The organism is Anabaena sp. CA = ATCC 33047 (assembly GCF_963870205.1).
In the GTDB taxonomy this organism is placed as follows: Bacteria; Cyanobacteriota; Cyanobacteriia; order Cyanobacteriales; family Nostocaceae; genus Trichormus.
Genome location: NZ_CAWMSA010000006.1, coordinates 1 through 54,284, shown reverse-complemented (window position 1 = coordinate 54,284; position 54,284 = coordinate 1). Strand labels below are relative to the sequence as shown.

Genomic DNA, 54,284 nt, shown 5'->3' with positions numbered 1-54,284 from the left:
TTATTCAATATAGCTAACCACACCTGGATTGTCAACTCTTTCCCAGCAAATTTTTTTGCCTCTTTTTTCGCCCGTCGCTACAAAGCCTCTAGAGTAAGTGTTGTAGGCTATATTATTGGTGCAAGTTATTAGGGCAGAGATGAAATTGTGAGTAAATCTGGTGTTTTGCCACCTTGGCTGGTATTAGATAGGCTATTGCATGATTGGTTGTTGGAGGATGTTGGTCGAGGCGATCGCACAACAAATAGCTTATTAGCCGCAGATGTGACTCCAGGCACAGCTAAATGGATAGCAAAAGCACCAGGGATTATTGCTGGTTTACCAATTGCCGCCAGGGTGTTTCAGCTTTTGAATGAGAAAGTAAATTTTGTGGCTACTGCTAATGAGGGTTCATTCTGCGAACCGGGCCAGGTAGTGGCGGAAATTCACGGTTCATTGGATGCTTTGCTGATGGGCGAAAGGGTAGCACTGAATTTAGCTATGCGTTTAAGCGGAATCGCTACTTTAACTCATCAATATGTAGAGCAAATAGCAGATTTACCGGCTCAGTTGGTGGATACACGCAAAACTACGCCAGGATTGAGATTGTTAGAAAAGTATGCAACTGCTGTAGGTGGTGCGATTAATCATCGCATGGGGTTGGATGATGCGGTGATGATTAAGGACAATCATATTGCTGCGGCTGGGGGTATTGGAGAAGCTATTACACGCATTCGGGCTAAAGTCCCGTATCCTTTGACGATAGAAGTGGAGACTGAAAGTTTAAATCAGGTGAAAGAAGCTTTGCAGTACCAAGCCGACATTATTATGTTGGATAATATGCCGTTAAGTTTAATGCATGAGGCAGTACAGTTAATTCGTCAGCAGGATATACGGGTGAAAATAGAAGCGTCTGGTAACGTGACTTTAGAAACTATTCGTGCTGTGGCGGAGACAGGAGTTGACTATATTTCTAGTAGTGCGCCAATTACTCAGTCCCGGTGGCTGGATTTGAGTATGAAGATTCCTGTTTAACGGGGGATATTCTTTATAAGATAAGGTTTACGGTAGAAATTAAACAGAAAGGCAAAACCACCGACTTTAATGGTGTGGGAATAATTGAGTGTACACTCAATTAGTTTGTTTCACATAGATTCTTTATTTGAAAATTTTTATGTTGGATTTTGTAGATTAAATGCTTGCCAAACAAGAGGTTTACGGATGAGGGAAAAATTGCGATCGCCTCACTAGCGCAACGTACAATAGGCTGTTGTTTATATAAAAATTTATTCTAGCCACAATTTAAACGTGACTAAAATTCAGACTAAGCATTCGACATTCCTAAAAACCTTAAAAAAAGCTTAAATTATTCAATTAACTCAATACCATAATATGAATCAAATTAATCAGCCTAAGTACCATAAATTTACACTAATTTTTTGATAAATTTCATACTAATTGAGTATTTTCGCTATTAGAAATATTCAGATAATTTATTGCTATTACTACTGTTGGTAAAATCCACAGTATCTAAGCAAGTTTAGGGTAACAGTTTCTATACAGAAGCGTTTATCCTAAATATTGTGGCTAGCTAATGGAGAAAGTTGGTGGAATTATTATCCGATTCCGTTGTGCTATCACGGATGCAATTTGCTCTAACTGCAATATTTCATATGCTTTGGCCTGTCCTGACTACAGGGATGGGAATTTATTTAGTCATTGTGGAAGGAGTCTGGCTAAAAACTAAAAATCCAGACTATTATCTTCATGCCCGCTTTTGGTCGAAATTTTACGTCCTAAATTTTGGGATTGGTGTAGCTACTGGTATCCCAATGGAATTTCAATTTGGGACGAATTGGGCCCCCTTCTCAGAGGCAGTAGGTAACTTTTTCGGCAGCGTGATTGGTTTTGAAGCGTCTTGGGCGTTCATGCTAGAGGCTGCTTTTTTAGGCATTATGTTATTCGGTTGGGAACGGGTGAATCCCACAATTCACTATCTTTCAACTATTTTGGTGGCTGTGGGTGCTAACTTATCAACCTTGTGGATTTTAACAGCCAACTCATGGATGCAAACCCCCGCAGGAGGGGAATTGGTGAATGGCAAGTTTGTGGTTCATGATTATTTTCAAGCCATTTTAAATCCGTTTATGGTCAATAGTGTGTTGCATATGTTCTTTGCCACGCTAGAGACTTCTTTATTTGTGATTGGCGGAATTAGTGCTTGGTACATTCTCAAACAACGCCATACAGGATTCTTTTCTAAATCTTTGAAGATTGCCTTAGCAGCTGCGATCGCAGTTGCGCCATTACAAATATACATCGGTCACTTAAGCGGCGAGCAAGTTTATCACTATCAACCCACAAAACTAGCCGCAATGGAAGCCCAATGGGAAAGCACACAAGCCGGACAACCTGCTGACTGGAGTTTACTGGCCATACCTAACGAAAAAGCCGAAAAAAACGATTGGGAAATTACTGTACCTAATGCTTTGGGATACATTCTGGAATTTAAAAAGAATCTTTCTGAACCAGTGCAAGGTTTAAAAGAGTGGAAACCAGAAGATCGTCCCCACATGATAGGTTTAATTTACTACGCCTTCCGGGTCATGATTGCCATTGGCTTTTTCTTTGCCGGCTTAATGCTGTTGAGTACGCTGCAATGGTTACGTGGCAAACTTTCAGCAGAAAACATTACTCAGCAACGTTGGTTGATGGTAGCTTGGGTATTTGCTGCACCTTTAGGATATATCGCTGTTGAATCAGGTTGGATTGTGCGTTGTGTAGGTAGACAACCTTGGACACTTTACGGACAAATTCGTACTGTTGATTCTGCTTCTCATCTACCTGCAAGTAATGTCTTAACCTCACTCATTAGCTTCGCTGTAGTTTACAGCGTGTTGTTCATTGCAGCTATGTACTTTGGTAGCCGCATCATCCGCACAGGGCCAAATTTGGAACTACCAATACCAGGAACGGAAATCACCAAACCCGCAGTAGAAACTACTCCTGCTGAGTTTGTACCCGATGAACGGCCTGTGGAGGCACAACAATAAGTTTCTCAATTAATATTTGGCAGCATTGTCAATAACTGTCAGGTGGGCATTGTCAAAAACGTCAAATTAAGGCTTTGAAGAAATTGCCAGCAATGCCCACCCTACAAAAACTATCAGCAAGCAACAGGTACAAGTGGTTATTGACAATAATCTCTAGACAACTTAAAACTTAGGACTTTACCAATAGGACACTGTATGGAGACACTACAGTATTTTCTCCCTCAAGTCTGGTTTGTAATTCTAGCTCTTTTTTTATTTCTTTATGTCATGCTAGATGGGTTTGACTTAGGGGTAGGTATTTTGTCTCTCACTTCCTCCGATGAGGAAAGGCGAGGAATTTTGATGACTAGCTTGAGTAATATTTGGGATGCTAATGAAACTTGGCTAGTTCTCATGGGGGGGGGGTTGTTTGGTGCATTTCCCTTGGCTTATGGCACAATTTTGAATGCTTTATACATCCCGATTCTAACTATGGTGTTTGGGTTTATTTTTCGGGGTGTGGCGTTTGAATTTCGAGAATTATCTAGACGTAAATTTTTTTGGAATTTTGCTTTTGGTGCGGGGAGTTTTACTGCTGCACTCGGTCAAGGTTTTGCTTTGGGTGCAGTTCTCAAAGGTATCAGAGTTGATGAAACAGGACACTTTATTGGTAGCACTTGGGACTGGTTAAGTTTACCGTCAGTGTTGGTAGCTTTAACTTTAATTCAAGGCTACGTATTGATTGGTTCAACTTATCTAGTTTGGAAAACCACAGGAGAATTACAAGAGACACACTATAAAACAGCTAAACTTGCGGCTGTGACAACCCTAATCGGCGCGATTTTAATTACAATTACCACACCCATCATTTATGAGAGTGCTAGGTCACGCTTGTTTCAGCAGCCCCTAGTTTATATTTTTGCGGTTATTCCTGTGTTGGGAGTGTGGTTGATTTGGCAACTTTTACAAAGTCTTAACCGCAAGGAAGAACGCGCTCCTTTTGTTTGGACTATTCTGTTATTTGTGGTGACATTTTTAGGATTGGGATTAATTGTTTTCCCCTATATTATTCCTAATCAGATCACAATTTACGAAGCATCTGCCGATCCGAGTTCCCTCGTGATTATGATCATATTTATTGGCTTCCTGATTCCGGTGATGCTGTTTTACAACCTTTACCAGTACATTGTTTTTCGTGGTAAGGTGACTGGCGGGCAATATGGAGAGTAAATCAAGTTTGATTTAGATCAGTAACCTCAAAAATCACCGCCAAATAAAATCAGTCCGCTTTGGCGGACTTTGATTAAAATAGTTGATGTTATTTAAGCTAACTATTTGTAGCCACAGAGAACTAAACATCGATTTTTAGTGGTGGCAAGAATCATAGTTAACGTGAATGCTACTTGATTTTTTGCTTAATAAACGTCACTAACTGAGCGAGTTGTTTTTTCAAGCCGTCAATCTCTGCTTGCATTTTGATAATCTTGTCATTCAAAGCTTTAATTTCTGCGGCTGAAGTTGCTTCCGGTTGGGCAGTTGCGACTGTAGCTGTTGTAGCAACAGGAGCAGTGGCGATCGCACCATTTGTGACAGTGGCAGCTGTTGCTACTGTAGCAGTCTTAACAGCAACAGTAGCAGCTACTGGTTCTGGGCGAGGCAGTTTCGCCTTAGTCATTGCTGCCTTAATGGCGTTAATTAGCTGCTTCTGGTCAAAAGGCTTATGCAAAAATTCAAAATATTCAAAGGGTTCAGTAATTTTTTCTGTCACCTCTTCCTTTCGCCCAGACATGATCACTAAAGGAATCTTTCTTAAATCTGGGCTAGCCTGGATTTGTTGGAAAACTTCCCAGCCACTCATTTTGGGTAAAAGGAAATCCAACATAATCAAGCTGAGTTTTTCTTGACGGATGAAATTTAGTCCTTCCAAACCGTCTTTTGCTTCCAAGACCTCGAAATTGCCAGGAGGTAGCATTTCTCGTACTTTGACCCTGACAACGGTAGTGTCATCGATAACTAGAATCTTGTTACTTGCCACGACTGATTGCTCTAAAAGAATATCTAAGTTTAAATAACGGCTTTGTTGATTGACCGTGAGAATGTTCCCACTATATCCAACATTTTGATTAATTGGGGGATAGTATATTTCGGTATAAATGTCGTTGCGGGTAGTGTTTTACAAAACTTTTACTCCTGTGCCTGTAAATTTATGTCAAGGTGATATTTAAGGCCTAACAGTACCATTGCTTAAAGTTATATGACCTCTTCACAATCAGCCCAAATTAAGTCAGAAATTGCCGCAATGCCTAGCTGGTTACGCCGTCCTATCGGTAAAGCCAGTGAACTCTCGACTGTACAACGGATTATCAAGCAGCGTCAAATTCATACAATTTGTGAAGAAGGTCGCTGTCCCAATCGGGGAGAGTGCTATTCCCAAAAAACTGCCACGTTTTTACTGATGGGGCCAACCTGTACTCGTGCTTGTGCTTTTTGTCAAGTGGATAAAGGTCATGCACCAATGGCTGTTGACCCAGAGGAACCGCAAAAGGTAGCGGAGGCGGTGCAGCTTTTAGGCTTGCGTTATGTCGTACTGACTTCTGTAGCCCGTGATGACTTGTCAGATCAGGGTGCTGGTCACTTTGTGAGAACGATGGAAGCTATCCGTCAGTTAACCCCGAATACACAAATTGAAGTGTTAACGCCAGATTTTTGGGGTGGTGCAGGTGCGGGAGAAGCAGGACAGCGCGATCGCATCGCCTTGATTGTGGCAGCTCGTCCGGCTTGTTTTAACCACAATATTGAAACAGTACGACGGTTAACTGGGCCAGTACGTCGAGGTGCGAAGTATGATCGCTCTTTGCGAGTATTATCTCTAGTCAAAGAACTCGATTCAAGTATTCCTACAAAATCAGGTTTAATGCTGGGACATGGTGAGACTCAGGAAGAAATCATCACTGCAATGGCAGATTTAAGGGCTGTGGGATGCGATCGCCTGACTCTTGGTCAGTATATGCGTCCATCTTTAGAACATCTGCCAGTCCAAAAATACTGGACACCAGAAGAATTTGACGAACTCGGAAAACTCGCCAGGGAAATGGGATTTAGTCATGTCCGTTCTGGGCCGTTAGTTCGTAGTTCCTACCATGCAGGTGAGGAGTGAGTGGGTACAAATCAATTCAAAATTGTTGATTTTTGATTATTGATTGTTGACTGTTGACTGTTGAATTGATTTGTCCCCAGTCCCTATTCCCCAGTCCCCAATCCCCAATTTCCCACCCTCACACAAATATTTTTAAAGAAATTTGATAATTGGCTCCTCTGTTTGGTATTTCTGAAAAAGTCTGACATTAGGAGAATCGCCTTATGGCTAAAGTTAAAAATCCCCCAGTTCCTGACTCTGGAGCGAAAGCACCCTATCCTTTTCGCACAGGTTGGGCAATCTTGCTACTAGCTGTTAACTTCCTGGTAGCGGCTTACTACTTCCACATCATTGACTAATTAACTGTTTCCTGGTGTTGCTCAAATCGTGCCTTTGAATAAACCTTTGGGACGAATGAGCAACACCAAAATCATGATTAACAGTGCTACACCTTGCTTATACTGGGAACCCAACCAGGGTGTACTAACTTCTTGGACGATACCAATGATAAAAGCGGCGGCGATCGCACCGTAAGGGTTGCCAATCCCTCCCAAAATTACGGAAGCAAATAAGGGTAGAATCAAAAACCACCCCATGTTGGGACGTACAGCCGTAATTAACCCATACATACTACCCCCCAAAGACGTGAGTGTACCAGCAATTAGCCACGTCCAAAAAATTACCTGCTCAACATCAATCCCAGAAACCTTGGCTAAATCTAAATCATCAGCCACGGCTCGCATCGCCTTGCCAATTTTCGTGTTTTGTAACAAGTAGTGCAGAGCCAAAATAGCCACTACCGCTAATGCCAACACCAATAATTGATTTTGCGGTACTCTAATGCCAAAAATATCAAGTGCCGGAGTAATCGGTAAGTCATAATTTTGATTCTTACCTCCCCACAGGAGAATAATCCCATTCCGTAGGAATAAAGCCAATCCAATCGAGATAATAATCAGCGTCGTCGAATTAGCGCGGATCGAGCGCATCCTTGACCATAGTAATTTTTCTGATATCAGCATCGCCAATACCGTACCTGCGGCTGCCAAAATCATTGACAGCCAAATATTCAACCCCAAAGTATTTACCAGCAAAGTTAGGTAAGCTCCCAAGGTGAGAAAGTCACCATGAGCAAAGTTAGATAACCGTAAAATACCGTAAGTAAGCGTGAGTCCAACTGCCGCTAACGCAATAATGCTACCCACGGCAATGCCATTGACAATTAGCTGAATGATTTGTGTGTCCATAGTCTTACTTAAAAAAGTCGCCCGTTAATCAATTGGAATGGTTAAGCACAAATAATTATTTTTGGTTTTGTAGTAATCATCGACACTATAGGTTATGATTTTGATACAAAAAAGAATTGTGAGTTAATATACATAGGATCTTGTTCGTATTTTTTGCGAAACCACAGTTTTTCAACGGTCTAGTTGACCATGCAGCAGTATTCAAGCTTACCAGAACCGAACTCACAGGTAGATACCACAATTTCACAACTTCGCGCTGAGTTATGGCTGGAGCGCAGCTTGAACCAGCTACAAAGTCGGCTGAATGATTGTCTATTGGCTGTGTTTACTAATGTCTCACAGGCAAGAATCACAGAAGCTGAAATTTTTCAAACTGTGGTTAATGAACTCAACACGGCTTTAAATGCAAGTAGATTAGGGTTCGCGCAGTGTGTCATGGGTATCGCTCTGTTTCAAGCGCAAGACTCAGTTGGTAAAGTTTACTATATTTCTCATTCTCCATCTGCTGGTTCTCCATATCTGTTCCCAGAGGTAAGGCTGAAAAAAGGTAAAAAGCTCAGATTGGAACTGCAAGCAGAAATTACACTCAAAGATTTACAAGAGCTAGAAACACAAAAACCGCCAAAAGCTTGGCGATTAACTGATGAGACTGGTGGGATGGTTGGTTGGCTACTCATGGCTACACCTAAACACAACTCTCATGGCAAAACCCTAACAGCATCACAAGCGCAACTCTTGACGCTATTAATGGTTAAGTCAGTTGAGCAATGTGTTAAAACCCTGACACAACTTAAACAAATTCAATCTTTACAACAGCAATCTCAGAATTTATTTAGCACTAATCAAGAACTGAAGCGGACAAATCAACTAAAAAACCAGTTTTTAGCTAACACCAGTCATGAAATCCGCACACCATTAAGTTCCATTATTGGTTTTACTCACCTGCTGCTAGCTCAAAACTACGATCCAACTAGAGAACGTCATCGTGAATATCTAAATATTATTCAATCTAGTGGGAAGCATTTACTAGCTCTGATCAATGATATTTTGGATCTTTCTAAAATTGAAGCCAACCAATTAGAAGTGCAATGGGAAAAAGTTGATGTGCCAGAATTGTGTCGTAATGTTCTGGGGCTAGTCAAAGAAAAAGCTGGTAATAAAGGCTTAAAGTTAACTTTAGAATTAGATGCTGATGTCACCACCCTGGTAGCAGATTCCTTAAGACTTAAGCAAATGCTGTTAAATTTGCTGTTTAACGCTTTAAAGTTTACCAATAAAGGCACTGTAGGTTTAAAAGTAACACGACAAGATTCAGATTTGCATTTTCTGGTGTGGGATACGGGTGTTGGCATCTCCACAGAAAACCAAGCTTTACTTTTTCATCCCTATGTCCAAATCCCTAACTCCTCAGCTAGCCAGAATGAAGGTACTGGTTTGGGGTTAGCAGTAACAAGAAAACTGGCAGAAATTCATGGCGGTTCTGTTACGGTGGCATCGGAGGTAAATCACGGTTCCCGTTTTACGATTATCTTACCTCTTATACCTACAGGCGCAGTATTATCAACAGACATAGAGCCAGAGGAAGAAGTAACATCTTCACAGTCTTTGCCAATAACTCCTAGCAGTTGCAGAGAAATTTTGCTGGTGGAGGATGACTTACCTAATGCGGAACTGATGAAGATACATCTGAGTAAGTTGGGATATGCGGTAACTTGTGTGAACAATTCAGGGGAAATGTGGCTAGCACTTAGCCAAAAACAGCCAGCAGTAATATTAATGGATATTTGTCTTCACGATGCCAATGGTTTGGATTTAGTGCAGCAGTTACGAAAAAAACCAGAATATCAGCACATTGCTGTGATTGCCCAAACGGCAATGGCGATGAAAGGCGATCGCGAAATGTGTTTAGCTGCTGGGTTTAATGAATATATTTCTAAACCTATCGATTTATCACTGTTGACTAATTTGGTGGCAAAGTATAGCCAACCAAGTTAGGGTATGGGAAATAGGGGCAGAAATCACCACTAAAATAAAATTGATTTGGTGCTATTGGCTTTTGGCAGGAATTAGGAAATGATGTTGACAGCAAAACTGGAGCAATTAACAGCTTTATTTGCAGAAATGGAACAGGCTTTGATTGCCTACTCTGGGGGTGTGGATAGCACTCTGGTAGCTAAAATTGCTTATGATGTTTTAGGCGATCGCGCTTTGGCTGTAACGGCTGTTTCACCTTCGCTGTTACCAGAAGAACTGGAAGATGCCAAAATTCAAGCCGCAACTATTGGGATTACTCACAAAATCATCCAAACTCATGAAATGGAAAATCCCAATTACACAGCTAATCCGATCAATCGTTGTTATTTTTGCAAAAGTGAATTACACGACAACCTCAAACCTTTGGCTTTAGAGTTGGGCTATCCCTATGTAGTCGATGGGGTGAATGCTGATGATTTGCAAGACTACCGCCCAGGAATTCAAGCGGCTAAAGAAAGAGGCGCGCGATCGCCTTTAGCTGAAGTCGGTGTGACTAAGCTAGAAGTGCGGCAACTGTCGCAACAATTAGGTTTACCTTGGTGGGATAAACCAGCCCAACCTTGTCTGAGTTCCCGTTTTCCCTACGGTGAGGAGATTACTATCGCCAAGTTACAACGCGTAGGTAGAGCAGAAATTTATTTGCGGAAACTGGGTTGGCAGAATTTGCGAGTCCGTTCTGAAGGCGATACAGCACGCATTGAATTACCACCAGAAAAAATTCAAGATTTTGTAGTCATGACAGATTTACCATCTGTAGTTACAGCCTTCCAAGAGTTGGGATTTATTTATGTCACTCTTGATTTAGAAGGTTATCGTAGTGGCAAGTTAAACCAAGTTTTAAATCGGGAAGCCTGGGAAACTAACGTATAAAAGTTATTTTGCATGATTAAGCTGCGAGGGCGGATGTTATGTAGTTTCTGCGTCTACAGACACTAAAATACAACCGTTAATCCTCCAAGTATCATCAGGTTGTTTTTCCATAAAATACAAGGCTCGTAAGGGAACCCCTTCAGGTGATAGCAGTAAAACCGGCTGAGTGATATTGTCTTGGATTGTGGTAATCTGCTCAAAAAATACCGAACGAGGACGGTAAACCGCAGGGTAACTGATGCTCACCATCCGCATAAAGTTCTCTGCGGTTTTAAATTGCTCTTTGATTGCCAGACTAGCAAAGGAGAAGGCAGCTTGAGCATCATCCTGTTGAAATGCTTGTAATTGGCCTTCTATCACAGAACGGATGGCAAGATAATCTTTATCAGTAGCTTCCATAAAACCTACAATTTGCGATCGTTGATGTCAGGGTGAAGCCTATCGCTCAATTGCTTGAGAGAGTTTGAATTCTACTTGCTGGAGGGCAAATCGCCACACATCATATCCATCTTGTGATAGATGTAATCCATCAGTAGTTAAATCTGAGCGTAAGTTACCATCAGCATTTGTAAACCAATGATGGATATTCAAGTAATTAGCTCCTTCTTGTTGAGCAATCTCAGAAATTCTTTGATTCAGATGACGAATACGGCTATTAGAAATTGTTGAGATATCAGTTGGTAGGATAGATTGAACAAATATCTGAGTTTTAGGGTGAGTTTGCCGTAAACTGCGAAGAATTCGCCGATAATTTCGTAAAATTACTTCATCGCTTGTACCTTTTCTTAAGTCATTAATCCCAGCCATAATGTAAATTGCATCTGGTCGGGTTTTGGCGAAGGCTGCCAATCTTCTGGCAATACCGCTTGATGTATCTCCAGATATGCCCTGATTAAGCCATAATTTCCCAGTAGGCAGTTTTTCTGTGGGAAACCACAGGCTTAAGGAATCACCCACTAAGATACTCAAGCGGTTTTTACCTTGACCTTGAGCGATCGCTTTCCCTTCTAAAACTAATAAACTTTTCCAATCTTCATAAGTCAATTGCCGTTTCCTACCTGAGTCTCGCGGTAATTTTCCGCGCTCAATATCTGTACGTGTATAAATTTGACCCGTTTTCAGTGCTGCTAGTCTTTGATAGTAAAGTTGATTGCCAGAAGTTAATGACTGATTTGTTGGTTGGCTACTGGGGTTAAATAATGACTCTACGGTGTTTGGTATTTCTTGCGAGTTAATTTTCCGTAAACTGACGTTCTCATTCGCCAGCTTGTTGTCACCTACTTTTGTTTCAGAAGCTTCTGAAGCTGGTAACAGTTGACTGCTCAACTCTGATAATGAAAGCTGAAAAAGCCTAGGAAAAAATTTTTGACTGAATGTTGGTTGTAATTTTTCTACAGGCTGGGTTACTTGACTACTGAATTCGGGTACAGATACATCATGATTGAGGTTATTTTTGACATCTGTTCTGGTCTGCAAGCCTTGATTTACATCCCATTGGGATATATCATGTTGTGGCAAGATAGCTAACATCTGTGGAAGAGCTGAAGCTGGTATTGCCAATCCTGTTAACAAGCCTGCTGCCAACAGATAAGGTTCCCTCATCGCTTTGCTTCTCCTCTAAATTCCTGCTTTTCTCTTTGACAGCGTTAATTATCCGTATTCAGGAAATTTTACTGTAGTTAAAATATTATTCTTATGAAAAATGTATAATTTTGTAAACTAGGTTAACAAGATTACATAAGATAATTTACAAATTCTTTAAAGCATAACTTTTATATTACATAATTTAGCCTGATGTTAGACTTCATGTTCAAGAATGTATAACTTTTTATATACAACATGTTTTACCAAGTTTTTACTTCCGTATGCACCAGACGAGATTGATTTGGAATTATAAAAAAAATTTATCTGCTTGTAAATAAGTTAAGATAGAGAATATTTTGCATAAATGTGTCTTAGCAAATTCATGCAATTGCTAGCCATGTTTGACGACATCAGTAATTTTGAAGTCAAATACGGAATTTTTCCCTAAAACCATTCATATATTTTTACATATAGGACACTTTGTAGTAGTGAATACCATCTACTTAGATAGCCTCATGCCTTAACACTTAGGATGTCTGTATTATTACTCAATTAAAATTAGTTCAATACATATAGTATAAGCCCCTGGGAAATGCTAATATTTATCCGATGTCATTGATGTTTCCCTTTAATTTTGTGGCTAGAGCTAGTACAGCAATTGGAGTAAGTCCAATTATCAAGGAGATTGTGCAAAAACAGGCACATTCAACTCGTCTCACGTTAAAAGAGGTAATTCTCATGGGAATGTTAGCTATCGATAAACTTGATGACCAAAGTCGTCAAGAGTTAGCCGACCGAGTTCACCAAATGCAAGTCAATGGAGAAATTTGAATCTGCTTTCTTGTGTAAATAGTCTAGAGTCTACAGTTCACAGTTAACTACTGACTCTTGATTATTCACGAAATCGGTAACGACTTCCCAGAAGATAATCCTCATTAATCTCAAACGATAACCATCGACGTTGCAAAGTTTCAGCAACAAACCCAGTAGTATTAGAACCTGCAAAGGGATCTAATACTAAATCACCCTCATCAGTTAAAAACTTGATGAAAAATTCAGCGAAACCTTGAGGAAATCTAGCTGGATGTGGTTTGATTCCGGCTGCTTTACAACGTCGTAAATACACACTATTTGATTCGGTGTTCGGAATTTCTAGCAAATTCGGTGGAATTGCGCCTTGGTTATCTGTTTGAAATTTGTTAGAAATGTCATGTCCACTAGGACGGCTTTTAGCTTGATAGCCATTTTTAAGTAGGTTTTTCATACTTTGGCTATATGGCTTTAAAACTTTGCGATTGTTTGCTTTCGGGTACGGCGTTTTAGATAACCACCAAACTGTATTTACTGCGTCTTTAACCCGAATTCGTCTAATTGTTACCCACTCAGCAGGAGTCGGCAGTCGCGCTGGATTGTAGTGATAGAATTCCTGTGCTAAAAAAAAGCCGACTTCTTTGCAGAGTTTAATCAGAAGTTCGTATTGGTATATACTGCGGACAGGATTACCAGGCAGATAAGCTCCGCCTAAATCCAATACCAATGAGCCATTCTCTGCCAGAACTCTTTGAAACTCGTAAGCAAAAGGCAAAAACCAATCAATATATTTTTCTGCGCTTTCGTTACCATAAGCTTTTTTACGTGTTAAAGCGAATGGGGGTGAAGTGAGAATTAAATTAATGCTGTTGTCTGGGATACTTTTGATAATTTGCAGGCTGTCACCTAAATAGGCTTGTCCGTGCTGTTGCGTGTAATAAGGCTGAGAATTAGTGACTTTTGGGGTTGTTGGCTGTGAGTTCAAGCGGTATCTAAATTATCTGAATGACTCAAAGACTACCACTTTTTGTCAGGTAGGAACTTACCAAAAAATAAATTATCCAAATCGACTATTAGTAGGGTGCGTCAGGATGAATATTTTCTTGGTATAGTAGGGGCGGGTTCACAAATACCCTAGTTGAGCAATCCAAGATATTGATCAACCCGCCCCTACAAGGGGTTCTCGTACTGACGCACACTACATTTTGGATATTTTTGCTCTGGAAGTCCCTGAGAGAAATCTAACTCACTAAATCAGGGAATACCTCTTGCACAGCTGGATGTACTAAGCGACGATTCTGTACATTTAAACCTTTAGCTAAGGCGGGGTTAACTTCTAAAGCTTTGATACCTAAATTTGCTAACTGCACAACATAAGGTAGTGTACTGTTATTAAGTGCTTGGGTAGCTGTCCAAGGTACTGCACCTGGCATATTGGGAACGCCGTAATGGACTACACCCTCCTCAATATATATCGGGTTGGTGTGAGACGTGGCGTGTAAGGTTTCCACACAACCACCTTGATCAACGGCAACGTCAACAATTACAGAACCGGGGTGCATTTGTTTCACCAATTCGCGGTTAACTAGAATTGGGGCTTTACGTCCTAATACTAAAACTGCGCCAATGAGTAAATCCGCTTCTTTGACAGCTGCTTCAATATGGGCAGAGTTACTGTAAAGTAATTCTACCCTAGAACCAAATAAAGTTTCTAAGTAAGATAAACGCTCAACATTAACGTCTAAAATTTCCACCGCCGCACCCATGCCTACAGCAATTCTGGCGGCTTCTGTACCAACTACGCCACCACCTAGAATTACTACTTTTCCAGGTTTCACCCCAGGAACACCACCCAATAACACACCTCTACCACCTTGTTGACGTTCTAAGTAGCGTGCGCCAAATTGTACTGATAATCTACCAGCGATGATGCTCATGGGAGTCAGCAGAGGCAGTCTGTTAACTCCGGGTTGCTCTACGGTTTCGTAGGCGATCGCACAAATGCCAGAATCAATTAAGTTTTCTGTTAATTTGCGATCGGCTGCTAAATGCAGATAAGTAAACAATATCTGCCCTTTTTGGCAAAATTTATACTCACTAGCCAGTGGTTCTTTAACTTTAACAACTAATTCCTGATTCCACGCCGCTTCTGCTGTGGAGACAATCACCGCCCCTGCACTTTGATAATCCTCATCTGTAAACCCCGCGCCACTACCTGCTTGAGTCTCAACGCAAATAGTATGACCCTTTTCCCGCAATACCCTTACACTAGAAGGACTTAAACCTACTCTAAACTCTTGATCCTTAGTCTCTTTGGGAACGCCGATTTCCATTTAACGCCTCTGATAAATTTTTGTTTAATTAAGCCTGCCAGTCTCAGCCTGACAGTTCCGTATTAGGGATAGCTATCTATAAGATTAGGTTTCCCAATTTAAATTAATTTCCCCTCAAACTACTTACCCTTGACGATTGCTCTAGAGTTTCTACAATATATAAAGAATAATTACAAAATGTTAACGAGCCTTTGCAAAGCTTTTTAATCAAGCAGCTGTTAGCGTTTTCAAGTTATCTTGTCCTACAAGCTCTGCAATTAGCTCATAACTCGTTATTAAGTCCCGTTTGCCAAAAAGAGGTTTTTGCACAATGTCACAAACACAACCTACTGTTACCCCCAAACTAGAAGAGCCAAAATTTGGCTTTAACGAATATGCCGAAAGATTGAACGGTCGAGCTGCTATGATTGGCTTCCTGTTGATGGTGGTAATTGAATACGTCACCAATCAAGGTGTTCTCTCTTGGCTGGGTTTGAAGTAGTTCTTCGTATTGAAGTTGTAAGCTAATAATTAGAACAGTTGCAACCAGCTGGAACATTCAGCTGGTTTTGACTGTATTAATAGATAGTGCAATACCTGAGAGGAGTTTTCCTTTATAACTATAAGGCAGAGCAGAGAGTGTCAGTGATATCCTAAACTTGCAAATATGTAATGCAAGAGAGCCAATGACTATACATACTCTCAAACTTCAGAAAATTATAATATTTTTTAGGAGCCTTTTATGGTGAAGGGCAATTCCTCAGTTGGGTATTCTGGGTAAATTGACACACAAGGTGAACAGGAAAAACCAAGTTGTGATGAATGCTGTATTACCGCGTTTTTTGAAGTCAGCCTATAGAAAAGAACCCATAATTAGTGTATTGATCACAATGGGTGTAGTAGATGCTCTGATCGGTGGATTAGATGATAGTTGGTCATTGTTCGTTGTGGGTTTGGGAACAGCAGGCGTTACCCTCGCCTTTAAACTCTGGCGTAGTAGCCAGCAAGTCCGCCCTCCGATGGCAGAAGAGCCTGTAGTCCAACATTACTTGCCTTCTCGTTCATCTAGTCCGACTTTGCCGATGCTGACTGTAAATAAGAAGAAACCACCTTACTAGAAAGCTGGGTTTTGATCAGTCCATATTGAGCAGGTGAGGAAGAACAGTGAGGAGTCAGGGAAAAGCTAGCCTGTATTTTAGTTTGGCATTGCTAGGGGCGATCGCTCTGCCGATTCATCTCTGGCACGAATACAAAATCAATCCTGCTCATGCTACCGCAACAGTTAGCACCCCAGAAACCACACAAGCATTTATCAATCCGCGCCTCCTGAAAAACTTCAGGGCGCATCGTGGTACGGTGAAATCTTTAGCTTTTAGTCCCAATGGTCGAATGTTGGCTAGTGGCGGTGATTACAATGAGGGGGTAATCCGCCTATGGAACCCCATCAACGGCGAAAAAGTGGGTAGTATTACCAAAGCCCAAACAACGTCTGTAGAATCTTTAATCATTTCCCCAGATGGGCAAACTTTAGCTAGCTGTGGTGCTGACAAGACAATCAACTTATGGAATCTCAAAAATAATCAGTTTAAACGCTCTTTTGTAGGACATGGTGGGAGTGTATTGTCTCTGGCTGTATCTCCCGATAGTAAAATCCTTGTCAGTGGAGCTTTAGATGGTATTCGACTGTGGGACTTAGTACAACAGCGTCCCTTAGCTACCTTAGTACGCTTCGATAATACAATTTACACTGTAGCGATGAGTCCTGATGGTCAGACTGTCGCTAGTGGTGACAAAAGAGGCGTAATTAAGTTATGGAATTTAAATACTGGTAAGTTAACTCAGGAATTTGTCGCCCATGCTGGTACAGTCACCAATGTGGCTTTTACGCCTGATGGGCAGAAGTTAATTAGTTCTAGTCGCGATCGCACAATCAAACTATGGCATATCACCTCGGAAACACCAGTTTACACTCTCACCGGACACAACAATTGGGTAAATGAGATCGCCATTAATCCCGATGGCAGAACTTTAGCTAGTGCTGGTAGGGATGGGATTAAATTATGGGATTTAGCTACAGGTAAGTTATTAAATACACTAACTGGACACAGTGATTGGGTGAGTGCGATCGCTTTTAGTCGTGATGGCAAAGTGCTGGCGAGTGGAGCATTTGATGGACGAATTAATATTTGGGGGAATCCGTCAAATAAAGTTAGCAAGTAACTATTGTGACTTTGATGTAAGAGCGATCGCACAACATCAGTCTAGATGAAATATGCGATCGCTTGTAGCTCTTGGAGACGATGATTGCTTAATAGGGAATAACTATTTGTGTTTTTTCAACGGTGTCTTCAACTAATAGACTGCCGTCTTGTTGAGTTTGTAGTTGAAAGCTTCCCTGGTGTGCAGGAGGAGAAATCAGAATTTTGCTGTGATTGACATGCTCAATTTGCCAGTTCAAAATCTGCTCGTGATTATCCATAGCAATAGCATAGATCAGCAGATGGTCACGACCAAAGGGGGTAGTCCATTCACATATTTTGCCAGAACCTTCAGCCCCTTGGCCTAGTTGGTTGGGCTGGGGGTGATAACAGTCGTGAACATAGCCGTCTCTCTGGACAAACTTCACATTAGTATCATGATTTTTACCATCTAAATATAGAGGAGAATCAGGAGCAGACCAAAAGTAGTTTCTGGAAATGGCGGCTACAAGCACAAATTTAACAGAAACATCACCGCGCCGAAATAGTAATTCACGAGGAGAGATAACTTGAGTTTCCAGTTTTCCATCCCGATTATTCAGCAAAAAAGATGCTTGAACTGCTATTGATTGTTGGGATTGAATTCTGTCTACAAGGAAGAGACTATTTGCTCCACACAAAATCCATGTTCTTTGAGCTTTTTGGAGTGGCTTACCATAAGAGAATTTGAAGCGTTCTCTTTGGATGATAGACTTACTATAAGCGTCCGCCGCATCAGATTCGATAACAGTCATATTCCCTTTTTGGGAAAGTAGTTTCATCTGACTAAGAACTGGGGCATTTTTGTAGATACTTCCCTGTATAGGCTTTTGTTTGATCGTGGGAAAATTCTTGGTGATAAAAGTCCAGGTATTGTGAAAAGCTGCGGATTTTGAGAGACGTTGAATTTTCAGACGATAACAACAATGTCCAGGATCAACGAAAAAGTCTTCGCCGCCGTAGGAGAGTATAAAACTATTTAGATCCTCATGACGATGAGCGACTGCACGTAAAGGCTCATATCCAGTTTGAACGGAGAGAACTGTGGATTTATGATGCCAGCGATCGCGAACAATCACAGTGCCATTGCTGAATTTTGCTGCTAAGGGAAGGTTAGCTTGCTCAGGTGTGATGGAATTGTCCGCGTATCTCCAGTTGAGCAGAGTCGGGAACAGAAAATTATTAAAAAAGCCAAAGGTAGCTCGATCATCAGGGCCTAATTTGGGTTCTTGATAGGTTTCCTGAAACATCCAAAATGCTAAACCTGCTTCCATTGGCATAGTTTTTTTAGCCCGTCGGGAGATATGGAGTAACAGATCAGCCGTAGGTCTGAATATAGCAGCCGAATCACCCCAATTTAAAGAACGAGGATAAGGTAAATCTCCCCACCCAGGCAGAGGTTTCATTTGAAGGAATGATGATACAACCCAAGGCAAACAGCGAGTATAACAGGATATATCCAGCTTGCTTTCTAAGGATGGATCATAATGCACAAGCACTTCAAATAAGTGTGCCAGGTGCAGAGTTGCGTAGTTCCAGTATTGTAGAGATTCAGCATAGCTATCTTGGTTATATAGCTTGACAGCAAATTCGTAATCTTCTACAGACTTTTGTACACCTGCTTGATCGCCCAGGATTGCCGACACTGTGCCGTAGCCATTGAGAAGAACCATAAACCAGTTGCTCTTAATTTGTTGGTTTTTAATGGTTTTATCCAGCCATTCTCGACATAGTTTTTGAGGCTTATTTCTCAAAGCTGCACGAATTTCATCTAACTCAGTGGTAGTAAAGATATCTGGGCAAAGATCAAGAACAATTGCGATCGCAATTCCCGCATGAGCAGTCTCAAGCTGTCCTGATAATGGTTTAGTGCGTTTTCTAAACCAAGGCCCTACCCACTCATCCGCCGATTTACGTATAACATCTAACACAACAGCCTTCAGCCATTCTTTGAGCCTGACTATTTCTGTTTCAGGCGTTAAACCATGAGATTTAATTACTTGGTTAACCAGATCAGATATTAACGGCAATAATTGTTGTTTGGATATTGTATTATCTTCAGATAAAAATTTATTTTGACTTACCTGAAAATTATGGGATTTTTGCGCTAAAAAGCAAATAAATGCTACATCGCTTAAACGTTCCCAAATAATATGCCACCATTCATTAGTATCTGAAGGTTGTACCAACCCTGGATATTGAGTATTTTTGATAGTACGTTCCAACAGAGCAATTAAGAAATCATGCCGACGATCATTAGCTATCTCAAGGGCTATCAGTTCATCATCTGAAATCAACAATCCCATGACAGTTGCACCTTTATTATCAGCGTATTTACTTAGTGTATTGTACCTGCTTGCCATCAGCTTATATTGCAATCAGGTTTAGTTGATTTGAGTAGTAAATGCGGCTGAGTAACAGCGAAAACCGCAAAAGTCTTGATATAGTTAGGTTTGATTCGGCAAACTCATCTACACTATTGTTAATTTTTCTCCTCAAGAAACCAGTATTGACTGTATTTGATGTTACAGAAATACACAAGAAAGTTTCTAACTCAGCATTTCCTAAAAAAAAACCCCCAAAGGGGGGAAATTTGGAAGTTGTCCGCGTGGAGTGAACAACTAAATAATGAATTCTCACAGTAAATAGAGTAATCCGAACAAAATAATCCAAATTACGTCAACAAAGTGCCAATAAATTTCCGCAGCTTCCACACCAAAGTGTTTTTCACTACTATAGTGACCGGGAGAGCGCGATCGCCACAACACAGCCAAAATCGCCAAAACGCCGATAGTAACGTGCAAACCGTGGAAACCCGTCAACACATAAAAGGCACTGGCAAATAAATTAGTAGTCAGACCAAATTCTAAATGTGTATATTCGTAAACCTGACCGACTAAGAAAATTGTACCCATGACGGCGGTAATCGCTAACCAAGTACGCATTCCCTTGGTATCATTCTTTTTGATAGCAGTGTCAGCATTGTGCATGACAAAACTACTAGCAATCAGATTGACAGTGTTAACTCCAGGTAGTAGCAGTTCTAACTCTGGTGTACCTGCGGGCGGCCACGCAGGTAAAGTTGAACGGAGAGCTAGATAAGCTCCGAACAACCCCATAAAAATCATTCCTTCAGCAATCAAGAACACAAATATCCCAAACAGACGATGATCGGGATGTTCTTCATGAGCAGCGATCGCCGCCGCATGATGATTCAGTTCTGTTTTCGCTGGGTCAATTGTTTGACTTTGCATGAATTTTGACAAGTGTGAAATGTGAATAGTTTGGGGATTGGGGATTGGGTAAAAGTGTTTCTTTCTCCGTTCCCCTGCTCCCCTGCTCCCTCTGCTCCCCTAGCCTCTAACCTCTAAATCAGACTCAATGCTGGGATATGGCTCATCAGTATCAGCCCTGAGTACGGGATTTTCAGATGGGGAGACATCAGCAGGTGCGAGTTCTACACCATAGTCATAGGGGCCATGGGTTAACACTGGCAGTGTTTCAAAATTTTCAATGGCTGGTGGTGAGGTAGTCGCCCACTCTAAGGTGAGTGCTTTCCAGGGATTATTACCCGCTTTCTCTCCGTACATCCAACTCCAAATAGCGTTGATGATAAACGGGAATGTGGAAACAGCCAGAATGTAAGCACCGTAAGTGCAAATTTCATTTAACAGGGTAAATTTGGGATCATACTGAGCCACCCGGCGGTTCATGCCCATCATCCCTAACTTGTGCATTGGTAGGAATGCCATATTTAGCCCCACAATCGTCAGGGCAAAATGCACCTTACCCCAAGTTTCATTCATCATCCGCCCCGTCATTTTCGGGAACCAGTGATAAATAGCGGCAAAAATACCCAACACACTACCACCAAACAATACATAGTGTAGGTGTGCCACCACAAAATAAGTGTCGTGAACGTGAATATCAAAAGGCACGGCTGCCAACATCACGCCACTGATGCCACCAATGACGAAAGTTCCCACAAAACCCATTGCAAACAACATGGCAGGGTTGAATTGGATTTTGCCAGCCCACATTGTCGCTAACCAGCTAAAAATTTTGATTCCTGTGGGTACAGCAATGATCATAGTGGTGATCATAAAGAACATCCGCAACCAACCAGGAATCCCACTGGTAAACATGTGGTGCGCCCAAACGATTAGCCCTAAGAAACTGATGGCTAAGGAAGAGTAGGCGATCGCTTTATAACCGAAAATTGGTTTACGGGAATGAACCGGAATCACCTCAGAAATTGCCCCAAAGAAAGGCAAAATCATGATATACACAGCCGGGTGAGAGTAAAACCAGAACATGTGCTGGTACACCACCGGATCACCACCACCAGTGGGATTAAAAAATGTTGTTCCTGCCAATAAATCAAAAGCCAGCAGAATCAAACCTGCTGCTAACACTGGTGTTGATAGTAAAACCAACGCCGAAGTCGCCAGCATTGCCCAACAGAACAAGGGCATTTGATGAACACCCATAGTGGGGATTCGCATTTTCAGCAGGGTGACAAGAAAATTAATTGCCCCCAAAATCGACGAAGTACCCAACAACAGGACACTCATAATCCAAATGCCCTCACCCACCTGTCCTGTTACCAAACTTAAAGGAGGGTAGGAAGTCCAACCGGCTTGGGCTGCATCCCCGATGATTAAGCTGGAAATTAACAACAACCCGGCTGGGGGAATCAACCAAAAAGCCACAGCATTCAGCCTAGGGAATGCCATATCTTTCGCCCCAATCATCAAGGGGATGAGAAAGTTAGCAAACCCCGCCCCGGCTGGCACAATCCACAAGAAAATCATGATGGTGGCGTGCAGTGTAAACAGGCTGTTGTAAAGTTCTGGACTCACAAAATCTACTTCTGGAGTTCGTAGTTCTGTACGCACTAAGTCAGCTAAAACGCCGCCAATGCAGTAAAAAATGAAGGAAGTAACGAGATATTGCAGTCCAATTACTTTGTGATCTGTATTAAAGCTAAAGTAGTCTCGCCAATGTCTTACCCCTGGTTCTTCAATATGAGCAGGGATGTTGGCTGTTTCTTGTAATTGAGCTTGTATCATGGTTGTTTGTTATTAGTCATTGGTCATTAGTCATTAGTCATTGGTTGTAGCTTTGGACTGTGGACTATGGACTTTTTGACTATTGGTGAACTTGATGGAGGATTTCGGGGTTAATTCCCATGTCTTTGGTATGAGGTGCCAGAAATTCGTCTGGGGATTGGTTAGCTGGGTTAATAGCGATCGCTTCTTGAAGCGTGTCATTATTCGCAGCTACCTGTTCCTGCATCCATTTGTCGAATGCTGCCTGTGACTCAACTACTACCTGAGTTCTCATTGCGCCGTGGTAAGGGCCGCACAGTTCAGCACAAATCAGCGCATAGTCACCTTCTTTCTTAGGCGTGAAGCGAATTTCAGTCTGTCTACCGGGAATTGCATCTTGCTTGAGACGAAACTCTGGCACCCAAAAAGCGTGGATGACATCATTCGCTGTCATATTAATTTGCACTTCTCGCCCAATGGGAACGTGCAGTTCCCCAGAGGTAATACCTGTTTCGGGATAGGTAAACAGCCAAGCGTATTGCAAACCAGTCACATTGACTGTTAATTCCGGTGGTTGCCCAGCTTTTTCCCGACTAGCACCAATAGTGGGTGCAACGCTACCCACACCCGGAGCATTCTGCTTTTGGGGAATTTGATCCGCATTGCGGACTGCGGCTGTAGCTGGATCTTGCATAGCCTGATCAGATTTTTCTTGATTCAGGTTAGGCGCAGTCTTAGGAGGGGTATCGTTTAAAGTTGCGGCGATCGCCGCCCCAGGCATTGTCATCGATTCCTGCATAATTGGGGCTTCATGGATGGCGTGGGGATCAAAACCACCGATGTCGTTATAAACATCAAAACTGTAGACAGAAATACCGATAACGATAATTGCTGGGATTGCAGTCCAGAGTATTTCTAAAGGTACATTACCTTCAATTGGTGGCCCATCTTCCTGATCACCAGGTCGGCGACGATATTTAAATGCACAGTAAAATAATACACCTTCAACTAGCAAAAATATACCTGCTGAAACAGTCATCATCGTATTAAACAGACCATCTACCAAGACAGCCTCATCTGATGCGGCAACTGGCAACAAATTATGATTTTGTCCGTACCACAGGCTAATCAGAGTTAGCCCAATGCCAATTAGTAATGTCCAGATTGAACTTGGAATTTTCACGATTCACTTAAATGAATTGATCACGTTATCTCAAAGTAACTCACTTACTACGGTAGACCAGGCTATTAGATATGGAGACGACTGTTCTGAAATTTTTATTAATTTTTTCGCCTACAATCAGAATTTTGAGTAAAAGATAACTATTAGATACTGCCGAGAGTAGATGTCAAAAATTAGCAAAATTTAAGGAAAATTTAGGAAATTCACCTTGATGAATCTTAAGAAATTATTGACAACTTAAAAAATACCTAAAGCTTCCGGCTAGCAACAGCCAGAGTGATTCAAAGTATTAAGTAAAAGCTAAACAATTAACCCTGGTTCTATACGCTAGGGTGGAGATGAGTCAGTAATGAAAATAGAAAATTCTCAAAACTTCACCAATAGCGGGCTGAAGGTATCCTTCATGAACGAATTTGTCTTAGAACAACAAAATGAATCGGCAGCAATGCAGCAAAAGCCCAAGGATGTAATTCGTCGCTTGGTATGGCGGATGTGTATAGCTACCTTGATTTTGATGGCTATCGGCAGTGCTACCCGCGTCATGAATGCTGGGCTAGCTTGCCCAGACTGGCCACTGTGTTATGGGGAACTGGTGCCAGCTAAACAAATGAATCTCCAAGTGTTTTTGGAATGGTTTCACCGCTTGGATGCTAGTTTGATTGGTGTGAGTGCGATCGCCCTCTGTGGTTTATCCTGGTGGCATCGTCGAGTTTTACCAACCTGGTTACCCTGGGCATCGACATTTGCCTTGTTTCTCATCGTCTTCCAAGGCATTTTGGGGGGACTCACCGTTACTGAATTGTTACGATTTGATATCGTTACAGCCCACTTAGGCACAGCTTTATTATTTTTCACTACCCTGTTAATTGTCGGCATCGCGCTGACTCCCTATCAGGGAACAGGAAACGTAGGTAAGCTGCCGTGGATAGGTTTAACCGCCGCAATTTTAGTTTACGTGCAGAGTCTACTAGGTGCTTTGGTCGGTTCTCGTTGGGCTTTACACCAGTGTTTTGCAGGTTCTCAACTTTGCGGTGTGATGTATAGCCATATTTTTGGCTTAGTACCGCCAACAGTGGCAACTTTGGCAGTGGTGATCATTTCCTGGCGTACACCAGCACTACACCCAGCTTTGCGACGCTTGGCTAATATGGCTGGTGTCTTATTGGTTTTACAGCTATTGTTGGGAGTTGCAACTTTCCGATTACATCTGCAAGTCGAACCTCTGACTGTATCTCACCAAGCTGTGGGTGCCACTCTGTTAGGTACTTTAGTCGCTTTTACCGTTCTGGCATTACGTGACTGGAGTGCTAGCCGTGAAATTAATACTGCCTTTGTGGGTGTAACCGCATCTACTACCAGTACCCAAGCGAATGGCTCAAATCTGTAACTACTCTCAAGTTTGCTTGCATCCTAGATATTACCTTTATGGTTACTAATGACTAATGGCAATTAGCCATTAGCCATTCCTCTTTTAGTGTTGTAACCAACTTGACATCACCTATAGTATTAATCCCCATAACTAGAAGTGGTGGCAGTTTACAAAAATTCCCCTGCGTCAGCATTGACTCTAGAAAAAAGCCATAAGTAGTTGGTAATGAACTCCTTACACCAACAAACCATGAAAAAGTAAAGAGGAAGTAGAAGCAAACTCCCTACCCCTCTGTTCACAACTCTCACCCCCTGCCTTTTTCCTTTCCACACTCTCTACATGGCAGTTCTAAAGGCAAGGAATACAACCCTCACACAAGGGCTGTACTTAAGTTCTTGAAAAATAAGGAATTAAAGCGAACATGATTGAGACTAATGTCTCTCGCCACCACGAAAACTTTTTACAGGTAATTCACAGCTATTATCAGCTCACTAAACCTCGGATTATCCCATTGCTGTTAATTACTACTGCTGGGAGTATGTGGATTGCTGCCCAGGGACAAGTAGATCCATTACTCTTGTTAGTAACCTTGACTGGCGGGACTTTAGCGGCTGCTAGCGCGCAGACAATTAACTGTATCTATGACCGTGATATTGATTATGATATGGAAAGGACGCGGCATCGTCCTATGCCTTCCGGTAGGGTACAACCCCGTGATGCGTTAATTTTTGCGATCGCACTAGCAATACTTTCCTTTACACTCCTGACAGTATTCGCCAATCTCCTCGCCGCTTTACTAGCATTATCCGGCATTATTTTTTATGTTTTGGTCTACACTCATTGGCTCAAGCGTCATAGTACCCAAAATATTGTGATTGGTGGGGCGGCTGGTGCAATTCCCGCTTTAGTCGGTTGGGCAGCCGTCACAGGTACTTTAAGCTGGGCAGCATGGTTAATTTTTGCCATCGTCTTTTTATGGACACCTCCCCATTTCTGGGCTTTGGCGTTGATGATTCGTGATGACTACGCTAAGGTGGGCATCCCCATGTTACCTGTAGTGGAAGGTGCTACCGTCACCGTCAAACAAATTTGGTACTACACACTAATTACAGTTGTAGCGACGCTGTTATTGGTGTATCCTCTGCACGCTAGCGGCATGATTTACGCCGCCTTCGCGGCTGGGTTGGGAGGATTATTTATTCGTAAGTCTTGGTGTTTGTTACACAACCCCGAAGATCGCAATTTAGCTAGAGATGTGTTTCTCTTTTCTATCTCATACATGATGCTGTTGTGTTTGAGTATGGTGATAGATAGTCTACCAATTACCCATCGAGTGGTTAATGCTGTAATCGCTTTCATTAGTTAGCGCATGGACAATTGAGCGATCGCGTTGGTAAAGTTCAAGGCGCGATCGCATTACTCAATATTAAACAAACTACTAAATAATGGGGATAGATCCCCGACTTCTCAAAGAAGTCGGGGATCTGAGTATTACGTTTTTTTAAGTTGAGCTACTTAACAACCACAAAATTAAACCAGTCACTACAACACAAACAATTCCCGCCACCCCAGCCAGGGGTTTTTTATTTTTACCAGTCCACCACTCGGAAACTGTACCTGTGTAAGTGATTAATTGGGCTGTATCTATAGTAGCGATCGCCCATACTAAAGCTGAATGTAATCCCCAAGCTATCCCTAAATTACCGCGATCGCTTATCCTCGCCAACACTAACATCATTCCTAATAACCATAACCCCGGTAGTTGTGGGATAGTTTCCCGTTGTTCCCAGACTAAATGTAATCCAGCAAAAATCAGACTAGAAATTACTGCTGCTAACCATAGAGGGTATTCTCGCTCTAATTCCGTTAACAGGAAACCCCGAAAAACTAATTCTTCTATACCCCCAACCAACAACGCTATTAATAGAATTGGTAAAAATCTAGCTGGTAGTTGCTGAATGTTGGACTTTTCCCAGTCGCACCAACCCAACCAGAATTGAAAGATATATAAAACAGCTATACTCAGCAATCCTAAGCCGAAACCAAGTGCTAGGGAACTGAGCAGGGTAAAATTAGCAGTAAATCCGTAATTGCCAATAGAACTATTAGTTAACCCCATAACTCCCCATATCATCAGAGGTGCTAATAGGTAAAGTGAGACAATTAACGGTAATTTCTGCTGTGGTTGTAGCGGTTTTAGTGGTTGCCAATGCAGCAATCTGAGTAATGTGACTGCCACTGGTAGCCAACAACCTACCCAGCTAAGAAAAAATGCCATCACCACAACTATGACTGGTGCATCTTTCATCAATGCCAGTAGATTGTTGAGGAATGGCTGAAGTAAATTTGTCAAATTATCTAAAAAAAGCACAATAGACTGCTTGCAGAATAAATGTCTTGCTGATCAATCAAGACTTTACCAAAACTGGTGAATTCTGCAAGGGGTCTAATCGGATTTTGGTGTTAGAGCCAATTATTCAATTAGAGATACAATTTTTTTCTGAAGTTAGGGATAAGTCAAGAAGCTTTCAGCGTCAACTTACCCCTAAGACAAGAAAATTTATTCTTCGTCTTCTACATCTTCTTCAGATTCATCAGCATCAATGTCTGATGCCATTTCTTTCTTATCACTTTCACTGAGTTGAATCAAGTGAATATGCTTGTATCCCAGTCTAATTTCAAACTCATCACCAGGTTTTAAGCCCATTGCTTTGGTGTAAGTCGCACCAATGACAATTTGACCGTTCTGATGAACGCTAACGCGATATGTCGGTTCACGACCACGACCATCTTTTGGTGCTTCTGGACTGAGGGGAATTCCTCTAGCCGATAGCAAAGCATCATAAAAATCAGTGAGATTGACGCGAACCTGATTATTCTTAGTAACAGTGTAATATCCACACTGCTTGGCTCTTTCTCTTCGTGGTAAATTAGAAAGTTCTTTTACCTTAGCCAGCAGAGCTTTTCCAGTTAAAGGGGCAGTTGCAGTTTCAGTCATTATGCTCAAATTTTCCTTACTCTCTCCAAACTGATAAATTATGTAGTCTCACACCAGTCTTTGACTTTTTCGCATCTGTACAAAGCTACTGGGGACTTCCATCTCAAGGGTGAATTCCTGCTGAGATTAACCTCAAGAACCTCTATTATGGATAACCATAACAACTGAGAGGTCAGGGGGTTAACAGGCATTAGTTTTGTTGATTTTACGGCATTTTAAACCATAATTCACTATGGAAAATGCAATTATTTTCTCTTTTGGTCTAACGATTACAAATAAGTTGTAGACCCAAGAAATTGCAGGTTGCCCACTTGCAGTCCTTGCCTTTATTGCTTTTGAGGTGTCAGGTTTTCTCTCAGCTTACTCTTAAGCAAAGGACAGCATAGTATTTGAATATGGTCTGATGGACATCCACCCTTTTGTCCTGCCTGTCGAGGCATGAAATTGCCTCTAGATTACGAAGAAACTAAGCAGTGTTAGCCGCACTTGTACGGCTATTGATCTGGGATTGTGACTTCGTAATTTTATATTAAATACTAGCATGGACTAATAATAGCAAAATAATTGTTTCTTTTTGAATTTAACTTGCAGGGAAAATTTTCACTAAATCCACTAGCACCTAGAGAAAAAAAGCGGTGAGGATTTTACTGGCAGTTTATGACTGTAGTGATGATTGCTGTACAGCTTTTATAAAAATTAATCTAAATTGATGAGATGAGTAGTTTTGATGAGTGAGTGTTCTCCTGTGATTTCCTTGATTGAGAGCAGAGGAAAAAGCATCAGGATTAACCTTCTGGCTGATTATCCCCAGAGCAAAAGCTTTTGTCTTTTATGTACTTCTGTCTGTGGGAAGAATAAAATTATTCACATCTGTCAACGACTTTATGGCGATGACTGGATGTTTATTATCAGCTTTAATGCTTCTAGACAACCATAAAATTAGCACTTAGGAACTATTGAAGGGTGTTTTCCAAGCGGTGGAGATCACAGAGACTGGATTCAAGATGTAAAGATAACCTAAAAAGCATTTATTTTGGTTATTTTTCCCATATAAGAGATAAAAGTATATTCACCGCCTGGTCAATCCCCTTGACTCAGGCTGCCAAACCAGTGAACTAAATCACAAACAACGATAATTTTTTTGGGTTCTCGGCGCATAAGGAAATATCAATCTGGCCTACAGCACTTCTACAACTAAAATTTTAATGGTTATCCTGAGACTATAATCAGTCGCTCTTTGATTATCAGCCTATTCACACCAGTCTGGAAATTAGAGGCAAGAAGTATAGCTCATTTTTCGCAGCCACCAGCCTTAATTTAATATTTCTGCGGCTGATTAAGCAATTTTAAGACTTTGGTCGCTAACAATGGAAGTTATTTTTAAAATTATTCGACAACAACAAAATTCTGCCCCTGTCTTACAAACTTACCTTTTAGAGACAGAACCAGGCAATACGATTTTGGATTGCCTTAATCGCATTAAGTGGGAGCAAGATGGCACATTAGCATTTCGCAAAAATTGCCGTAATACCATCTGTGGTAGTTGTGCCATGCGAATTAATGGGCGTTCTGCTTTAGCTTGTAAGGAAAATGTAGGCAGTGAATTAGCCAGATTTAACCAATCAGCAAATACGATTCCAGAAATCACGATCGCACCCCTAGGCAATATGCCAGTGATCAAGGATTTAGTCGTGGATATGAGTAGTTTCTGGGATAATTTAGCAGACGTAGCTCCCTATGTCAGTACCGCCGCCCGACAAATACCAGAAAGAGAGTTTTTACAAACACCCGCAGAGCGATCGCTGTTGGATCAAACTGGTAACTGTATTATGTGCGGTGCTTGCTACTCTGAATGCAATGCCCGTGAAGTTAACAGCGATTTTGTCGGCCCCCACGCCTTAGCTAAAGCCTACCGCATGATTGCCGACTCCCGCGACAGTGATACAACCAATCGCTTAGAAAATTACAACGAAGGCACTAAAGGAGTTTGGGGTTGTACCCGTTGTCTATACTGCGATGCAGTCTGTCCCATGGAAGTTGCCCCATTAGAACAAATCACTAAAATTAAACAACAAATCCTTACCCACAAACAAGCTAGTGATAGTCGCTCAATTCGTCACCGTAAAGTCTTAGTGGACTTAGTGAAAGCAGGTGGTTGGATTGACGAAAGGCAATTTGGCTTACAAGTTGTTGGTAACTACTTCAAAGACTTGAAAGGGTTGCTGAGTCTTGCGCCTTTAGGATTACGCATGATTGCTAAAGGTAAATTCCCCCTATCATTCGAGTCATCCGAAGGAACAGCACAAGTGCGATCGCTCATTGAAGCAGTAAAACAGCAGGAAGGGAGTAGAGAAAAATAAATTCAAAATTCTCTCATTCAACATTGTTGACTGTTGACTGTTAATTTATCCCCAATCCCCCCAAGAGGCAAGGGAACTCTGAGCAGGGAGCAAGGGAGAGGGGACTTTCCCCTTTTCCCCCTGCACTCTGCCCCAATTCCTCTTTTTTCCCAATCCCCAATCCCCAAACTATCGTGGATCTTGAGGTACATTCACAGGTTGACCAAAACGGTCATAAACTGAAATGTCCCACTGTCCGTTATTGCTAAACTCAAAAGCAATCCTACTACCATCAGCACTAATAGTAGGATTGCGGACTTCTGCTTGCAGGTTAGCCGTTAAATTACGTGATTGTCGTGTTTCTCTGTCGTAGAGAAAAATTGCCGATCGCCCTTGACGACTAGCAGCAAATACAATATAACGAGCATCTTGGGAAACGCTGGGATGGGAAGCAATAGTATCCAAGGCATTTAAACCCGGTACATCAATTAAATTGCGCGTCAGAGTATCAAACAGATAAACGTCTTGGCTACCCCGGCGATCGCTTGTAAATACAATATATCTACCGGAAGTTTGCGGGTTAAGTTCCGACGCAAGACTATTCAGACTCCTCCCACCTGGATCAAAAGGATAACTTACCAACCGAGGATAACCAAAACAGCCACTTAACAAGGTTGTACAAGCAAATATAGGAATAAAAAGACGTTTAGTCATTAGTTATTAGTCATTAGTCATCAGTTATTAGTTATTCTCCTCCGCTCCCTCATCTCCCTCATCCCCCTCATCTCCCCCCCACTTCCCTACTGCGGTGGAGTTACAGTTGCACCATTGGGAATATCTAACTCAATATTTGGCCCTCTATCGAGAACTTCAATATCCCACTGACCACGGGCGGCTGTTTCAAAGACAACATAACGTCCATCGGGACTGATAGCCGGATTTCTCACCCAACCGCGATAGGTGGGTGTAACGATTTGTGACTGTTGCGTAGCGCGATCGTAGAGTGCTACTACTGGTCTGCCTTGGTCGCTGGTTAGGTAAGCAATATAACGTCCTGTATAGCTGAGGCTGGGACTTTCGATAATTGTCTCGCGGCGATTTAAGCCAGGCGTAGCGATAAAACTCTGCTGTTGTAAATCATACACAAGTAACTGATGACTACCATTACGATTGGAAATCAACGCCAAAAACCGACCATTGCCACTTAAGGCTGGTTGCTCTTCTGTGTAACGACTATTGAGGGAAGTAGGGCCAAGCGGAATCTCACCTGAGCTACAAGAGCCTAGCAACCCTGCCAAGCTAAAAACCAGGCTCCAATAAATCGGTTTTTGGAGCCAAAACTGAGAAGCAAATTTTTTCACCTCAGATATTTACTTTTTTCCATCGCCTTTAAGCTTACAACTATCCTGACCGCTTTATAAGTCCTCAAAATCTGTAGAATTATCAGACTGTTCATCTGATTGATCTATGGGTTTATACGGTACATAATCGGTTGGGATAGCTTCATCATCTTCTATTGGTCTGCGAGGAGTGGTTTCAGCAGGTGGACGGCGTTTCCTTGGTCTGCGTGGGACATCTTCGTTCATCTCTGAACTTGGCGAAACGTCATTAGTTCTACGTGAGGGTTTTCTTGTCGGTCGCTCAGAACTTTCCCAATCATCAACTTCTCTAGTGGAGGAAGAACCCCAATCTTCTTGTTGATATGTTTCACTCACGCGACTTGATGGACGGCTGGGACGGCGGCGTGGTCTATCTGTTGGTTCTTGTCTGTCGCTACTTGTGCGGCGATCGCGCCGGGGCGGTTGTTCGTCATAATAATCATCACGAGAAGAACGCTCATCTCTACTAGGGCGAATCCGCGCGCGTACAGGCCGTTCTTCCTCTTCTTCCTCTTGATAAGGCAGTGGTTCAAAGTCTGATTCCACCTCAGCCTCATATTTCCGCCGATTATATGAATATCTGTTACTAACCGGACGTTCTTCATCGACAATCGGAGTGTTACGTTTAGCTTGTTGCGTAGCAATACTACGCAAGCGAATACTCTCCACTGCAAAAAATACAGTTGAACCCACCAAAAGCAACTGACCAAATTGCAAAATCGGGTCTAAACGCCATCCTTGAAAGATGAGAATAAAACCGCACAGCAAACCCACAGCTGCAAAAAAGATATCTTGATCTCTTGACAGTTCTGGACGCACAGTTCGCAGAAAATATAGTGCTGCCCCAGCCACAGCCAGGAAAATTCCTAGAATACTGGCTGAGTTCGTCCCAAAATTTACCTGAGCCAGAACACTGGCTGAGTTCAGCCCAAAATTTAGCATTGTTCTTTTCCCAATATCAAATCTATGTTAGCGAGTTACACTTAAAATCACTACTCTCAACAATCACCAAACCTCCTCGCCCCGGAAGACCTTATTTTCTAAGCATGGGGAGAAAGGGGCGTTTGCGTTTTAATCGCCGTTCCAACAACTTAAAATTTATACGAATAGCCATCCTGTTTGTGAATAGGTGTACAAAAGCGGTAACTAACCCCAGCAACACGACCAACATGGGTGACAATATCGAAGCTACCAATCTTACGGCACAGCAATCGACCAACATACTGTCCTACCTTCTTGCCGGACAGTACAACAGCTTTGACTATATCGCCAGTCCTGAATCCAAAATGAACTTGCTTGCGTTCTCTGTGTCGAATAGGGAATCCGTATTTATCTGTACCGCACATTTGGCGGGTTCCCCATCCAGTGCATTTAATCCGCAATGGTTGTTGAGTCAACAGATTTAACTTCTCCACATTACCAACACAAGCTGCATCAACCCAATGATGTTTAGGTAATTCCAGCCTTGTTCGGTTATACTTAGTTTGTCCGCCTGTCCCCGTTGTTGTGGGCAGGATATTTTTCAAGGTTTGGAACAACGCCCAACGAGTTGAGTTAACAACTGCTGCATCCCTAAGCGGTTGTTTGGCTTGTCGCTGAATTTTCTTGAGTCGAGAGGGGTTTTTTTGGAGGAATTCATCGATAGACCTAGTTCCCTTTTTGGTGTTACACCTCTGACAACTTAAGGTTAAGTTACTGACTCGGTTACTACCTCCTTTTGCTCTGGGATGGATATGTTCAATTTGGAGTGGGACAGCTTCTTGATCGCAATAAGCACATTTGCGTCCCCATTTTTCTAACAGGTATTCCCGTACCTCGTATCCAGCCAGTTCCCCCTGTTGATACTCAACACCATCAATTTCAGGGTTTTGCATTGCTTGAGTGTCGAACTTAACCAATTCCATTGTAATTTGAACAATTGGAGCATAACGGCAAAGTCGTTTTACCCAAGTCTCAATTGTGAAAACACGGTGCATCAATGATGGTGCTAACCATCCCTCTGTGCGCTTACGGTTATTGAATCTTGGCTGACGATACCGAGTCTTGCGATTCCGACGACTGCGACGTAATGATCTTCTTGATTCCAATGCGTTTTTAATTTGCCCTCCTCGATGTTCTAGCTCGGCAACCCAAATAACATTTTCCTCATCTAAAACCGCAATGCCACTAAATTTACTGCCAGGATCAAGCTTGACGGTTAATGGTTTTAGTGTTGGATTCAAAACAGTGTGTTTGAGGATAATCGTAAATGGATACATCCTGAACACTGCTGCTTTTTCCTTAGTCAACAATTCCCTTGCTCTCGCTGGGGGAATTGGATTGAGAGGTTGTTTGTTGGTGTCTACAACAAATACGTAATTTTGCATTTCTGCATCTTTGTTACAGGTAATGTTTGCTTCGACTTTGTTTAAGGTCGGTACTATCCAAACGACACTGGTTTATTCTCCGTAAGCCTGTTTAATCGCTTGGTTCTAGAGCTTGGAACTAGCAAGCATTCCAAGGTAGGACTTTAACTCTTGCCTTAAACGAGTAGTCTGGTCAGGCAGCGAAGATAGCTAACCCCTAACTTCTAGCTGTGGGGTTTGCTCTCAACTAGAGAACCCTGACAATATAATATTTAAGCTTCAAAGCATCTGGCAAAGAAGCTCTGAAGCTATTTACCGCAAAATAAAAATGGTGAAGTCTGTCAGGTTAGTAAACCTATCGCTGACAGACAAAAACTTGAGAGAGTCAAAATAACTCTGCCAAGCACTAGGAACGTTGGATTTTATCTTTTTGGCTGATGAAAATTAAACCAACGGTGGCAGGGATAACAACGATCGCAGTACCCCAAGCCAGACTCCAAAGAAAGTTTGCTAAAGATGGTGTCATGGATCTCAACCTTTTTTTACACACTTCATAATAATTCTAATGGTCTATCACATCCTTGAGAAGCCTCTTGTCATCAGGTAGCAAACCAAATCAACACCTGCACACAGGTTAGTTACTTTTTCTTCCTCACTAATAAGTTCCAGTCTTTCGTTAGAATTTAAATAGATAAAGCTTTACAAAGCTTAAAAATTTCAGATTTTGCCCTCAGTGTTTTCTCGACCCATCAAGAGTAGCTCAAATCAATTCCATGACTGCTGTTAACCTGACCGTTTGGATTCTCGGCCCTATATTGGGCATCATGACATTTTTATTCATTTTCCGCATCATTCTCACTTGGTATCCGCAAGTGGATTTGAATCGGTTGCCTTTTAATCTCATCGCCTGGCCAACTGAACCATTTTTAATTCCTTTGCGGAAAGTTGTAGCACCTATAGGCGGAGTTGACATCACCCCAATTATTTGGGTAGGTATCTTTAGTTTGCTACGAGAAGTTCTCTTAGGTCAGCAAGGTTTACTCACCATGATGTCCCGTGTTAGTTAGAGCATGGGGTATAAATTTTTCTCATGCTCATAATGCGTTAGTGCAGATCAAATAGGTGAAGATTTTTCTCTACGAGATGCTGCCCGTGGTTAGCTTACCCCTTTGGGTAAGCTAACGCCATCAAGCACCAAAAAATCTCAATAACTTCTGTAATTTACTATCCCGTCTGTAGTTGGTTTAGCTTCTGCCTGATTAAAATTTCAACTTCTTCAACCTCAGCCTTGCAGTTGGGGATGTCAAAAGTTTCTGGAGGTGCTTCAGCCGTAAAGCGGTCAACAAAGGCATGAAATGCAGCCTTATCATCAGGATGAGCTATGACATAAGCTCTTAGCTCACCCTTTGTTATGGTACTGAAGTCAGGCTTCATCACAAGAACCTCCAACGACCATTGGGATAGATTTCTATTTCTATGTTATCTCCAGCTAGCAGGAATAAATTACCTGTTCGCTCATCAAGGCGAACAACGAAAATAGGGGTAAAGGTGTTAGTTAAGGACTGACACAGGATTACACACCTAATAGCTTGTTCGGGAGTTGGCAAAATTGATATACCCTCACAACCATCTAATACTGCACCAGAATATCAGATAGCAAGAAGGGGTAGAAGTTTGACTTCGTTAACCTGAGTTCGGAGTCAGGAAAGGGGCAGGTATTAAGCTGAAAATAAGATATTTATCCGCCTTTTACGCTTTACCCTTTACCTTTCTACTTTTCAATCCCCAATTCCCTAGAGTTTCATCTCTTGAATGAAATTGGTGTAAACCTGACCTTCTAAAAACTGTGCGTTTTCCATGATTCTTTGATGGAAACCAATTGTTGTCGGCAACCCAGTCACAGCACACTCCCTTAAGGCGCGTTTCATGCGGTTAATAGCAGTACGACGATCCGGCCCCCAAACAATTAATTTACCGATGAGCGAGTCATAGTAAGGGGGAATTTGGTAGTCAGTGTAAACGTGGGAGTCAATCCGCACACCAGGGCCGCCAGGGGGAAGATAACCACTGATGCGTCCGGGGGCTGGGCGAAAATCATGGTCGGGATCTTCGGCGTTGATACGGCATTCAATGGCATGACCTCTCAAAACTACTTTGTCTTGAGTTAGTCTGAGTTTTTCCCCTTGAGCAACTCTGATTTGTTCTGCTATCAAGTCCACCCCTGTTACCATCTCGGTAACAGGATGTTCTACTTGAATCCGGGTGTTCATTTCCATGAAGTAAAATTTACCGGATTTATCTAAGAGAAACTCGATAGTACCCGCCCCGGTGTAGTTAATGAATTGGGCAGCTTTGACAGCAGCTTGTCCCATTTTTTCCCGCAATTCTAAGTCAAGTGCCGGGCTGGGTGATTCTTCGAGTAACTTTTGGTTGCGGCGTTGTATTGAACAATCCCGTTCACCTAAGTGAATAACGTTACCGTAATTATCGGCCAAAATTTGAAATTCAATATGGCGCGGACGTTCAATAAATTTTTCGATATAAACGCCGGCATTACCAAAAGCTGCCCCGGCTTCACCTTGGGCGGCGTGGAAGAGTTTGACAAATTCATCTTCCGATCGCACTAAGCGCATACCCCTACCACCACCCCCGGCTGTGGCTTTAATCATCACTGGGTAGCCAATTTTTTTGGCGATCGCTAATCCTTCTTGTTCTGTCTCTACCAAGCCATCACTTCCCGGTACTGTGGGAACTCCTGCTTTTTGCATGGTTTCCTTGGCTGTGGATTTATCCCCCATCAACCTGATAGCTTCTGGAGTCGGGCCGATAAACGCAATGTGATGATCCGCACAGATTTCCGCAAATTTGGCATTTTCCGCCAAAAAACCATAACCAGGATGAATTGCGCTAGCATTGCGTGTTAAAGCTGCCGCAATAATATTGGGAATATTCAAATAACTTTTACCGCTAGCCGGTTCACCAATACAAACTGCTTCATCAGCAAGTTGGACATGGAGAGCATTCCGGTCAACAGTCGAGTGAACCGCGATCGTCGCAATTCCCATTTCTTCACAGGTGCGGAGAATGCGAAGGGCGATTTCTCCCCGATTAGCAATTAATATTTTGTCAAACTTCATTTTCGAGTTTCGTTATCAGTACCAGTAGATAGAAATTGTCTCCCATCCCATTTGCAACAGCGCGATTGCTTTATTTCAAATTATGACAGGAGTTTTACCAGCCTCATCATCCTCACAGATGTTGGGAAACTCAGCTACTTTAACGCTGAGATCAAAAACAATCACAAAGGCTTAAGCCGCAGTCAAAAATTTATAGGCTTTAGCCAGCAGAGTGTCAACTCCAGTAGACTGCACGATTTTAGTGTTGAGTTACCAGCCCTGAGTTGTGAGTCGGGTGATTCGCTTTGTAATTGGAACTCCAAACTCAGCAATAACTACAACCCTTTTAATATCACTTGTCGAGATACTATATTTCTGTCAGTCTGGTATCCACCTTCGGGAAATTTGTGAACCGATAAAATTAAATTTTTGGTAAAGTTTCACAACTAACAGATCATCTTGACGTATTTTTGTTTCTTGTGCTATACTTCGTGTTTGTAATGCTTATGCGGATGTGGCGGAATTGGTATACGCGCACGTTTGAGGGGCGTGTGGCTTTGCCTTGCGAGTTCGAGTCTCGCCATCCGCATTTTTTAAAAGATTGGAAGACCCCAACTATAACGAAGTTTAGTTGGGGTACTTCACTGCTACAGTCTGGGCGTAATACAGAAGTTGCACAGTAACGCCTGTACAAGTCAATCTAACCAGCCCATATTATGGCTGACGGGGGTGTTGCCGTAACTTCTTTGTTATTGCTACACCCCCATTTTTGAACTAATGACTAATGACTAATAACTGATGACTAATGACTTAATTTTGTTTTTTGTGCTTTTATAGAGATAGGTGAACTTTTGTAAAGAACATTGACTGCTATTTTTACAAGTAACAAATCAACACTGCCAACCGGGTGGCATCGCCTCACACCAATTTGGCAAGGTGGCGAAGAAGTCATCAAAAACAGTTTGCCACACACTCAGCTAGCACCAGCTTGGCAAATGCTGCTACTTGGCGACGGCTCACCAACTAGGCACTTAGAATTACTTACGGGAGAATCTACAGAAGTAGATGTGATTGATATGTCATTAATTGGCATGGACTTAGATTCTGCGCCAAGCTTGATTACATCTGTTCCAGGGCCAAGACTCAGGCGGCAGGTTTGGCTACGCACTGCCTCTGGGCAAAGATTGGCTTATGCTACTTCATGGTGGGAAGCTAGTCACGTAGATGAGTATTTACAAAATCGTTCTTTAACTATTTGGGCTAGTCTAGCTCGTCTCCGCACAGAATTGTATCGAGATGTGCGAGGCATTTATTATGGTTACTCAGATGCACTAAACACAGGATTCAACGAGGATGGGCCTTTTTGGGGTCGTCATTACCTCTTTTGGCATCACGGGCAGCCTTTGACATTGATTTATGAGGTGTTTTCGCCTTATTTGACTAAATACTTGGGGCCTATGCAGCTTAGTCCCAGTAAAGGTCAAGTTTAGAACCAACAGCAATAGATAGTTAGAGTTTTGGGATTGAGCCAAAGCACTGCTGATTCTCTGTGTTGAGGTACAAACCATCACAGCAGAATCAACTGAAATTGAGATGGAAAAATTTTAATTAAATTTAATGTTAAAGATATTCTGACACGATACGGCAGTTAATTGCGACAAATATCTATGTAAATTTGCTTATGAGCAATATAATTATTCTTGGTATTACTGGTAGAAAATGACAGCAAATAATTAATTGGACAAGGCAATCACATCTGAAAATAGAAAATAATTTTTACCTGGGACAAAATAAATCAAGTAAACGTCATAAATAAGTAGTTATATTTTAAGTAAAAAATCAATATACAGATAACTTGCAGCTTTTGATAGTAAGTTATATTCTCAAAGTGATTACCAATAAAAATTCATAACCCGCAGGTTTAACAGGTGAGACTTGCCGGGTTAAATAACTATTGCAGGTAAATTGTCCAGCAAATTTTCAGCAAGAATGCTAAAACAATTGAGTAACTATAAAAATACAACTTAGAAATTAAGTGTCAGGTAAGTAGACAGCCGAAGTATAAACATTATCCAAAGCGGAAAAATACATCTAAATTAACTGACTGAAAAATAAACAACCTGGAATTTGAGCTAATTAATTAAAATAATCAAAAATTTGTATGTATAAGGTGTAGTTTGCAATGACACCGCCTATTTTGTCTGTTCCCATGAGAAAAATTAAGCAATCATCTTTAGTGCTGACACTCTCGGCTGCTGGGTTATTGATTGGTGGTGGTGTAGCAGCATATTGGTTTTTCAGCCAAGGACAATTATTTTCGAGAAATTTACTGGCAGGTGCCAATATTATTCCCCATGATGCTTTGTTTGCGGTTTCCCTGACGACAGATGCCCAGCAATGGCAAAAATTACAGGAATTCGGCACTAAAGACACTCAAGCACAACTGAATCAAAGCTTAGTACAGTTGCGCGATCGCTTTCTCACGAATAACGGTTATGACTTCCAGAAAGATATCCAACCGTGGGTAGGCGATACAGTCACCTTGGCAATTTTAGCCCCAGAAATCAAGAAATCGGCTCCTAAGCCAGTTTCAAACATTGGGGAAGCAGTAACTAATCAGCAATCGATAGTGATGGTTTTACCTGTAAAAAACCCTGAAAAAGCTAAAAGTATTTTTACCGAATCAAAAACTTTGCCTCCAGGTACGTGGGTTGATCGTACTTATCAGGGGATTACAATCAAACAAAATCAGGGTAAAACCGGAGAAAGCCTGGCGGCTGCATTTATAGATGGAAAATTTCTGGTAATTAGCGATAGCCTAAAAACTACAGAACGTACAATTGACGCTTATCAAGGTAAAACATCCTTAGCAAATACAGGCGGATTTGCTGAAAATTTTGGTAAAATCGCCAGTTATCAACCATTAGCCCAATTTTATATCAACGTACCCAAAGCTGCTAAAATCGCTGCTTCTGCTCCCACACGCCGCTTACCTGCTCAAGTTTTAACTCAACTGAAAAATAACCAGGGTTTAGCCGGGAGTGTGACTTTAGAGCCAGAAGGGTTAAGAATCAAAGGAGTTTCTTGGCTCAAACCGAATAGTCAGCGAGTTTTGACAATAGAAAACAAAGCCGGAAGTATGCAAAACCGCGTACCAGCAGAAACCTTGATGATGTTGTCGGGTGGTAACTTAAGGCGTTTATGGGGTGAATACGTTTTAACGTCTAAAGGTAATCCTCTGTCACCGATTACACCAGAACAACTACAAAGTAGTGTCAAGTCTCTGACTAATCTGGATTTAGAGCGGGATTTACTCAGTTGGATGCAAGGCGAGTTTGCTGTCTCTGTGATTCCGAGTCATCCCAAACCGGGAAAACCAGAGGATTTTCGTGCTGCTTTAGTATTCATGATCCAAGCGAGCGATCGCCAAAAAGCAGAAGCAGCAATTAAACAGCTAGATGAGGTTGTGCAGAATCAGTACCAGTTCCGCATCAAATCAACAACAGTAGCAGGTAAACCCGTTGTGAATTGGATCAGTCCTTTTGGTACTCTCACCGCTACCCACGGCTGGTTAGATCAAGATGTTGCTTTTTTCGTAGTAGGCGCACCCATTACCAATAAAATCTTACCTAAACCTACTAATACCCTCGCTAGCAATCCCGAATTTAAAACTACAGTACCCATAGAACTCAATCCAGCTAATGGACAATTCTACTTAGATGTGGAACAGGTAACGAAAAATTTCCCTCTACCACCACTGATTCCCCAGCAAAGAACTTTGCTAGGTGCAACACGTACTATTGGAGTTTCAGCCGCAGTTAGCGACAATCGCAGCACCCGCTACGACATTTTTTTGACACTGAAAAAAGCGGAGAAGTAGGTTGTTAGAGGGATGAGGAAGATGAGGAAGTAGGGGAGGTAGGGGAAGCAGGGGAAGCAGGGGGAGCGGAGGAGAAGAACTTTTACCCAGTACCCAGTACCCAGTACCCAATCCCCAATTTTGAATTTGGAATTTTGAATTTTGAATTACTTAAGCAGATAGGATCAGAACAGTCAGAATCAATAATTTTCAAACATCCTTGGCGGAGAACACTTTATGGATCTGGTTTTGCTCCAGAATTGGTTGGATAATGCTTCTTTTGCTGCCTTGTTTGTCACCATGCTGGTGTATTGGGTGGGTGCAGCGTTTCCAAATTTACCAGCAATTAATGCTTTAGGAACAGCAGGGATGGCGATCGCTAATTTGTGCATTGCTACCCTTTTAGGTGCGCGTTGGCTAGAAGCTGGATATTTTCCTTTGAGTAATTTGTATGAATCCCTATTTTTCCTGACTTGGGGGATCACTACAATTCATCTGATTGCGGAAAATTCTAGTCGTAGCCGCTTAGTAGGCGTGTTTACTGCGCCTGTGGCTATGGGAATTGCTGCTTTTGCGACTTTGACACTACCATCAGAGATGCAAGTAGCAGAACCCTTAGTACCAGCCTTAAAGTCCAATTGGCTGATGATGCACGTTAGCGTCATGATGTTGAGTTATTCAGCTTTGATGGTAGGTTCACTGCTAGCGATCGCTTTTTTGATCGTCACTCGTGGAAAAAACATCCAATTACAAGGTAGTTCTGTCGGTAACGGTGGTTATCGCACCAATGGCTACCGCTTGCATAAAGCAGGTGAACTAATTTCTCAACCTGCAACAGCAGAAAATAATGGCGTAGTTCGTTTAGAAACTAATCACAACGGTAAAGGTAACACTGCTGTCTTAGACTTAATTACCACACCTGAATCCTCAACCCTAATCAATGCTGAAACCCTTTCACCGCAACGCCTCAGCCTTGCCGAAACCCTCGACAATATCAGCTATCGCATTATTGGTTTAGGATTTCCCCTATTGACAATTGGGATTATTGCTGGTGCTGTCTGGGCTAATGAAGCTTGGGGTTCCTATTGGAGTTGGGATCCTAAAGAAACTTGGGCGTTAATTACTTGGTTAGTATTTGCTGCCTATCTCCACGCTAGAATTACTCGTGGTTGGCAAGGCCGTCGTCCTGCAATTTTAGCAGCTAGTGGTTTTGTTGTGGTTTGGATTTGCTACCTGGGTGTGAATCTTTTAGGTAAAGGTTTACATTCTTACGGTTGGTTTTTCTAAATGTATTTTCCCCTCTTCATTTGCCAAGAGGGGATTTGAATTTATGAAAATGATTACTATCTTTTGGGAACTATAAATTTAGTGCCAGGAGATTACTATGAATGATAAATGGGAAACCCTGAATATTAACGATGATGTTATTCATTTTTATCAACAATATATTCAAGATGTCTATAATACTCAAATAGCCTTTCAATTGCTGAGAGCAATTCAGAAAATTTGGAGTACATATCGCTCTGAATCAGAATCTCAGCTATTTGATGAAGGATTAGATTGTTATGTTTTAGCACCTGGGAAAACATGGCGCAAAGGTAAAATCAGATTGCGGTTTGAATTTCTTCCGGATGAGTCAGAACCAAAGGAAATTCAAGACAATAATCTTGAGACTTCCCCACTCGATGATTTGAGAGAGAAATTAAAAAATCTTGAGGAAGAATAGCAATTTAAGATAAAGTTATTCTCATCTAAAAATTTTAATCTTTTCAAAATGGTATGGACTGCACTCCACGCAAAAATACATCGTACTATCAAAGCGCGCCACTTATTTGAACGTGAGCAAAGGTTATTAGTAGCAGTCTCCGGTGGACAAGATTCGCTGTGTTTAATTAAATTACTATTAGATTTACAACCCAAATGGGGATGGGAGTTAGGTATTGCCCATTGTGATCATCGTTGGCGTGATGATTCTCAAGCTAATGCCCATCATGTCGAAAATTTAGCGAACAATTGGGGTGTATGTTTTTATTTAAAAATTGCCTCTGAGCCTGTTAATAGTGAAGCTAAGGCTCGTGATTGGCGGTATCGAGCTTTAAGTGCGATCGCTCAGGCTGATAATTATCAATATATCGTCACAGGTCACACCGCTAGCGATCGCGCCGAAACTCTCCTCTACAACTTAATTCGTGGAACTGGTGCTGATGGTTTACAAGCTTTGACTTGGCAACGTCCCCTAACTGATAAAATCTCTCTAGTGCGTCCCCTGTTAGAAGTTACCCGCAAGCAAACCGAGGAATTTTGTCAACAGTTTGAGTTACCAATTTGGGAAGATGCCACCAATCAAAACTTAAAATATGCTCGTAACCGTATCCGGCAAGAACTCATACCATATTTACAGCAAAATTTCAACCCCCAAGCAGAATTAGCCCTAGCCCAAACCGCCGAACTACTACAAGCAGAAGTTGAATATTTAGAACAAGCCGCCCAGCAGTTGCGGGAAGCATCTCTAGAAAATGCTTGCTTATCTTCCTTGTCATTAAGGTTAAATCGTCGGGTATTGCAAACAGCACCCTTAGCACTGCAACGGCGAGTGATGCGTCAAGTCTTGCAGCAAATACTAGCTGATGCGCCTAATTTTGAACATATCGAGAAATTAACCGCATTAATTACCGCCCCGAACCGTTCACAAACCGATCCCTTTCCTGGTGGTGCGATCGCTCAAGTCCAAGGCGATTGGATATTATTAGAGACGGTTGACGGTTGATGGTTGACTGGGGATTGGGCATAAACAAATCAAAATTCAATAATTACAGGGAAAAAGTATTTAATGCAAGAATTTTGTAGGCGCAGCCTTTGCTACGCTGGCGTAAGCCTAGCCGCAGGGTATTTTGAATTGATTTGTCTCCCTCATCTTCCCCTGCAACAAAAGCACATTTCACGAAGCTAGCAACTCCGGCTGAGTAATAAAACTATGGATAGTGTGACGGATTTCGCTAATAGTTTGGAGTTGATAATCGCTAGTTTCTTGAATCTGAGCCAAAGATTCCTTCATGCTTTGCAGTTTTCCTCGTAAGCCATCCAAGCAATCTTGAATAGGTTGTAGAGCCTCTTGATAAAGATTAACCCGTCCCCAGCATTCAGCGTTGGCTATCCGTAGAGACAGTAAATTTTCCTCCATTGTTTTAAGTTCTTGCTTTTGTTCACGGAGGTTGTGGGTTTGGTTATCAATCATGCCTTGATCTATCTCAATCGCAGCACGCATCTGCTCAACTTCGCGTTCTAACTTCTGTATTGCTTGATATTGGTGTTGTCGCTGATTTTCGAGTTGTGAAACAATCGGGCTGAAATCAATGCTATTTTCCTCTTCAGCATGAAGAACAGCTTGTCCTTGTCGGCGTAGCAGCACATTTTGGTGTCGCTTGACCAACTTTTGCTGTATTAACAAATTGCGTCTTTGTCCTACCAAAGTTTCATTAAGCATCCGATAAAGGTCTTGTTCATCGGCGAGTTCCATTTGCAAATTAACTAAATCTTTATCAGAAGCGTGGTTAATCTTCTGTTGCAATTTTTCTATAGTTTCTTGTTTATATTTCAGTTCTTGCTCTTGGTCTTGAACAAAGCTAGAGTCTATTTCTAACTTGTCTAATAAGTCTTGTATTAGCTTTTGCAGTTCACCTATAGGCATATTTTCCAGAGCTTGCACATCAACTTTTTGACCAGGAAGCCCATCACCAGCACTAACAGCTAAAGAGTAAATTTGCTGGTATAATTCTTCCTGAAAGTGTAATTGCGCTTTAGCTAGGTGAATGTATTCTTCCTTGCAGGCGATCGCCGCCATATTGACTTGTAATTGAGTGGTTTGTTGCTCCAAAGTTTTTTGTGCTTCTTGCCAGGCGGTTTGGCGATCGCTATAGGTTTGCGCCAGTTGCTCAACTTCCTGCTGCTGTTGAGTGGCTAGAGTTTTTTGTTGTTGGAGTTTTTCCCAATGGGGATTAAGAATAGCTTGCTGCTTTTCGACTAATTCACCAGCCCAATGGAGATGTTCCCGCACTTGTTCTGTAGGAGCAATGCGATTAGACAAGCGATCAAGTAACTCGCTCATCTTGCGACTTTGCTCTTGATCTAACACACCTCCCTCTTGCAAACGCTCCTCCAAGCGACGCTGTTCACCCCGCATATGCTCCCAAGCACCTGCTAATTCTTGACGATTTTGCTCAATTTCTGCTTGCAATTGTTCAATTTGCTGACGGTTTGTCTCAACCTCCTGTTGCTGTGCTTCCAGGCGTTGAAACTCCTCCTCCATATTTTGCAACTGTTCCAATCGCACTTCCATATCCATTTCCCGGCGATTTAACTCTTGCGCCTGAAACGTCAGCGATTCTTTCCATTGATCAATTTCGTCTTCCTTGAGCTTATGTTTTTCTACCTGACGGGAGAAATTTTGCAAAATATTAACAAGTGGCCTGCCCGCCTCCTGAAGTCGCTGCACTTGACGATTGGGAGTCAATTCTACCAACACCAGCGCACCATCATTTAATTTGCTGGCTTCCTCAGCAGCAATGATATCTTCCGACACAGGACTCCAATTCTGGTCGGTTCGCTGACAAGCTAGCAGTTTCAGTTCGGTTTTAGAACTACCACCCAGTAAGCCGGCTTTCTGCTTTTGTACTTCTGCTAAATACAGCACACCGCTAGTCCTCTTGTGTACTTAATGACCGTGTTTGAAAATCTACTTTAGATTATTCTGTTAACTGGTCTGATTTACCTCAAGTTAGGCAAACAAGACCAACAAAACTATTTATAGTCGTTTTATTCTGCGCCCTGATCTTTATAGCAGCGATTTAATCGCTTCTTTGAATATTTTGTACTGATGACAGTGACGATGGCTTCCGTGTTATCACTAACTTTGTCAAATACTATTAAGAAAATTTACGGTTTATAGCTCAATGTATTTCCTGTTTCAGACTAATTGTAAAGAAAATATATTTTTAATACTCCGTACCTTACGTGCCTAAGATCAACATGGAGCAACCAATGTGCCAAAATCACATGATGTCAACAGCATCAAAAGGAGCCACTCAAAGCTAAATGCAGGGAAATTTACGGGAAATTGACCTTCGCAGTATTCTGCAATTAATTGAATTAGGGCAGCGAACTGGGCAACTTTTGATAGAAAGTGATTTCCACAGTTTCCACCCAGGAGCTAAAGAAGATACCGAGGGAGATAACCATTCCTGGCATTGCAAACGTCAAGCGTGGTTCATATTTTTTCTCAATGGTCAAATTATTTATTGCCAAGAAGGGCATAATAAGTTGTCACGGATTGACGAATACTTACGTCAGTATCGCGGGGAAATCTCTCTGGAGCCACAGCAAATGAATGCTTTAGGTGAACACAATTCTTCAGAATATGGCTATATTTGGATGCTATTAGAGAAGAATATGCTCAATCCTACCAAAGCTAGCCATCTCATCTACCGCTTGGTTTGTGAGACACTGTTTGATTTGCTGAGTTTACAGCAAGGGAGATTTATTTTCCATCAGGATACAGCCCTAGCACCCCAGTTAACTACCTGGGAAATTTCGGCTTTAATCTGCAAAATTAGCCAACAATTACAGGAGTGGAAGCAGCTATCTCCATATATTCAATCTCCAGAACAATTATTAATCCTGGCGGATACAGTGCATCTATACTCCTCGCTCCCAGCGACAACAGTCAATAAACTCAAACATTGGGCAGACGGTAAAACCACCTTACGTCAACTTAGTCGTTATCTTGATCGGGACATTTTAACAGTCGCGAAAACAATTTATCCCTACGTACAGCAAGGTTGGCTAAAACTGACATATCCACCAACAACTCATCCCCAGATAGCAAACCCAGCAGTGACAGGACAAAATCGGCAACAGGTAAAAATACTATGTATTGACGATACCCAGACTATTTGTGACACTGTAAAGTCTATTTTACAAGCACAAGGATATCAAACAATTGCGCTCACCAATCCCTTAGAAGCACTCAGTCAAATTTTTCAATTCCAGCCCCATCTAGTTTTATGTAACATTGCCATGCCAGAATTAGACGGTTATGAAATTTGTGCCATGCTCCGACAATCACAAGCATTTCGGCATATACCGATGATCATGCTGACCAGTAAAGATAAATTTATAGATCGAGTCAGGGCGAAAATGGTCGGGGCGACAGATTTGTTAACAAAACCTTTGAGAGAAGCTGAACTACTGATGCTAGTGGAAAAATATCTCAATGCTTGATTTGGTGTAGCCAAATCAACCTGCTACAACACTTGTTCATCCCATAAAAGATGGGGTAAAAAATGTTATCACAGTATCAACTAAGGACTCAAACGAAGTTATTAACCAGTAAACTGCGGAAAATACTAAATTTAATTTATACAATAACTATTTTCGGGGAGATCAGGGAATGTTCCAAACAGGAACGTCTACATCAGGAGGTAGATAGCCATTTATGAGTACAGTTCTGATTGTGGAAGACAGTCTAGCACAGAGGGAGATGATTACAGACCTCCTGAAAGCCAGTGGCTTAACAGTCACCCATGCCACGGACGGATTAGAAGCCTTGCAGGCAATTCAAACAGAACCCCCTGATCTGGTGGTTTTAGATATTGTCATGCCCCGAATGAATGGCTACGAAGTTTGCCGTCGGTTAAAGTCTGACCCCAAAACCCAAAATGTTCCCGTGGTGATGTGTTCTTCTAAAGGTGAAGAATTTGACCGCTACTGGGGTATGAAACAAGGAGCAGACGCGTACATAGCTAAACCCTTTCAACCTACCGAGTTGGTGGGAACAGTCAAACAACTGCTGCGAGGATAAGGATGAAAACATCATGGTTAGCAAACCGGACTTTTTAAATGGTAGTGGTCAAGACCACTTTCGCCCTGAATTACAAGTAGAAAGTCCTGAAGGTGAGTTACATTTACGGTTTTATATTCCCTCGCATCAGGAGTTTGCACTACCCGCCACTGGTATCCGAGAGGTAATGGAACTGAGTCCTGACAGAATCACTCCGATTCCTAATGCTTCTCCCTTACTTTTGGGTACTCTAAATCTACGAGGTCGAGTAATTTGGGTAGCTGATTTGGGTCAATTTCTAGGGGAGGCAACTCCTTTAAATACAGATCGAGCAGAGATTCCAGTGATTGCTGTACAAGAGCAAGACACAATCGTAGGCTTGGCAGTAGAAGCGGTAGTAGGTATGGATTGGCTGGATGTACAAAATCTGATGCCACCGACAAACATACCAGACACCATGACTCCTTTTTTGCGTGGAGAGTGGTTATTAGAAAATAAAAACAATCAGTGCCTCAGACTACTCGACCAAATCGCAATTTTACGGAGTGCGCGGTGGGCAGGATGATATTGGGAGTGAGGAAATGGCAGCAAGTATAGACGATTACCTCGAAACTTATAACCAGGCTTGTACAGCCTACGCGCAACAAGACTATGAAGTTGCCGCGAGTTTAGTTGATCAGGTGGTGCAGAATGTCCCGGATGACCCTAACTGCCATTTATTGCGGGGTCACATCTACTATGTTTTGCAGCAATACGATATAGCAAAATTAGAATATCAAAAAGTTTTGCAATTGAGTGACGACTTAGAAATTATCGGTTTTGCTCACAATGGGTTAGAAAATATCAATCAATCTCAACAAAATGTCACAGAAAACCTTGATAATGACGAGCCGAGCCATCTCACAAAGACAACAAATGATTCACTGACATCTCAAGCATCAGAATTAGAAGATTTAGGAGCAATAGACAACTTTGATCTCGATAGTTTTGATTTGAATGCTTTAGAAACCCCACAATCATTACCAGATAACGATGAGTTGTCTTTGGACAATCCTTTTGCAATTACTACAGATAGCCAGGCTGTTGAGCCAACCATAGAATCTATACCAACTTTTAGCGATGATCCATTTGCTTTACATGAGCAACCAAATTCTCAAAATTTGGATGACAGCAATCAAGACAACTTTGGAGAACTAGAGTTACCTGCTTTTTGGCAGGAAGATTCCTCAGAAAATGGTTTAGCATCGTCAGAACTGGAGACTAATTTTTTAGATAGTGGTAGCAATTCCCAAATTGGTGACGACAATAGTCTTGATTCGCCTTTTGAAGAATTTGAACCACTAACTAACCTGAATGGGGAATATACTGCTGCGGATTTTCTCAACCCAGAAGAGGCTGAACCACCCAGCACTGTGAAGTGGGAATCCAGCAGCCATGAGGAAGCAGAGGAGGATTTGGTGATGGGTAAAGAAGAACTGAGCAATAACCCAATCCCAGATGATAATTTTCTGAGTAGCAATCAAGATAATTTTACTCAACCGGAAGCGAATAACTGGTTACAAGAAATAGCAGAGTCAGAAAACTTATCAGAAACTCCTTTAGCTTTGAACGGTAGGATGGCAAATAAAGAACAGCCATCGCCAACAATTGCTCAACCAGAAACGCATAGCTTTGATATTGATGAAAATTTTGACTTGGAAGCCTTTGAGTCAGCCTTTGGTTCCGAGAGTGTGACAGCAGATGAGGAGCCGAGCAGTATCATCAATGGAGATAACTCCCAGAATAATATCGAGTTTTTAGACGACTTTGATGACTTTGACGATTTAGGCAATATTCCGGGGTTTGATTTAGCAGATGCAGATTCTAGCTTTAGTGATGTGATGCTTGCCAGTGCTGAGGAAATTGGTAGCATTCCCGAAAGTAAAGAAGCACAAGTTACCAGTAGTGAGAATAGTAGCGATCGCGATGAGGAACTATTCACGATTACTGGTTCCCAAGAATCAGTCCCAGTATTTACCCAAACAGATGTCGCCAAGGTAGAACCCAGCGTCAGCGTTGAACAAGGCTGGTTAGCACCAGTAGAAAATGCTACCCTAGACACCAAACCTTGGTTAATCGGCGGAACTGTGGGTGTGTTCTCCGCTTTGATAGTAGCAGCTGTTAGCTTTGCTGCCACCAACTTTTCCCCTCCCCAACAACGGGAAACAGTACGGAATACAGGTTGGGCAATGTCACTAGCAGCCGGGATCACAGGTTTTGCTACAGCTGCTTTTATGGGTAATCTTACCCTCAAACAAGTTCGGCGCACTACCAAAGATTTACAAGCACAATTTGATTCTGTCCGCCAAGGTAATTTGAACGTACAAGCTAAAGTCTATTCTGAAGATGAATTAGGGCAGTTAGCCGCTAGCTTTAATGAAATGTGGCAGGTAATTTTTACGACTACCTACGAAGCCCAACGTAAAGCTAATGAACAAGAAGAAGCCAAGGAAAACCTACAACGCCAAGTTATCCGCCTGTTGGACGACGTGGAAGGAGCAGCCAGAGGAGATTTAACAGTACAAGCTGAAGTTACAGCCGACGTATTGGGGGCGGTAGCTGATGCCTTTAACCTGACAATTCAAAACCTGCGGGATATTGTACAACAGGTAAAAGTCGCAGCCAGAGAAGTCACAAAAGGGGCAACCAATTCCGAAACATTTGCGACGGCTTTATCTAGCGATGCTTTACGCCAAGCCGAAGAATTGGCAGACACCTTAAAATCTGTACAGGTGATGACTGACTCAATTCAACGGGTGGCAGAAGCTGCAAGACAAGCAGAGTCTGTGGCTCGTGATGCTAGTACCATCGCCCTCAAAGGAGGGGAAGCAGTAGAAAATACGGTGGCGGGGATTTTGGAAATTCGGGAAACTGTAGCGGAAACTACCCGCAAGGTGAAACGATTAGCGGAATCTTCGCAGGAAATTTCTAAGATTGTGGCGTTAATTTCTCAGATTGCCTCTCGCACCAACTTACTAGCACTCAACGCCAGTATCGAGGCGGCACGGGCAGGAGAAGCCGGACGTGGGTTTGCAATTGTCGCTGATGAAGTCCGCCAGTTGGCAGATAAATCAGCTAAATCCCTCAAAGAAATTGAACAAATCGTTATGCAAATCCAAAGCGAAACCGGCTCAGTAATGACCGCAATGGAAGAAGGCACACAACAGGTAATTAAAGGCACAAAACTTGCAGAAGAAGCCAAGCGATCGCTTGACAATATCATTAAAGTAGCAAATCAGATTGATGGTTTGGTGCGCTCAATTACCAGTGATACCGTAGAACAAACGGAAACCTCCCGCGCCGTCGCTCAGGTAATGCAATCTGTAGAACTCACCGCTCAAGAAACATCCCAAGAAGCACAACGAGTTTCCGGCGCACTACAAAACCTAGTAGGTGTATCCCGTGACTTGATTGCTTCCGTAGAACGTTTCCGCGTGGAAACTACAGAAACAAGGTAATTAGTCAATAGTGCAAAGTCCAAAGTCAAAAGTCCAAAGTTGAGATAATTGGCTATTGACTGATGACTGATAACTAATAACTGATGACTATTGACTATTGACTATTGACTATTGACTACTGACTAAAAAACTATGTTGCCAGAACAACAACAGCGAATTTTAGGTTACTTTATTGAAGAAGCCAGAGACCACCTCAACACCATAGAGCAGGGGTTATTAAATCTTCAAAGTACCTTGAACGACCCGGAACTGATTAACGAACTTTTCCGGGCGGCTCACTCCATTAAAGGTGGTGCGGCGATGCTGGGTTTAACTAGCATTCAGCACATTTCCCACCGTTTGGAAGATTCTTTCAAAGTTCTGAAAGAAAATCCGATTCGAGTTGATCAAAAATTAGAATCATTACTTCTGGGAGTCTCTGATACCCTCAAGGCACTTTTAGAGCAGTTGAGTGGGCCGTTTGGTTTATCAGAAGAAGCTGCTAACACTTTGATGTCAGAGACAGAACCAGTCTTTCAATGGCTGAATGAGCATTTAGAATTGCTGGTGCAACAAGGTGCGGGTACAGGTGATACCAGCGCGACTGTCATCCAACCAAAATCAACAGAAACTGTTGGCACTACTATTACAGAAATTTTCTTCCGCCAAGATGTGCCGACTGGTGGCGAACCAACACCACAAACAGCTTCATCTCAGGCAGCATCAGCCCCAGCCACCTCCACAGCACAAGATCATTGGGCTGAGTTTCAAACCCAGGTGTTACAGAAACTCAGGGAAATGTTGCAACTGTTTAAGCAACAACCAACACCAGCATCGCGTCAACAACTTCAGCAATGCTGTAACCAATTACAGCAAATGGGTCAAACCTGGAATTTGCCTAATTGGTGTAATTTGTGTAAAGCCGCAGCTACTGCAATTGGTAATTCTGAAAATAGCTATCTTACCTTAGCTAAAATTGTCATCACTGAAATTAAACAAGCCCAAGAGTTAGTCCAGCAAGGTAGAGAAGCAGAAATCACAATCAGCCAACAATTAGAAGCTCTTTGGGGTTTTTCAGACAATGCTTTATTGGAAGTAGCTCAAAATTTGCTGGGTGATATCCCTTCTGCTGTGCAGCCATCATTAATTTCACCAGCAACCAGCGAAGTTACTGATAACACTGATAACACATATTCAACAATAACCAAGGGAGAAGACAGTAATATTACTGTTGATTTGCCCACAGATAGCATAACTAGCCTGACAGAAGTTTCTGAGCAACTTGATCCCCACACAGATATTTCAGAAACCACAGAAAACACTGTTTCTGAACATGATATTATCGGGCATCTTATCTCGGAAAGTGAAGCACCAATATCTGTTCATACTGCTAGAATAGATGCCCATGGCCCAGAGGTAGGTTTAGCTGAATTAAATACCCTAGCTGATTTGTTTGAAGGTGAAACACCAGAACTAGATGACAATTGGCAGCAAGAGGAAATTATAGAAATTACAGACTCTAGTGCATTAGGGGTAGATATTGGTGCAACTGTTATTCAAGAATTTGATAGTGATTTAGCTGATTTTCTGTCACTAGATGGCAATAATGATGAGATACAATCTAGTACAAAGAATACAGAAGATTTAAGTTTATTATTTGGTGAAAATTTATTACAAACCGACAAATTAGGAACAGAAAATTTACAAAATTCTCCAGCTATTTCTGAGGAAATATTGCAGGAACATTCACCAAATACTGAGGGTGAACAGGATGAGAATGATGATTTAGAGGAATTTTTGCATCTAGAATTTGATGCTAGTAACTCGCCTACAAGTAAAATCATTGAGATAGAAAATAATCATAGTTCTCAAGCCGAAGTAGCTCCTAAATCATCTAATGAACTTGATGATTTATTTAGCGAAAATGAGTTAAAAACAGAGGATTTGGCAAGAAATGATTTCAGCAATATCCCTGAGTCAAAATCGGTAGAATCACCAGAAGATTTATCTTTAGATAATTTATTTACTGAAGTACAAGAAATACCCAGAATATCTATAGATGAGTCAGAAATTAATGATTTATTTGATGAACAACCGATAACAGTATTAGATTTTTCTGCTGATGAAGATGACTTAAGTAACTTCTGGAGCGAAGAAAATACAGCAGAATCAGAGCTAATTTTGGACGATGTTGATGAACATGATCTAGCCAAAGAGTTAGAGGAAAGTTTATTTACTGATGCGGCTTCTGGTGAGAGTTTTGGAAACGTTGAAGATTCGGCTAACTCTGGCTTGGAAAGTTTTGATGCGGTAGATTTGAATGAAACTTTTCTCCCGCAGGAAGAACAGTTAGATTTAATGTTCTCATCAGAAGATACGGAAGATAACTTATTTGAAGATTTAGCAGCAAGTGAATCGACAATTAACCAGATACTTAGTGAAGAAGGCGAAATTTTTCAACCAGAAACTCCAGGTTTTTCGCAAGCACCAGAGTCGTTAGATTTTATTCCAGAATTTACCAATCAGAACATAGAAATTTCTGCTGGCGATTCTAATGTATCATTCGCTGATGTGCCATTTGATTTATTCAGTCTCAACGACGGTAACAGTGAAGAAGAATCTCTAGAAAATATAGATAATCCATTTGATGATTTATTTGCTAAGACTAATGATATCGGCTTGGAACCTCAGCAGGATACAGAAGGTTTAAATAATCATGCCACTAGCTTAGAAACTGATAGTACGCTGGCAGATGTGGAGGAAATTTCTGAATTAAGTTCAGGTGATAATCTTCTGCCGATAGACACTCAACTATCAGCACCGACATTTGGCGAATGGGTGATTCCCATTAGTGAAGTAACAGATGTTGAGTTTGAAGACACTAGCTTCGATATCGGTGATGGTTTGTTAGAGACAATTGTTCAGGAAACGCCGGAATTAGATTTAGCTGAGAGTTTCTTAGGCATAGAAGCGGATGTCTCGGAGGTGAGTGGTGAAGACACTAGCTTAGATATCGGTGATGAACTGTTAGAGACAATTGTTCAGGAAACGCCGGAATTAGATTTAGCTGAGAGTTTCTTAGGCATAGAAGCG

46 protein-coding genes and 1 tRNA gene are annotated in these 54,284 nt (G+C 41.9%); 26 read left to right on the top strand and 21 right to left on the bottom strand.

Annotation, left to right across the window (positions count from 1 at the left end; translation table 11 throughout):
- The first annotated feature begins 147 nt into the window (after positions 1-147).
- From nadC to cydB, 3 genes are all read left to right on the top strand, one after another.
- Positions 148-1,014 carry a carboxylating nicotinate-nucleotide diphosphorylase gene (gene nadC, locus AACS98_RS02600; RefSeq protein WP_066375997.1) on the top strand — a complete coding sequence of 289 codons (867 nt, stop codon included), beginning with the start codon at positions 148-150 and terminating at the stop codon, positions 1,012-1,014.
- Between the two features lie 572 nt (positions 1,015-1,586).
- Positions 1,587-3,032 (top strand): cytochrome ubiquinol oxidase subunit I, encoded by a 1,446-nt coding sequence (locus AACS98_RS02595; RefSeq protein WP_066375996.1) that lies wholly within the window; start codon positions 1,587-1,589, stop codon positions 3,030-3,032.
- Positions 3,033-3,227: 195 nt separating this feature from the next.
- Complete coding sequence (gene cydB, locus AACS98_RS02590) at positions 3,228-4,241, top strand: cytochrome d ubiquinol oxidase subunit II (protein WP_066375995.1); 1,014 nt, start codon at positions 3,228-3,230, stop codon at positions 4,239-4,241.
- 169 nt (positions 4,242-4,410) lie between these two features.
- On the opposite strand, the gene AACS98_RS02585 is transcribed toward cydB, so the two are convergent.
- Positions 4,411-5,046: a response regulator gene (locus AACS98_RS02585; protein ID WP_066375993.1), complete on the bottom strand. Its 636-nt coding sequence runs from the start codon at positions 5,044-5,046 to the stop codon at positions 4,411-4,413.
- Positions 5,047-5,265: 219 nt separating this feature from the next.
- On the opposite strand from AACS98_RS02585, the gene lipA reads away from it, so the two are divergent.
- Entirely contained in the window at positions 5,266-6,168 is a 903-nt protein-coding gene (gene lipA, locus AACS98_RS02580; RefSeq protein WP_066375991.1) for a lipoyl synthase, read from the top strand.
- A gap of 203 nt (positions 6,169-6,371) precedes the next feature.
- Complete coding sequence (locus AACS98_RS02575; RefSeq protein WP_066375989.1) at positions 6,372-6,506, top strand: photosystem I protein PsaX; 135 nt, start codon at positions 6,372-6,374, stop codon at positions 6,504-6,506.
- A 21-nt stretch (positions 6,507-6,527) separates the two neighbouring features.
- On the opposite strand, the gene AACS98_RS02570 is transcribed toward AACS98_RS02575, so the two are convergent.
- Positions 6,528-7,394 (bottom strand): branched-chain amino acid ABC transporter permease, encoded by an 867-nt coding sequence (locus AACS98_RS02570; RefSeq protein WP_066375988.1) that lies wholly within the window; start codon positions 7,392-7,394, stop codon positions 6,528-6,530.
- A 189-nt stretch (positions 7,395-7,583) separates the two neighbouring features.
- Here AACS98_RS02570 and hrmK point away from each other — a divergent pair, with 189 nt between their 5' ends.
- Together hrmK and larE are read left to right on the top strand one after the other, a co-directional pair.
- The gene (gene hrmK / locus AACS98_RS02565; RefSeq protein WP_066375986.1) at positions 7,584-9,389 is read left to right on the top strand and encodes a hybrid histidine kinase/response regulator HrmK; all 1,806 of its coding nucleotides are present in this window, start codon (positions 7,584-7,586) and stop codon (positions 9,387-9,389) included.
- Positions 9,390-9,467: 78 nt separating this feature from the next.
- Complete coding sequence (larE, locus tag AACS98_RS02560; RefSeq protein WP_066375983.1) at positions 9,468-10,298, top strand: ATP-dependent sacrificial sulfur transferase LarE; 831 nt, start codon at positions 9,468-9,470, stop codon at positions 10,296-10,298.
- Positions 10,299-10,334: 36 nt separating this feature from the next.
- Here the strand turns inward: larE and AACS98_RS02555 are convergent, their stop codons facing one another.
- Both AACS98_RS02555 and AACS98_RS02550 read right to left on the bottom strand, forming a co-directional pair.
- Complete coding sequence (locus AACS98_RS02555) at positions 10,335-10,697, bottom strand: DUF4864 domain-containing protein (RefSeq protein ID WP_066375980.1); 363 nt, start codon at positions 10,695-10,697, stop codon at positions 10,335-10,337.
- A gap of 39 nt (positions 10,698-10,736) precedes the next feature.
- Positions 10,737-11,900, bottom strand: a complete 1,164-nt coding sequence (locus tag AACS98_RS02550) for an SGNH/GDSL hydrolase family protein (RefSeq protein ID WP_066375979.1) — start codon at positions 11,898-11,900, stop codon at positions 10,737-10,739.
- A gap of 600 nt (positions 11,901-12,500) precedes the next feature.
- On the opposite strand from AACS98_RS02550, the gene AACS98_RS02545 reads away from it, so the two are divergent.
- Positions 12,501-12,713: a hypothetical protein gene (locus tag AACS98_RS02545; RefSeq protein ID WP_066375978.1), complete on the top strand. Its 213-nt coding sequence runs from the start codon at positions 12,501-12,503 to the stop codon at positions 12,711-12,713.
- Between the two features lie 61 nt (positions 12,714-12,774).
- On the opposite strand, the gene AACS98_RS02540 is transcribed toward AACS98_RS02545, so the two are convergent.
- Together AACS98_RS02540 and ald are read right to left on the bottom strand one after the other, a co-directional pair.
- On the bottom strand, positions 12,775-13,677 hold the full coding sequence (locus AACS98_RS02540; RefSeq protein WP_066375975.1) for a DNA-methyltransferase: 903 nt from the start codon (positions 13,675-13,677) through the stop codon (positions 12,775-12,777).
- 256 nt (positions 13,678-13,933) lie between these two features.
- Positions 13,934-15,025, bottom strand: coding sequence for an alanine dehydrogenase (gene ald, locus AACS98_RS02535; RefSeq protein ID WP_066375971.1), 1,092 nt, complete (start codon positions 15,023-15,025; stop codon positions 13,934-13,936).
- Positions 15,026-15,335: 310 nt separating this feature from the next.
- Here ald and AACS98_RS02530 point away from each other — a divergent pair, with 310 nt between their 5' ends.
- The 3 genes from AACS98_RS02530 to AACS98_RS02520 all read left to right on the top strand — a co-directional run bounded on the left by AACS98_RS02530 (position 15,336) and on the right by AACS98_RS02520 (position 17,224).
- Entirely contained in the window at positions 15,336-15,506 is a 171-nt protein-coding gene (locus tag AACS98_RS02530; protein ID WP_015139885.1) for a chlorophyll a/b-binding protein, read from the top strand.
- Between the two features lie 316 nt (positions 15,507-15,822).
- Positions 15,823-16,122, top strand: coding sequence for a hypothetical protein (locus tag AACS98_RS02525; protein ID WP_066375969.1), 300 nt, complete (start codon positions 15,823-15,825; stop codon positions 16,120-16,122).
- A gap of 46 nt (positions 16,123-16,168) precedes the next feature.
- Positions 16,169-17,224: a WD40 repeat domain-containing protein gene (locus AACS98_RS02520; RefSeq protein WP_066375968.1), complete on the top strand. Its 1,056-nt coding sequence runs from the start codon at positions 16,169-16,171 to the stop codon at positions 17,222-17,224.
- 88 nt (positions 17,225-17,312) lie between these two features.
- Here the strand turns inward: AACS98_RS02520 and AACS98_RS02515 are convergent, their stop codons facing one another.
- The 4 genes from AACS98_RS02515 to AACS98_RS02500 all read right to left on the bottom strand — a co-directional run bounded on the left by AACS98_RS02515 (position 17,313) and on the right by AACS98_RS02500 (position 23,475).
- The gene (locus AACS98_RS02515) at positions 17,313-19,604 is read right to left on the bottom strand and encodes a heparinase II/III domain-containing protein (RefSeq protein WP_082803671.1); all 2,292 of its coding nucleotides are present in this window, start codon (positions 19,602-19,604) and stop codon (positions 17,313-17,315) included.
- A 273-nt stretch (positions 19,605-19,877) separates the two neighbouring features.
- Positions 19,878-20,495 (bottom strand): cytochrome c oxidase subunit 3, encoded by a 618-nt coding sequence (locus tag AACS98_RS02510; protein WP_066375963.1) that lies wholly within the window; start codon positions 20,493-20,495, stop codon positions 19,878-19,880.
- A gap of 99 nt (positions 20,496-20,594) precedes the next feature.
- Positions 20,595-22,313, bottom strand: coding sequence for a cytochrome c oxidase subunit I (gene ctaD / locus AACS98_RS02505; protein ID WP_066375962.1), 1,719 nt, complete (start codon positions 22,311-22,313; stop codon positions 20,595-20,597).
- A gap of 79 nt (positions 22,314-22,392) precedes the next feature.
- On the bottom strand, positions 22,393-23,475 hold the full coding sequence (locus AACS98_RS02500; protein ID WP_066375960.1) for a cytochrome c oxidase subunit II: 1,083 nt from the start codon (positions 23,473-23,475) through the stop codon (positions 22,393-22,395).
- A 403-nt stretch (positions 23,476-23,878) separates the two neighbouring features.
- On the opposite strand from AACS98_RS02500, the gene AACS98_RS02495 reads away from it, so the two are divergent.
- Positions 23,879-24,862, top strand: coding sequence for a COX15/CtaA family protein (locus tag AACS98_RS02495; RefSeq protein WP_066375955.1), 984 nt, complete (start codon positions 23,879-23,881; stop codon positions 24,860-24,862).
- A 403-nt stretch (positions 24,863-25,265) separates the two neighbouring features.
- Positions 25,266-26,210 (top strand): heme o synthase, encoded by a 945-nt coding sequence (locus AACS98_RS02490; protein ID WP_066375954.1) that lies wholly within the window; start codon positions 25,266-25,268, stop codon positions 26,208-26,210.
- A 135-nt stretch (positions 26,211-26,345) separates the two neighbouring features.
- On the opposite strand, the gene AACS98_RS02485 is transcribed toward AACS98_RS02490, so the two are convergent.
- Both AACS98_RS02485 and AACS98_RS02480 read right to left on the bottom strand, forming a co-directional pair.
- Entirely contained in the window at positions 26,346-27,215 is an 870-nt protein-coding gene (locus AACS98_RS02485; protein ID WP_369815927.1) for a CPBP family intramembrane glutamic endopeptidase, read from the bottom strand.
- A 189-nt stretch (positions 27,216-27,404) separates the two neighbouring features.
- Positions 27,405-27,842: an AbrB family transcriptional regulator gene (locus AACS98_RS02480; protein WP_066375953.1), complete on the bottom strand. Its 438-nt coding sequence runs from the start codon at positions 27,840-27,842 to the stop codon at positions 27,405-27,407.
- Positions 27,843-29,209: 1,367 nt separating this feature from the next.
- Here AACS98_RS02480 and AACS98_RS02475 point away from each other — a divergent pair.
- A complete protein-coding gene (locus tag AACS98_RS02475) occupies positions 29,210-30,202 on the top strand; it encodes a succinate dehydrogenase/fumarate reductase iron-sulfur subunit (protein ID WP_066375951.1) in 993 nt (330 codons plus the stop codon).
- Positions 30,203-30,370: 168 nt separating this feature from the next.
- On the opposite strand, the gene AACS98_RS02470 is transcribed toward AACS98_RS02475, so the two are convergent.
- From AACS98_RS02470 to psbX, 5 genes are all read right to left on the bottom strand, one after another.
- Positions 30,371-30,895 carry a TolB family protein gene (locus tag AACS98_RS02470; protein WP_066375948.1) on the bottom strand — a complete coding sequence of 175 codons (525 nt, stop codon included), beginning with the start codon at positions 30,893-30,895 and terminating at the stop codon, positions 30,371-30,373.
- 86 nt (positions 30,896-30,981) lie between these two features.
- A complete protein-coding gene (locus tag AACS98_RS02465; protein WP_066375946.1) occupies positions 30,982-31,542 on the bottom strand; it encodes a TolB family protein in 561 nt (186 codons plus the stop codon).
- 54 nt (positions 31,543-31,596) lie between these two features.
- The gene (locus AACS98_RS02460; RefSeq protein WP_066375944.1) at positions 31,597-32,502 is read right to left on the bottom strand and encodes a Ycf66 family protein; all 906 of its coding nucleotides are present in this window, start codon (positions 32,500-32,502) and stop codon (positions 31,597-31,599) included.
- A gap of 149 nt (positions 32,503-32,651) precedes the next feature.
- Complete coding sequence (iscB, locus tag AACS98_RS02455) at positions 32,652-33,926, bottom strand: RNA-guided endonuclease IscB (protein WP_066375940.1); 1,275 nt, start codon at positions 33,924-33,926, stop codon at positions 32,652-32,654.
- A 385-nt stretch (positions 33,927-34,311) separates the two neighbouring features.
- On the bottom strand, positions 34,312-34,431 hold the full coding sequence (gene psbX / locus AACS98_RS02450; RefSeq protein ID WP_015112477.1) for a photosystem II reaction center X protein: 120 nt from the start codon (positions 34,429-34,431) through the stop codon (positions 34,312-34,314).
- A gap of 247 nt (positions 34,432-34,678) precedes the next feature.
- On the opposite strand from psbX, the gene AACS98_RS02445 reads away from it, so the two are divergent.
- Entirely contained in the window at positions 34,679-34,972 is a 294-nt protein-coding gene (locus AACS98_RS02445) for a YggT family protein (protein WP_066375938.1), read from the top strand.
- 157 nt (positions 34,973-35,129) lie between these two features.
- On the opposite strand, the gene AACS98_RS02440 is transcribed toward AACS98_RS02445, so the two are convergent.
- The 3 genes from AACS98_RS02440 to accC form a co-directional block, all read right to left on the bottom strand.
- A complete protein-coding gene (locus AACS98_RS02440) occupies positions 35,130-35,339 on the bottom strand; it encodes a DUF6887 family protein (RefSeq protein WP_197480086.1) in 210 nt (69 codons plus the stop codon).
- Positions 35,339-35,512: a DUF6888 family protein gene (locus AACS98_RS23565; protein WP_445206781.1), complete on the bottom strand. Its 174-nt coding sequence runs from the start codon at positions 35,510-35,512 to the stop codon at positions 35,339-35,341. Before AACS98_RS23565 ends, AACS98_RS02440 begins: the two co-directional genes overlap by 1 nt.
- Positions 35,513-35,698: 186 nt before the next feature.
- A complete protein-coding gene (accC, locus tag AACS98_RS02435) occupies positions 35,699-37,042 on the bottom strand; it encodes an acetyl-CoA carboxylase biotin carboxylase subunit (protein WP_066375936.1) in 1,344 nt (447 codons plus the stop codon).
- A gap of 487 nt (positions 37,043-37,529) precedes the next feature.
- On the opposite strand from accC, the gene AACS98_RS02430 reads away from it, so the two are divergent.
- From AACS98_RS02430 to tilS, 6 genes are all read left to right on the top strand, one after another.
- A tRNA-Leu gene (locus AACS98_RS02430) sits at positions 37,530-37,610 on the top strand.
- 274 nt (positions 37,611-37,884) lie between these two features.
- A complete protein-coding gene (locus tag AACS98_RS02425; protein ID WP_066375933.1) occupies positions 37,885-38,511 on the top strand; it encodes a chorismate lyase in 627 nt (208 codons plus the stop codon).
- 692 nt (positions 38,512-39,203) lie between these two features.
- Complete coding sequence (locus tag AACS98_RS02420; RefSeq protein ID WP_066375931.1) at positions 39,204-40,901, top strand: DUF3352 domain-containing protein; 1,698 nt, start codon at positions 39,204-39,206, stop codon at positions 40,899-40,901.
- Positions 40,902-41,117: 216 nt separating this feature from the next.
- Positions 41,118-42,167: a c-type cytochrome biogenesis protein CcsB gene (gene ccsB, locus AACS98_RS02415; protein WP_066375928.1), complete on the top strand. Its 1,050-nt coding sequence runs from the start codon at positions 41,118-41,120 to the stop codon at positions 42,165-42,167.
- A 97-nt stretch (positions 42,168-42,264) separates the two neighbouring features.
- Entirely contained in the window at positions 42,265-42,606 is a 342-nt protein-coding gene (locus tag AACS98_RS02410) for a KGK domain-containing protein (RefSeq protein WP_066375925.1), read from the top strand.
- Positions 42,607-42,654: 48 nt separating this feature from the next.
- A complete protein-coding gene (tilS, locus tag AACS98_RS02405; RefSeq protein ID WP_066375922.1) occupies positions 42,655-43,647 on the top strand; it encodes a tRNA lysidine(34) synthetase TilS in 993 nt (330 codons plus the stop codon).
- 171 nt (positions 43,648-43,818) lie between these two features.
- On the opposite strand, the gene hmpF is transcribed toward tilS, so the two are convergent.
- Positions 43,819-45,570 carry a pilus motility taxis protein HmpF gene (gene hmpF, locus AACS98_RS02400; RefSeq protein ID WP_066375920.1) on the bottom strand — a complete coding sequence of 584 codons (1,752 nt, stop codon included), beginning with the start codon at positions 45,568-45,570 and terminating at the stop codon, positions 43,819-43,821.
- Between the two features lie 401 nt (positions 45,571-45,971).
- Between hmpF and AACS98_RS02395 the strand changes: the two genes are divergently transcribed.
- The 5 genes from AACS98_RS02395 to AACS98_RS02375 form a co-directional block, all read left to right on the top strand.
- Positions 45,972-47,156, top strand: a complete 1,185-nt coding sequence (locus tag AACS98_RS02395) for a response regulator (RefSeq protein ID WP_066375918.1) — start codon at positions 45,972-45,974, stop codon at positions 47,154-47,156.
- 214 nt (positions 47,157-47,370) lie between these two features.
- Positions 47,371-47,736: a response regulator transcription factor gene (locus AACS98_RS02390; protein ID WP_066375917.1), complete on the top strand. Its 366-nt coding sequence runs from the start codon at positions 47,371-47,373 to the stop codon at positions 47,734-47,736.
- A 13-nt stretch (positions 47,737-47,749) separates the two neighbouring features.
- Positions 47,750-48,280: a chemotaxis protein CheW gene (locus AACS98_RS02385; RefSeq protein WP_066375915.1), complete on the top strand. Its 531-nt coding sequence runs from the start codon at positions 47,750-47,752 to the stop codon at positions 48,278-48,280.
- Positions 48,281-48,296: 16 nt separating this feature from the next.
- Complete coding sequence (locus AACS98_RS02380; RefSeq protein WP_066375913.1) at positions 48,297-51,212, top strand: methyl-accepting chemotaxis protein; 2,916 nt, start codon at positions 48,297-48,299, stop codon at positions 51,210-51,212.
- A gap of 132 nt (positions 51,213-51,344) precedes the next feature.
- The coding region (locus AACS98_RS02375; protein WP_232317102.1) for an Hpt domain-containing protein at positions 51,345-54,284 on the top strand (2,940 nt) is incomplete at its 3' end.

Excerpts from the sequence above, each read along its gene's own strand:
- cydB (WP_066375995.1), top strand. The coding sequence starts at position 3,228 with ATGGAGACACTACAGTATTTTCTCCCTCAAGTCTGGTTTGTAATTCTA.
- lipA (WP_066375991.1), top strand. The coding sequence starts at position 5,266 with ATGACCTCTTCACAATCAGCCCAAATTAAGTCAGAAATTGCCGCAATG.
- AACS98_RS02575 (WP_066375989.1), top strand. The coding sequence starts at position 6,372 with ATGGCTAAAGTTAAAAATCCCCCAGTTCCTGACTCTGGAGCGAAAGCA.
- AACS98_RS02570 (WP_066375988.1), bottom strand. The coding sequence starts at position 7,394 with ATGGACACACAAATCATTCAGCTAATTGTCAATGGCATTGCCGTGGGT.
- hrmK (WP_066375986.1), top strand. The coding sequence starts at position 7,584 with ATGCAGCAGTATTCAAGCTTACCAGAACCGAACTCACAGGTAGATACC.
- larE (WP_066375983.1), top strand. The coding sequence starts at position 9,468 with ATGATGTTGACAGCAAAACTGGAGCAATTAACAGCTTTATTTGCAGAA.
- AACS98_RS02555 (WP_066375980.1), bottom strand. The coding sequence starts at position 10,697 with ATGGAAGCTACTGATAAAGATTATCTTGCCATCCGTTCTGTGATAGAA.
- AACS98_RS02550 (WP_066375979.1), bottom strand. The coding sequence starts at position 11,900 with ATGAGGGAACCTTATCTGTTGGCAGCAGGCTTGTTAACAGGATTGGCA.
- AACS98_RS02545 (WP_066375978.1), top strand. The coding sequence starts at position 12,501 with ATGTTTCCCTTTAATTTTGTGGCTAGAGCTAGTACAGCAATTGGAGTA.
- ald (WP_066375971.1), bottom strand. The coding sequence starts at position 15,025 with ATGGAAATCGGCGTTCCCAAAGAGACTAAGGATCAAGAGTTTAGAGTA.
- AACS98_RS02530 (WP_015139885.1), top strand. The coding sequence starts at position 15,336 with ATGTCACAAACACAACCTACTGTTACCCCCAAACTAGAAGAGCCAAAA.
- AACS98_RS02525 (WP_066375969.1), top strand. The coding sequence starts at position 15,823 with ATGAATGCTGTATTACCGCGTTTTTTGAAGTCAGCCTATAGAAAAGAA.
- AACS98_RS02515 (WP_082803671.1), bottom strand. The coding sequence starts at position 19,604 with ATGGCAAGCAGGTACAATACACTAAGTAAATACGCTGATAATAAAGGT.
- AACS98_RS02510 (WP_066375963.1), bottom strand. The coding sequence starts at position 20,495 with ATGCAAAGTCAAACAATTGACCCAGCGAAAACAGAACTGAATCATCAT.
- ctaD (WP_066375962.1), bottom strand. The coding sequence starts at position 22,313 with ATGATACAAGCTCAATTACAAGAAACAGCCAACATCCCTGCTCATATT.
- AACS98_RS02495 (WP_066375955.1), top strand. The coding sequence starts at position 23,879 with ATGAACGAATTTGTCTTAGAACAACAAAATGAATCGGCAGCAATGCAG.
- AACS98_RS02490 (WP_066375954.1), top strand. The coding sequence starts at position 25,266 with ATGATTGAGACTAATGTCTCTCGCCACCACGAAAACTTTTTACAGGTA.
- AACS98_RS02480 (WP_066375953.1), bottom strand. The coding sequence starts at position 27,842 with ATGACTGAAACTGCAACTGCCCCTTTAACTGGAAAAGCTCTGCTGGCT.
- AACS98_RS02475 (WP_066375951.1), top strand. The coding sequence starts at position 29,210 with ATGGAAGTTATTTTTAAAATTATTCGACAACAACAAAATTCTGCCCCT.
- AACS98_RS02470 (WP_066375948.1), bottom strand. The coding sequence starts at position 30,895 with ATGACTAAACGTCTTTTTATTCCTATATTTGCTTGTACAACCTTGTTA.
- AACS98_RS02460 (WP_066375944.1), bottom strand. The coding sequence starts at position 32,502 with ATGCTAAATTTTGGGCTGAACTCAGCCAGTGTTCTGGCTCAGGTAAAT.
- iscB (WP_066375940.1), bottom strand. The coding sequence starts at position 33,926 with ATGCAAAATTACGTATTTGTTGTAGACACCAACAAACAACCTCTCAAT.
- psbX (WP_015112477.1), bottom strand. The coding sequence starts at position 34,431 with ATGACACCATCTTTAGCAAACTTTCTTTGGAGTCTGGCTTGGGGTACT.
- AACS98_RS02445 (WP_066375938.1), top strand. The coding sequence starts at position 34,679 with ATGACTGCTGTTAACCTGACCGTTTGGATTCTCGGCCCTATATTGGGC.
- AACS98_RS02440 (WP_197480086.1), bottom strand. The coding sequence starts at position 35,339 with ATGAAGCCTGACTTCAGTACCATAACAAAGGGTGAGCTAAGAGCTTAT.
- accC (WP_066375936.1), bottom strand. The coding sequence starts at position 37,042 with ATGAAGTTTGACAAAATATTAATTGCTAATCGGGGAGAAATCGCCCTT.
- AACS98_RS02420 (WP_066375931.1), top strand. The coding sequence starts at position 39,204 with ATGACACCGCCTATTTTGTCTGTTCCCATGAGAAAAATTAAGCAATCA.
- ccsB (WP_066375928.1), top strand. The coding sequence starts at position 41,118 with ATGGATCTGGTTTTGCTCCAGAATTGGTTGGATAATGCTTCTTTTGCT.
- AACS98_RS02410 (WP_066375925.1), top strand. The coding sequence starts at position 42,265 with ATGAATGATAAATGGGAAACCCTGAATATTAACGATGATGTTATTCAT.
- tilS (WP_066375922.1), top strand. The coding sequence starts at position 42,655 with ATGGTATGGACTGCACTCCACGCAAAAATACATCGTACTATCAAAGCG.
- AACS98_RS02395 (WP_066375918.1), top strand. The coding sequence starts at position 45,972 with ATGCAGGGAAATTTACGGGAAATTGACCTTCGCAGTATTCTGCAATTA.
- AACS98_RS02390 (WP_066375917.1), top strand. The coding sequence starts at position 47,371 with ATGAGTACAGTTCTGATTGTGGAAGACAGTCTAGCACAGAGGGAGATG.
- AACS98_RS02385 (WP_066375915.1), top strand. The coding sequence starts at position 47,750 with ATGGTTAGCAAACCGGACTTTTTAAATGGTAGTGGTCAAGACCACTTT.
- AACS98_RS02380 (WP_066375913.1), top strand. The coding sequence starts at position 48,297 with ATGGCAGCAAGTATAGACGATTACCTCGAAACTTATAACCAGGCTTGT.